The organism is Chryseobacterium sp. HNCC26DJ240, assembly GCF_057180485.1.
In genome coordinates this window covers 346030-403700 of record NZ_JBXUGK010000003.1, presented here as the reverse complement: position 1 = coordinate 403700, position 57671 = coordinate 346030, and the positions used below count along the sequence as shown (strand labels likewise).

The 57671-nt window shown below is 35.9% G+C and carries 52 protein-coding genes (1 of these 52 running past the window's edge); 20 read left to right on the top strand and 32 right to left on the bottom strand.

Annotated elements, in window-relative coordinates; all coding sequences use genetic code 11:
* The 4 genes in view from AC2A1G_RS08030 to AC2A1G_RS08015 are tightly spaced (at most 32 nt apart) and all read right to left on the bottom strand, a layout consistent with a single transcriptional unit that may run on beyond the window.
* A protein-coding gene (locus tag AC2A1G_RS08030; RefSeq protein WP_484046396.1) for a glycosyltransferase family 9 protein crosses the window boundary here: on the bottom strand, positions 1-759 show its 5' portion. It extends 207 nt beyond the left edge of the window; only the first 759 of its 966 coding nucleotides appear in the window; the start codon lies at positions 757-759; its stop codon lies beyond the left edge, outside the window.
* Positions 760-761: 2 nt separating this feature from the next.
* Positions 762-1181, bottom strand: coding sequence for a SufE family protein (locus AC2A1G_RS08025; protein ID WP_484046516.1), 420 nt, complete (start codon positions 1179-1181; stop codon positions 762-764).
* 32 nt (positions 1182-1213) lie between these two features.
* On the bottom strand, positions 1214-2311 hold the full coding sequence (locus AC2A1G_RS08020; protein WP_484046395.1) for a glycosyltransferase: 1098 nt from the start codon (positions 2309-2311) through the stop codon (positions 1214-1216).
* A 1-nt stretch (position 2312) separates the two neighbouring features.
* Positions 2313-2537 carry a uroporphyrinogen decarboxylase gene (locus tag AC2A1G_RS08015; RefSeq protein WP_484046394.1) on the bottom strand — a complete coding sequence of 75 codons (225 nt, stop codon included), beginning with the start codon at positions 2535-2537 and terminating at the stop codon, positions 2313-2315.
* Between the two features lie 151 nt (positions 2538-2688).
* Between AC2A1G_RS08015 and AC2A1G_RS08010 the strand changes: the two genes are divergently transcribed.
* The 10 genes from AC2A1G_RS08010 (at position 2689) to AC2A1G_RS07965 (ending at position 13613) form a co-directional block, all read left to right on the top strand.
* The gene (locus AC2A1G_RS08010) at positions 2689-5223 is read left to right on the top strand and encodes an ATP-dependent Clp protease ATP-binding subunit (RefSeq protein ID WP_484046393.1); all 2535 of its coding nucleotides are present in this window, start codon (positions 2689-2691) and stop codon (positions 5221-5223) included.
* Positions 5224-5328: 105 nt separating this feature from the next.
* On the top strand, positions 5329-6036 hold the full coding sequence (locus AC2A1G_RS08005; protein WP_484046392.1) for a response regulator transcription factor: 708 nt from the start codon (positions 5329-5331) through the stop codon (positions 6034-6036).
* Positions 6037-6040: 4 nt separating this feature from the next.
* Entirely contained in the window at positions 6041-7453 is a 1413-nt protein-coding gene (locus AC2A1G_RS08000; RefSeq protein ID WP_484046391.1) for a sensor histidine kinase, read from the top strand.
* Positions 7454-7584: 131 nt separating this feature from the next.
* Positions 7585-8082, top strand: coding sequence for a hypothetical protein (locus AC2A1G_RS07995; protein WP_484046390.1), 498 nt, complete (start codon positions 7585-7587; stop codon positions 8080-8082).
* A gap of 31 nt (positions 8083-8113) precedes the next feature.
* Positions 8114-8968 (top strand): YoaK family protein, encoded by an 855-nt coding sequence (locus tag AC2A1G_RS07990; RefSeq protein WP_484046389.1) that lies wholly within the window; start codon positions 8114-8116, stop codon positions 8966-8968.
* A gap of 234 nt (positions 8969-9202) precedes the next feature.
* Complete coding sequence (mutL, locus tag AC2A1G_RS07985) at positions 9203-10978, top strand: DNA mismatch repair endonuclease MutL (RefSeq protein WP_484046388.1); 1776 nt, start codon at positions 9203-9205, stop codon at positions 10976-10978.
* Between the two features lie 4 nt (positions 10979-10982).
* On the top strand, positions 10983-11753 hold the full coding sequence (locus AC2A1G_RS07980) for a rhomboid family intramembrane serine protease (RefSeq protein ID WP_484046387.1): 771 nt from the start codon (positions 10983-10985) through the stop codon (positions 11751-11753).
* A gap of 89 nt (positions 11754-11842) precedes the next feature.
* Positions 11843-12835 carry an endonuclease/exonuclease/phosphatase family protein gene (locus tag AC2A1G_RS07975; protein ID WP_484046386.1) on the top strand — a complete coding sequence of 331 codons (993 nt, stop codon included), beginning with the start codon at positions 11843-11845 and terminating at the stop codon, positions 12833-12835.
* 44 nt (positions 12836-12879) lie between these two features.
* Positions 12880-13218, top strand: coding sequence for a hypothetical protein (locus AC2A1G_RS07970; protein WP_484046385.1), 339 nt, complete (start codon positions 12880-12882; stop codon positions 13216-13218).
* Between the two features lie 20 nt (positions 13219-13238).
* Positions 13239-13613 (top strand): hypothetical protein, encoded by a 375-nt coding sequence (locus tag AC2A1G_RS07965; protein WP_484046384.1) that lies wholly within the window; start codon positions 13239-13241, stop codon positions 13611-13613.
* A 55-nt stretch (positions 13614-13668) separates the two neighbouring features.
* Here the strand turns inward: AC2A1G_RS07965 and AC2A1G_RS07960 are convergent, their stop codons facing one another.
* The 20 genes from AC2A1G_RS07960 to mraZ all read right to left on the bottom strand — a co-directional run bounded on the left by AC2A1G_RS07960 (position 13669) and on the right by mraZ (position 36648).
* Positions 13669-15183 carry a GH3 auxin-responsive promoter family protein gene (locus tag AC2A1G_RS07960; RefSeq protein ID WP_484046383.1) on the bottom strand — a complete coding sequence of 505 codons (1515 nt, stop codon included), beginning with the start codon at positions 15181-15183 and terminating at the stop codon, positions 13669-13671.
* A gap of 127 nt (positions 15184-15310) precedes the next feature.
* Positions 15311-15832 carry a hypothetical protein gene (locus AC2A1G_RS07955; RefSeq protein ID WP_484046382.1) on the bottom strand — a complete coding sequence of 174 codons (522 nt, stop codon included), beginning with the start codon at positions 15830-15832 and terminating at the stop codon, positions 15311-15313.
* Positions 15833-15896: 64 nt separating this feature from the next.
* Positions 15897-16496: a DUF6705 family protein gene (locus tag AC2A1G_RS07950; protein WP_484046381.1), complete on the bottom strand. Its 600-nt coding sequence runs from the start codon at positions 16494-16496 to the stop codon at positions 15897-15899.
* Entirely contained in the window at positions 16493-18082 is a 1590-nt protein-coding gene (locus AC2A1G_RS07945; RefSeq protein ID WP_484046380.1) for a hypothetical protein, read from the bottom strand. Before AC2A1G_RS07945 ends, AC2A1G_RS07950 begins: the two co-directional genes overlap by 4 nt.
* Positions 18083-18254: 172 nt before the next feature.
* Positions 18255-18665 carry a BrxA/BrxB family bacilliredoxin gene (locus tag AC2A1G_RS07940; protein ID WP_484046379.1) on the bottom strand — a complete coding sequence of 137 codons (411 nt, stop codon included), beginning with the start codon at positions 18663-18665 and terminating at the stop codon, positions 18255-18257.
* Positions 18666-19071: 406 nt separating this feature from the next.
* The gene (locus tag AC2A1G_RS07935) at positions 19072-19518 is read right to left on the bottom strand and encodes a GatB/YqeY domain-containing protein (protein WP_484046378.1); all 447 of its coding nucleotides are present in this window, start codon (positions 19516-19518) and stop codon (positions 19072-19074) included.
* A 115-nt stretch (positions 19519-19633) separates the two neighbouring features.
* On the bottom strand, positions 19634-21532 hold the full coding sequence (gene ftsZ, locus AC2A1G_RS07930; protein ID WP_484046377.1) for a cell division protein FtsZ: 1899 nt from the start codon (positions 21530-21532) through the stop codon (positions 19634-19636).
* Between the two features lie 87 nt (positions 21533-21619).
* Positions 21620-23020, bottom strand: coding sequence for a cell division protein FtsA (gene ftsA, locus AC2A1G_RS07925; RefSeq protein ID WP_484046376.1), 1401 nt, complete (start codon positions 23018-23020; stop codon positions 21620-21622).
* 86 nt (positions 23021-23106) lie between these two features.
* Complete coding sequence (locus AC2A1G_RS07920; RefSeq protein ID WP_484046375.1) at positions 23107-24072, bottom strand: cell division protein FtsQ/DivIB; 966 nt, start codon at positions 24070-24072, stop codon at positions 23107-23109.
* Between the two features lie 159 nt (positions 24073-24231).
* Positions 24232-24609 (bottom strand): GxxExxY protein, encoded by a 378-nt coding sequence (locus AC2A1G_RS07915; protein WP_484046515.1) that lies wholly within the window; start codon positions 24607-24609, stop codon positions 24232-24234.
* A 119-nt stretch (positions 24610-24728) separates the two neighbouring features.
* On the bottom strand, positions 24729-26096 hold the full coding sequence (murC, locus tag AC2A1G_RS07910) for a UDP-N-acetylmuramate--L-alanine ligase (protein WP_484046374.1): 1368 nt from the start codon (positions 26094-26096) through the stop codon (positions 24729-24731).
* 71 nt (positions 26097-26167) lie between these two features.
* Positions 26168-27292 carry an undecaprenyldiphospho-muramoylpentapeptide beta-N-acetylglucosaminyltransferase gene (gene murG, locus AC2A1G_RS07905; RefSeq protein ID WP_484046373.1) on the bottom strand — a complete coding sequence of 375 codons (1125 nt, stop codon included), beginning with the start codon at positions 27290-27292 and terminating at the stop codon, positions 26168-26170.
* Positions 27293-27366: 74 nt separating this feature from the next.
* Entirely contained in the window at positions 27367-28605 is a 1239-nt protein-coding gene (locus tag AC2A1G_RS07900; protein ID WP_484046372.1) for an FtsW/RodA/SpoVE family cell cycle protein, read from the bottom strand.
* A 21-nt stretch (positions 28606-28626) separates the two neighbouring features.
* Entirely contained in the window at positions 28627-29964 is a 1338-nt protein-coding gene (murD, locus tag AC2A1G_RS07895) for a UDP-N-acetylmuramoyl-L-alanine--D-glutamate ligase (RefSeq protein WP_484046371.1), read from the bottom strand.
* 56 nt (positions 29965-30020) lie between these two features.
* Positions 30021-31262 carry a phospho-N-acetylmuramoyl-pentapeptide-transferase gene (gene mraY, locus AC2A1G_RS07890; protein WP_262150042.1) on the bottom strand — a complete coding sequence of 414 codons (1242 nt, stop codon included), beginning with the start codon at positions 31260-31262 and terminating at the stop codon, positions 30021-30023.
* Between the two features lie 18 nt (positions 31263-31280).
* On the bottom strand, positions 31281-32741 hold the full coding sequence (locus tag AC2A1G_RS07885) for a UDP-N-acetylmuramoyl-L-alanyl-D-glutamate--2,6-diaminopimelate ligase (RefSeq protein WP_484046370.1): 1461 nt from the start codon (positions 32739-32741) through the stop codon (positions 31281-31283).
* A gap of 94 nt (positions 32742-32835) precedes the next feature.
* A complete protein-coding gene (locus AC2A1G_RS07880; RefSeq protein ID WP_484046369.1) occupies positions 32836-34836 on the bottom strand; it encodes a penicillin-binding transpeptidase domain-containing protein in 2001 nt (666 codons plus the stop codon).
* Positions 34820-35185: an FtsL-like putative cell division protein gene (locus AC2A1G_RS07875; RefSeq protein WP_484046368.1), complete on the bottom strand. Its 366-nt coding sequence runs from the start codon at positions 35183-35185 to the stop codon at positions 34820-34822. The genes AC2A1G_RS07880 and AC2A1G_RS07875 overlap by 17 nt, the downstream gene beginning before the upstream one ends.
* A 65-nt stretch (positions 35186-35250) precedes the next feature.
* On the bottom strand, positions 35251-36144 hold the full coding sequence (rsmH, locus tag AC2A1G_RS07870) for a 16S rRNA (cytosine(1402)-N(4))-methyltransferase RsmH (RefSeq protein WP_484046367.1): 894 nt from the start codon (positions 36142-36144) through the stop codon (positions 35251-35253).
* 45 nt (positions 36145-36189) lie between these two features.
* Positions 36190-36648, bottom strand: coding sequence for a division/cell wall cluster transcriptional repressor MraZ (mraZ, locus tag AC2A1G_RS07865; RefSeq protein ID WP_484046366.1), 459 nt, complete (start codon positions 36646-36648; stop codon positions 36190-36192).
* 272 nt (positions 36649-36920) lie between these two features.
* Here mraZ and AC2A1G_RS07860 point away from each other — a divergent pair, with 272 nt between their 5' ends.
* From AC2A1G_RS07860 to AC2A1G_RS07850, 3 genes are read left to right on the top strand one after another with little or no spacing between them, the layout of a single operon-like run.
* Positions 36921-37685, top strand: a complete 765-nt coding sequence (locus AC2A1G_RS07860; protein ID WP_484046365.1) for an alpha/beta fold hydrolase — start codon at positions 36921-36923, stop codon at positions 37683-37685.
* A 57-nt stretch (positions 37686-37742) separates the two neighbouring features.
* Positions 37743-38366 carry a ribosome biogenesis GTP-binding protein YihA/YsxC gene (yihA, locus tag AC2A1G_RS07855; protein WP_484046364.1) on the top strand — a complete coding sequence of 208 codons (624 nt, stop codon included), beginning with the start codon at positions 37743-37745 and terminating at the stop codon, positions 38364-38366.
* Positions 38359-38808, top strand: coding sequence for a GNAT family N-acetyltransferase (locus tag AC2A1G_RS07850; protein ID WP_484046363.1), 450 nt, complete (start codon positions 38359-38361; stop codon positions 38806-38808). Before yihA ends, AC2A1G_RS07850 begins: the two co-directional genes overlap by 8 nt.
* 112 nt (positions 38809-38920) lie before the next feature.
* Here AC2A1G_RS07850 and AC2A1G_RS07845 read toward each other — a convergent pair whose 3' ends face one another.
* The 5 genes from AC2A1G_RS07845 to AC2A1G_RS07825 all read right to left on the bottom strand — a co-directional run bounded on the left by AC2A1G_RS07845 (position 38921) and on the right by AC2A1G_RS07825 (position 48536).
* Positions 38921-39415, bottom strand: a complete 495-nt coding sequence (locus AC2A1G_RS07845) for a hypothetical protein (protein WP_484046362.1) — start codon at positions 39413-39415, stop codon at positions 38921-38923.
* Positions 39416-39526: 111 nt separating this feature from the next.
* A complete protein-coding gene (locus tag AC2A1G_RS07840; RefSeq protein WP_484046361.1) occupies positions 39527-40681 on the bottom strand; it encodes a DUF7933 domain-containing protein in 1155 nt (384 codons plus the stop codon).
* Positions 40682-41141: 460 nt separating this feature from the next.
* Entirely contained in the window at positions 41142-45365 is a 4224-nt protein-coding gene (locus AC2A1G_RS07835; protein ID WP_484046360.1) for a hypothetical protein, read from the bottom strand.
* 359 nt (positions 45366-45724) lie between these two features.
* Complete coding sequence (locus AC2A1G_RS07830; protein ID WP_484046359.1) at positions 45725-46339, bottom strand: hypothetical protein; 615 nt, start codon at positions 46337-46339, stop codon at positions 45725-45727.
* A gap of 517 nt (positions 46340-46856) precedes the next feature.
* Positions 46857-48536, bottom strand: a complete 1680-nt coding sequence (locus AC2A1G_RS07825) for a helix-turn-helix domain-containing protein (RefSeq protein ID WP_484046358.1) — start codon at positions 48534-48536, stop codon at positions 46857-46859.
* 553 nt (positions 48537-49089) lie between these two features.
* Between AC2A1G_RS07825 and AC2A1G_RS07820 the strand changes: the two genes are divergently transcribed.
* The 5 genes from AC2A1G_RS07820 to AC2A1G_RS07800 all read left to right on the top strand — a co-directional run bounded on the left by AC2A1G_RS07820 (position 49090) and on the right by AC2A1G_RS07800 (position 53426).
* Complete coding sequence (locus tag AC2A1G_RS07820; protein WP_484046357.1) at positions 49090-49842, top strand: hypothetical protein; 753 nt, start codon at positions 49090-49092, stop codon at positions 49840-49842.
* Between the two features lie 275 nt (positions 49843-50117).
* On the top strand, positions 50118-50858 hold the full coding sequence (locus AC2A1G_RS07815) for a hypothetical protein (RefSeq protein WP_484046356.1): 741 nt from the start codon (positions 50118-50120) through the stop codon (positions 50856-50858).
* Positions 50859-50929: 71 nt separating this feature from the next.
* Positions 50930-51307, top strand: a complete 378-nt coding sequence (locus tag AC2A1G_RS07810; RefSeq protein WP_484046355.1) for a hypothetical protein — start codon at positions 50930-50932, stop codon at positions 51305-51307.
* 38 nt (positions 51308-51345) lie between these two features.
* Entirely contained in the window at positions 51346-52053 is a 708-nt protein-coding gene (locus AC2A1G_RS07805; RefSeq protein ID WP_484046354.1) for a recombinase family protein, read from the top strand.
* A gap of 818 nt (positions 52054-52871) precedes the next feature.
* Positions 52872-53426 (top strand): DUF4352 domain-containing protein, encoded by a 555-nt coding sequence (locus AC2A1G_RS07800; protein ID WP_484046353.1) that lies wholly within the window; start codon positions 52872-52874, stop codon positions 53424-53426.
* 624 nt (positions 53427-54050) lie between these two features.
* On the opposite strand, the gene AC2A1G_RS07795 is transcribed toward AC2A1G_RS07800, so the two are convergent.
* The 3 genes from AC2A1G_RS07795 to AC2A1G_RS07785 are packed head-to-tail and all read right to left on the bottom strand — an operon-like array spanning position 54051 to position 56179.
* Positions 54051-54380 carry a ubiquitination-like system serine protease family protein gene (locus AC2A1G_RS07795; RefSeq protein WP_484046352.1) on the bottom strand — a complete coding sequence of 110 codons (330 nt, stop codon included), beginning with the start codon at positions 54378-54380 and terminating at the stop codon, positions 54051-54053.
* Entirely contained in the window at positions 54370-55527 is a 1158-nt protein-coding gene (locus tag AC2A1G_RS07790; RefSeq protein ID WP_484046351.1) for a ThiF family adenylyltransferase, read from the bottom strand. Before AC2A1G_RS07790 ends, AC2A1G_RS07795 begins: the two co-directional genes overlap by 11 nt.
* Positions 55502-56179 (bottom strand): multiubiquitin domain-containing protein, encoded by a 678-nt coding sequence (locus AC2A1G_RS07785; protein WP_484046350.1) that lies wholly within the window; start codon positions 56177-56179, stop codon positions 55502-55504. The genes AC2A1G_RS07790 and AC2A1G_RS07785 overlap by 26 nt, the downstream gene beginning before the upstream one ends.
* Positions 56180-56781: 602 nt before the next feature.
* Here AC2A1G_RS07785 and AC2A1G_RS07780 point away from each other — a divergent pair.
* On the top strand, positions 56782-57111 hold the full coding sequence (locus tag AC2A1G_RS07780; RefSeq protein WP_484046349.1) for a helix-turn-helix domain-containing protein: 330 nt from the start codon (positions 56782-56784) through the stop codon (positions 57109-57111).
* Between the two features lies 1 nt (position 57112).
* Positions 57113-57634 carry an ImmA/IrrE family metallo-endopeptidase gene (locus tag AC2A1G_RS07775; protein ID WP_484046348.1) on the top strand — a complete coding sequence of 174 codons (522 nt, stop codon included), beginning with the start codon at positions 57113-57115 and terminating at the stop codon, positions 57632-57634.
* Positions 57635-57671: the final 37 nt, after the last annotated feature.

The following is a 57671-nucleotide window of genomic DNA, read 5'->3' as shown; positions in this document are numbered from 1 at the left end:
ACTCGCCAAATGCATGTTGGCAGAATCCATAGAAATCATCAATTCTAGCTCGGATATTTTTTTTAACTCTTCGGAAAGACTCAGTTTACCGGCAAGACTTTCTGTATTTGGAATTTGCTCTTCCCATGATTTTAAGGTTTCAGTTTCCTTAGAGCCACCTCCAAAAAAGTAAATTTTATGTTTTTTGGCAAGAATTTTTACCAGCTCGAAAGATTTTTCAAGAGGCATCATTTTTCCCTGATGCTGCGCGAATGGAGCAAATCCTATCCCCGATTTATCTTTGCTTAAAGGTCTTAACTGATGCGAAAGTTTCAAACTGAAACCCATTGCCCTGAAAACATCAGCGTATCTTTCAACCGTCAGTTTCAATTGCTTTTTATTGAGATTCCAAACATCGGTGAGATGTTCTTTTTCTTCTTTTCCTTTATTGATTTTAAAGACCTTCAAACCCCGTCTTTTGTAGATTTTATCCAGAATTTTTGTGCGGATAACATCATGCAGATTGGCAACAAAATCGGGTTTGAATTCTTTCTGAAGTTCATTCGCCAAACGTCTCAATCCAAAAAAACCCTTATAATCATCAAGGTCTACACCTTTGAATTTTACATTCTGAATATCAGAAAACAAACTCTCAAAATTACTTCTGGAAACCATCACAATTTCCACATCAGGATTTTGCTCAAGAAATTCCCTGAAAACAGGAACCGTCATGGCAACATCTCCAAAAGCGGAAAAACGGTATGCTAAAATTCTGGTCACAACTAAGATTTCAACTGATAAGCGACTGCGTAAAATTTAATTTGTTTGGTCATTGCCATCAAACCATTGGCTCTGGATGGCGACAGAAACTCCTGCAGACCAATCTCTGAAATAAATTCAAAATCTGAATCTAAAATTTCTTTTGTAGAATGACCGCTGTAGATACTCACCAGAAGAGACACAATTCCTTTCGGCAAAATCCCGTCTGAATCGGCATTGAAGAACAGTTTTCCATCTTTAAATTCCGCATCAATCCACACTTTGCTCTGGCAGCCTTTGATGATATTTTCATCGGTTTTTTTATCTTCAGGAAGACCTTTCAGTTCTTTTCCGAGATCAATGATGTATTCATATTTTTGCTCCCAATCTTCCAGAAAAGCAAATTCATCAATGATTTCCTGCTGTTTTTCTTTAATGGTCATTTCTATACTTTCTTTCTGCAAAGATAAGAAATTTAGAAACGAAGCGCATTTTCAACAACATTTAACAGTTTTACTTCTTCTTTTTCCCAGCAGAGAATCTCTGCGGCTTTATCAAGTTCAGGCTGATAATCATTTCTTCCTTTATTCAAAACTTTTGTGACAGCTGCTGCGATAGTCAAAGGCTGATGATCTTTAATGATTTCACCTACATCAAATTGATTTCTAATGTTTTTCATTTCTGGTAAACCAGCCATTATTAAAGGAACTCTTGCCTGAATACAGTCTAAAACTTTGTTGGGAAGTGAATAAAAATAACTTTCGCCGCCGTTTTCTTCAATACTCATACCGCAATCAGCAATCAGAGTGATTTTCCTGAGATCATCGGGATGAAGTTTTCCTAAAAACTGAACTTTATTCTGCAGATTTTCTCTGATTACAAGTTCTTCGTACTCTTTTTTCCGTGGTCCGTCGCCGGCAATTTTAAAAATAACATTCTCTAAATGATGCATTGCCAAAATAGCTTTATCGATTCCCCGAAATGGATTGATTGCCCCTTGATACAAAAGAATTTTTGGATTATTTTCCGGAATTTCAATATTAAAACTGATTTTTTTTGGTGCATTTTGCAAAACAACAGGATGTACACCATATTTCTTGGTAAACCAATTGGCATAACTTCCGCTTGCCGTAATCATCAGTTTTATCTTCGGAACTAGTTTCTTTTCTAAATACCGCCAAAGTTTTTTTGAAGCTTTACCCTGAATAGCAGGCATTTCAGAGAATATCTCATGGCTGTCGAAGATCAGAGGAATATTTAGTTTTTTTGAAATTAAATAGTTGGGAAGCAAGGCATCAAGGTCATTGGCATATAAAACCGTATTCTGATCAGCTTTTTTCTTTAAAAGATGATACAGTTTCCAGTTAAATTCAAAATAGGCAGTTTTAAGGCTCTTTGAAATTAAAGAAATTCTGACAAAAGGATAAGGTCTTGTCATATCCGGCGCACCATTCCAATCGTTGCCTATAAGTTCTAAATCATATTGATTTTCATACAGCGTTTGACAGATTTTCTCTATACGCTGGTCTGTATAAAGATTGCTGAAAGCTGAAATGATGATTTTCTTTTTCATCTTATTTCTTCTTCCCTATAATCAAATAATAAATCTGTACAAAACAAATAATTCCATTGGGAATGATCACAGGCCACAACATTCCGTTGAAGATTCCATAGACCACAAAACAGATGCATCCTATAAGATTTACGATTCTGATTTTGGTAAGATCTTTAAGAATAAAACTTAAAACGATGAAGAAAGATGCGGCATATCCGATATAAGATGCGAATTCCTGGCTCATGAGAATAATTAAAGAAACACAAACTTAGTCATTTTCAATAAGATAAAAAACTAATTTCTGCCATAAAGTCAGACATTGTTTTTTGGTAAAATATTTGTAACTTAGATATTGAATAAATGGCAATGGTGCATTTATTCTAACGAGTTATATTATGGATTACAAGTTTTCACAAGGTTTGAGCCAGGTGTTCAAACAAAGCAAGAGCGAAGCGAGAAGGCTGAAAAGTGAATTTCTAAATACAGAACATCTCCTTTTAGGGATATTAAAAACAGAAAACTCTGCCAAAGAAATCCTTCAGAACCTTAATGCGGATTTAACACAAATCAGAAGAAAAATTGAAACATTAAATGCAGCAGGCATCAATCCTATTTCAGAGGAAGTTCTCAATATTTCATTTACAAAAATGGCAGATCATGCGGTAAAGCGTGCCGAGCTGGAATGCAGACAGTATAAAAGCAACGAAATCAATACTGTGCATTTGCTTTTAGGCATTCTTTATAAATACGAAGATCCTACTTCCAATATTTTGGGAGCTTATGATATTGATTATGAAGGAGTGTCAAAAGAATATCAGACAATGCTTAAAAATTCAGGTCAGGCACCACAGATGAGCGCTTATGATGACGATGAAGAAAGAGAAGATTTTGAGCAAATGAGAAAACCTACGGGAAATCTCGGTTCTGCAAAAAGCAAAACTCCTACTTTAGATAACTTTGGTAGAGATCTTACTTCTTTGGCAAGAGACGGGAAATTAGATCCTGTAATTGGTCGTGAAAAAGAAATTGAGAGAGTTTCTCAGATTTTATCAAGAAGAAAAAAGAACAATCCACTATTAATTGGTGAACCCGGAGTTGGTAAATCTGCGATTGCGGAAGGTTTGGCTTTAAGAATTCAGCAGAAAAAAGTTTCAAGGGTTCTTTACGGAAAACGTGTGATTACACTTGACTTGGCGAGTTTGGTTGCCGGAACAAAATACCGTGGTCAGTTTGAAGAGAGAATGAAGGCAATCATGACCGAGCTTGAGAAAAACAGAGATGTGATTCTGTTCATCGATGAGCTTCACACAATCGTAGGCGCAGGTAGTTCTACAGGAAGTCTGGATGCATCAAATATGTTTAAACCAGCCTTGGCAAGAGGTGAAATTCAATGCATCGGGGCAACTACTCTTGATGAATACCGTCAGTACATCGAGAAAGATGGAGCCTTAGAAAGAAGATTCCAGAAAGTAATGGTGGAGCCTACTTCTATTGATGAGACTGTTCAGATTCTTAATCAGATTAAAGATAAATACGAAGAACATCACAACGTCGTATACACTGATGAAGCAATTTTAGCTTGTGTAAATCTTACTTCAAGATATATTACAGACCGTTTTTTACCGGATAAAGCTATTGATGCGATGGACGAGGCGGGATCCCGTGTTTATATCAAAAACATGAAAGTTCCAACCGAAATCATCGATTTTGAAAAGAAAATTGAAGACATCAAGGAATTAAAACAAAAAGCCGTAAAAGCACAGGACTACCTTGAAGCCAGAAAACTGAAGGATGAAGAAGAAAGACTTCAGATGGAGTTAAATTCTGCTCAGGATCAGTGGGATAAAGATGTTAAAGAGAAAAAAGAAACCGTTTCTGAAGAAAATGTAGCGGAAGTTGTTTCTATGATGAGTGGCGTTCCAGTAACGAAAGTAGGCAAAAATGAGCTTGATAAATTGGCTCAGATGGATGATCAGCTAAACGGAAAAGTGATTGGTCAGGAAGATGCTGTGAAGAAGGTTGTGAAAGCAATTCAAAGAAACAGAGCTGGATTGAAAGATCCGAATCGCCCGATTGGCACATTTATTTTCCTTGGAACAACCGGTGTTGGTAAAACAGAACTTGCAAAAGTAATGGCAAGAGAACTCTTCGAATCTGATGAATCTTTAATCAGAATTGACATGAGTGAATACATGGAGAAATTTGCAGTTTCAAGATTGGTTGGTGCCCCTCCGGGATACGTTGGCTACGAAGAAGGCGGACAATTAACTGAAGCGGTGAGAAGAAAACCTTATGCAGTGGTACTTTTGGATGAGATTGAAAAAGCTCACCCTGATGTATTCAATATTTTGCTTCAGATTTTAGATGAGGGTCACGTAACGGACAGTTTAGGAAGAAAAGTCGATTTCAGAAATACAATTATTATCCTTACTTCAAACATCGGTACGAGAGATCTTAAAGATTTTGGTGACGGTGTAGGTTTCGGAACTAACGCTAAGAAAACCAATACAGATTCAAGAGCAAGAAGTACTATTGAAAGCGCTCTGAAAAAAGCATTTTCTCCAGAATTCTTAAACAGAATTGATGATATTGTGATCTTCAACTCTCTTGAGAAAGAAGATATCAAGAGAATTATTGATCTTGAATTAGGCAAGCTTTACGGAAGATTAGAAAAACTAGGTTACAAAGTAGAATTGACTGCAGAAGCTAAAGATTTCATCTCCGAAAAAGGTTGGGACAAAGACTTCGGTGCAAGACCACTGAAAAGAGCTATACAGAAATATATTGAAGATTTATTGGCAGAAATGTTGGTAAACAAACAATTATCTGAGGGCGAAACTGTTGTTTTGGATGTAAATGAAGCAAAAGACGGCTTAGCCGGAAAAACTTCAAAATCTAAAAAATCGGCAGAGAAATCTTCTCAGTCTTAAGATTTTCTAAAATAATAAGCAAAGCATCGGAAAATTCCGGTGCTTTTTTGTTTCATCCCATCAACACTAAAATGAATTTCCTATTTTTGTGAAACAGGAACCTCTATGAAAAAAATAATTCTGATTGAAGATGAAACCAGCGTAGTTTCTTTCATTAAAAAAGGACTTCAGGAAAACGGATACGAAATCTCGGTAGCTTTTGACGGCCTCACCGGAGCTAGACTCGTGAAGGAAAACGATTTCGATTTGGTCATTTTAGACATCATGCTTCCCGAGATGAACGGCCTGGAAGTCTGCAAGGAAATCAGAAAAACCAATAATTATGTTCCGATTTTATTTTTAACGGCATTGGGAACATCCGAAAATATCGTTCTTGGTCTTGAAAGTGGTGGCGATGATTATTTGGTGAAACCTTTTAAATTTATAGAGCTTGTAGCAAGAATAAAATCGCTGTTGAGACGAAGTAACAATGGCTCTTCGTCAGATCTGGAGGAAGATGATGTGCAAAGCGGACATATTTACCAGTTTTCAGACCTCAGCCTGAATGATTATACCAAAAAAGTAGTGCGTGCCGGCGAAGAAGTTTCGCTTACTTCCACCGAATTTAAATTGCTTATGTATTTTCTGAATAATCCTGAAAAGGTAATTTCCCGTGCCGAAATTCTCGATGCCGTTTGGGGTGTCAATTATGAAATGGGAACTAATGTTGTGGATGTTTACGTAAATTATCTCCGTAAAAAAATAGACACTCAGGAAGACAACAAATTGATTCATACCGTGATTGGAATGGGTTATGTTTTAAAAAAAGCTTAGAAAAATGTTCAACAGAGTAATAAATAATCAAACCAAAACAATGATACTTCTGATGGTCGTTTTTACCACCATTATATTTCTGTTTGGAGGTTTGGTTTATTATTCTATCGTCAATTTTTCGCATCAGAGGTTTTACGAACTACTAAAAATCAGAACCACGACGATTGTTCAGATTGAAAAGAGCAAAAAAAAACTTGATATACCCGAAAATCACATACTCAACAGCCTGAACGACGAAGAACTTCCGATGGAAAGAGATTATGTATTTACGGTTCCGGAGGATTCAAATTTTAGAAAAATATCACAGGAAGTACATATTCCTGATAGCTTTTTTAAGAATATCATCAGAAAAGGTGAAGCCAATTATAACGATAACGAATTTTATTACATCGGGCAAAGCTTTAAATACAACAACAAAAGTTACATTGCCATTGCATCTGCAAAAAACCATTACGTTGTTTATTATTTAGGATTTTTAAAACGGACATTGATTACCTGCATGGTTCTATCGATGTTTTTCAGCATGATTTTTTCGTTTTATCTTTCTAAAACTTTATTTAAACCCATCTTAAAAATTACAGGAAAAGTAAAAGAAATCAGTTCCGAAAATCTGCATTTGAGACTGGAACCTCAGGCTGATAATAAAGAATTAAATGAATTGGTTGACACGTTCAACACGATGCTGACAAGGCTTGAAACTTCTTTTGAAACCCAAAATCATCTCATCGGAAACGTTTCTCACGAGCTCAGAACGCCGTTGACATCGATTATGGGCGAGGCTGATGTAGCTTTATCAATCAACAGAAGTGCTCAGGAATACAAAGAAACTTTAGAAATCATTCTTGACGAAGCCGAAAAATTAGACAAAAAGATAAAAGCACTTCTTCTCATTGCGCAAACCGGATTTGACGGTAAAATTCAGAAAATTGACAGGGTAAGAATCGACCAGCTGATTTGGGATGCCATCGAAACCATCAGAAAAATGGATTCGAGAAACAATATTTACCTGGACATCAGCATGTTGCCTGACAACCCTAAAAAACTTAAAATCTCAGGTAACGAGCAACTCCTGCATCTTGCCGTGACCAATATCATTAATAACGGTTGCAAATATTCTAATTTCCAGCAGGTAAAAGTTTCTCTTGGGGCAACAGATACAGACGTTTACATCATTATTAAAGACAGCGGAATCGGTATTCCTGAATCTGAAATGCCTAAAATCTACGATCCTTTTTTCCGTGCATCCAATACCAAAAATTATGAAGGCTACGGCATTGGCTTACCCTTAGCAAGAAACATTGTAAGAATGCACAACGGCGAATTAATCGTAAGTTCATTCGAAAACCAGGGAACGACAGTTCAGCTTAGATTCCCTACTTTGTATAATACATTAAAGGATGAAGAAACGCAGATATAAAGCGTTTTTCCTAAATTCTAATCTCATTTTAATCCCTTTAACGACATTTTAATTCCTTTCCAAAAGGCTTCTAATAATGTGAACATAATTTTGTAGAGTAATAAATAGTTTACTAACTAAATCTACAGATTATGAGCACGACCATTTTAATAGCCACCGATTTTTCACTTGAATCTTTAAACATCATGAAGAAAGTTTTGAGAGAAAAAAATTCTTTGCACAGTGGCGAACAGTATAAAATCTTACTGGTGTCTGGTTATGACGCAGGAGATTCTATTAGAGATTTACTATTTAATACTAAAAGCAAAATCTTCAGCAAAATAAGATCAGCAGAGTTCTGTGAAGCTTTAAGCATTATAAAAAATAAATATCCTGATCTGGTAAGCAAAATCACATGCGATATTTTCACAGGAAGTTTTCAGAGAACTTTTGATCAATATCTGAAAGCCACTAATGTGGATGAAGCCTACTATTCTGAATCTTTAAAGGAACTCAACCACAACGGAAAGTTTGACATCGTTCCTTACCTGAGAAAAACGAAAGTACTGGAAGCCAAAGAAATAAAAGTGGCCACCCCGACTTTCATGCCTGAAAAAGGAAAAATTGCAGAAGTCTTTGTAGAAGTTTAAAATGAAGGTTTAATTATTAAAAGAATTAAAAATGTTAAGGAATTATAGTAACAGCCGAACGCTCAAGGAGAATATACAGTTAGGAACGCTGACTGCCTTTGTAGCAGGAACTATAAACATTGCCTCACTGTTGATATTCCTTTCGTTCACCTCAAACGTGACGGGACATTACGCTGTTTTTGCAGCGGAAATAAGTAAAGGAAACTGGTCTCAGGTTTTGGTAGCCGGATTGTGGATTTTCATGTTCTTCTTTGGAAGTTTTGTTTCGAATCTTTCGGTGATTAATCTTCATAGAAAGAGCAAATACCTGGCTCATTCAATCCCTTTAATCCTGGAAATTATATGTTTGATGGCGGTAGGTATTTACGGACAGGTTTTTTACCAGAAGACCCTTGAGGAAGCGGAAGTTTTGGTTGGAGTAATGCTTTTTGCAACTGGTTTGCAGAATGGTTTAACGGCAAGTATTTCAAATTTCTCAGTGAAAACCACCCACCTTACGGGTACAACCACTGATTTGGGAATTTTAGTATCAATGTTTACCCAAAAAAGATTCAGAAAAAACCCTGAAATGGTAGCTAAAGCCAAATTGCTTTCGAGCATTATGCTAGCCTACGTTTTGGGAGCTGTATTTTCGGGATTAACCTATTATATTTTGGAATTCCGGGTGTTTTATGTAATCAGTGCATGTCTTTCAGTGGTGATTGGATATGATTTTTATAAAATTAATTTAAGACATTTTTACACCAATTACAGATATTCAAAAATCTACAAAAGTCCTAATCTGATGTCTGTACTGTATGATAAATTACACGGCAGCGCAGCCGTAGAAAAACCGATAAAAAGAAAAGAAAAGTCTAAACTTATTCTTGAAGAAAAATTGATGTAAATATTTTCAAAAACACATTAATTGTATATACTTAGTTTGGAACTCCTGCACCTTTTTTGGGCAGGAGTTTTTTTTTCAACTATACAAATTACTCGTCAAGCTCCTTTAGGAGCAGTCTTTTTTGCCTGAAAAAAGTTTTAAACATTTATTGTTGATATTTTAATCTTTAATTCATAGTCTGTTTTTTTCTGTTGTGATTTGCTTTGAGTATTTTTGTAAGTTCATTACGCATATATGTCAGATATTATTCAGCTTTTACCGGATCACGTAGCCAATCAGATTGCAGCAGGGGAAGTCGTACAGCGACCCGCTTCTATTGTAAAAGAATTGCTGGAAAACTCTATTGATGCCGGAGCATCCAAAATAGAGCTCATAATCCGTGAGGCAGGAAAGAACCTCATTCAGGTGGTAGATGACGGTAAAGGAATGTCTGAAACCGATGCCAGAATGGCTTTTGAAAGACACGCCACCTCAAAAATCCGGGGTACTGAAGATATCTTTAAAATTATAACCAAAGGATTTCGTGGTGAAGCCTTGGCATCCATCGCAGCAGTAGCACAGGTTGAACTGAAAACCAAGTTGAAAGACGCAGCTTTAGGTACGAATATTTATATCGAAGGCGGGACATTTCAGTTTCAGGAGCCTGCACAAACTGCTGAAGGATCTAATTTTTCGGTTAAAAATCTTTTTTACAACGTTCCGGCGAGAAGAAAGTTTCTTAAGAACAACAATATAGAATTCCGTCATGTAATTGATGAATTTCAAAGGGTTGCTTTGGCACATGAAAATCTTGAGTTCTCATTTTTTCAGGATGATGAGGCTATTTTCAGACTGAGAAAAGGAAGCCAGATGCAGAGAATCGTGGATATTTTCGGGAGAAAACTTCAGCCACAACTTATTCCTATTAAAGAAGATATTATCTGGTGCAAACTTCATGGTTTTGTGGCTAAACCTGAAGGGGCAAAAAAAACAAGAGGCGAACAGTTTCTCTTCGTCAACGGAAGATTTTTTAAAAGTGCATATTTCAACAAAGCCGTTCAGGAAGCTTTTGACGGACTTTTGTTGCCAGGATTTATTCCTACTTTTTTCTTATTTCTTGAGATTGACCCTGAGAAGATTGACGTCAATATCCATCCCCAAAAAACAGAGGTGAAATTTGAAGATGAGCATCTTATTTTTGCTCTTGTACGCTCAACGATAAAAAGATCTTTAGGAATTTACAACATTGCACCAAGTCTGGATTTTGAAAGAGATCCACACCTTGATCAGATGATGCAGAAAAGCTTTCCGAGTAAAGGAAATGTTTCTATAAAAATGCCTGAAATTGTTGTAGACCGAGACTACAACCCTTTCAAAGAAGAAAAACAGGTAACCAAAGCTGAAATGCAGAATCTCACGGAAATGTATCACCAGAATATTTCTGCAGAACCTTCAAAAATTAATCTTTTTGAAGATGAAGATTTTGATGAAGACCTGATGAGACTTCCCAACGGATACTGGCTTTTTAACAAAGGCGACAGAACCTTAATGCTGGATTTGGGAAGAATGCATAGGCTTGTGATTTCAGAAAACAGCAAAACTGAGCGAAAAGTAAGCTCTATAAGCCACACCCTGCTTTTCTCTCTGGAGTATCACATGAACGAAATTGAGAAAAACAAATACCGTTCAATAAAAAAATACCTGCCTCAGCTTGGCTTTGACATGAAAGTTGCTCATGAAAGCGTGTTGAGAATAGACAGTGTACCGGAAGGCTTGAAAGAAACTCAGGTGATGAAATTTCTGGAGAATCTTTTTGATATTTTAGAATACAAAACAGAGGAAGAATTTATGCAGTTTTACCAAAATCAATGGTCGAAAATGCAGTCTAAATCCCGCTTCGATTTTATTTATAAAAAAGATGCAGAACAGCTCATCAAAGATTTTACAGCATTAGGTTTCCCTGAGTATTTACCGAATGGAAAACGTTGTTTTTATGAAGTTCCGTTTAATGATTTTAAAAATAAATTTTAAGTAAATGTTTAATAATATCCCGCCCATTACCCGAAACATTATTATTTTAAATATTGTGGTTTATGTGATAACCAATTTTTTGATGTACAGTTTACATAGACCAGAACTGTATTCAGTTCTATCTGCATTTTATCCCGGCTCACCTAATTTCGAATCGTGGCAAGTGGTTACACATATGTTTATGCACGCTCCGTTTGAAAATGGGTCAGGTATTTTACATATCCTTTTCAATATGTTTACTTTATTTAGTTTTGGACCAATTCTGGAGCAATCTTTAGGGGATAAAAAATATTTGATCCTGTATTTCCTGAGCGGATTAGGCGCCTTTGTTCTTTTCAACCTATGGAATTTTGTTGAAATTCAACAACTTACACAAAGCTTACAAGCTTTAGGAGTAGACCCATCAGACATATATCAGCAAGCAGATTTTAATTATACTGGAAATGTTTTCTTCAGTAACAAAACTCCTGAAACTTTTACTCTCTCTGAAAAGCTTTTCAAAAGCCTCAGAACACCGATGCTTGGAGCTTCAGGGGCAATCTTTGGAGTTATCGCAGCTTTTGCAACACTTTATCCAGAGGCAAGAATAGGAATTATGTTTATTCCAATTCCCGTTAAAGTAAAATACGTTTTACCTGTTGTTATTGTGGGCTCAATTTATCTTGGAGTTACCGGAAATGCAGGTGGAATCGCTCACTTAGCTCACGTTGGTGGTGCCATCGTAGGTTTTATTTTAGCTAAAATCTGGAAGAAACACCTTTACCGTTTCAATTAAAAAGTTATGAAATCGCTACGAATAAATATCATAACACCAATAAATACCAAGCGATTCCATATGGCAATTAAAAACAATAAAAACTGCATATGAAAATTGTAAGGATTGCTCTTCTCATAACTCATCTTGGGATTCTTTGTCTGCTGTTTGGCGTTTTGCTGAATGCTTATGTTCCACCGAGGATTTTCCCTTGGTTTAATATCCTTTCTCTTGTTTTTCCGGTTCTTATTTCAGTGTACTGTTTACTGACTGTGGTGTGGATTTTTATGTGGAAAAAAAGAGCATTTGTCTTTATGTTCTTTGGATTGTTTTTCTTTTCTGCAACACAGCGATGGGTAAATTTTAGTTCTCAAAAAGAAACTGGCGATCTAAAAATTATCACATTTAATACAAAAGGAGGAAAATTTGGTCAAAAAGAGATTGAAAATTATATTAACGGTAAAGGAGCAGATATCGTTCTGCTGCAGGAAGATGGCAATCTTGATTATCAGTTGACCGGTTTAAAAAAAGCAAAGGAAAGACCTTTGAGTTCATTGTACTCAAAATGCGAAATTGTGGGTTACAAAGAGATTTTTGAAGGCCTATACAGCGAAGACTTTAATGCATTTGCAGATTACACAGATCTTAAAATTAATAACAAAACCGTGAGAATGGTGAATGTTTATCTTCAACCTTTTAAGTTTGAGAAAAGCATGGTTAAGCTTAACGGAAACAGTGCTGAGGACGAGACTAAAGTAAAAAATATCGTAAAAAAACTTGTTCCGACTTTCAAAATGCATCAGGATCAGATTGACATGATCAGAAAATATGTAGACAATTCTCCCTACCCCGTGATTATGACCGGAGATTTCAATGCAGTTCCCAATTCTTACGAATATTATCATTTAGGTAAAAACCTTCAGGATGCTTTTGTAAAGGCAGGAAAAGGAAGCGCTACAAGTTTTCATGACTACAAATACCCGTTGCGGTTAGATTATATTTTTACTTCAGAATCTATTGTTCCCATTTCTTATCATGTAGATCACGCAGTTAAAATTTCAGATCACTATCCTGTCTCGGCTGTCTTAAAATTTTCAAATTAAACTGAAATTGTGGCAAATAAATTGCTTCTCAAAAAAGAATCTCTATGAAAAATTTTATCTTCGGAATTGCGTGTCTTTCAATTTGGGTTTTGTCTTGCAGTGAAAAGCCAGACACATCCGCCATGGCTGCAGCTGATGAAAGCAAAGCGACTTATGATACGACCGCGATAGATTCTTTTTCTGCGGGAGCGACTTCGGTGGATGTTGTGCGACAGATCAGAATGTCATCACAACGATATCAGGATTCTTTGAAGGAAGCGATTAAGCTACAGGAACAGGAGAAAAAAATTACCGAAGAGCTGGAAAAGGAAAACAAAAAGAAAGCTGAGGAAGAAAAGAAGAAATCATCTGAAAGCAAAGACGAAAAACCCAAAACTGAGTAATAACTTCTAAATATTTTAATATGAAAAAGAATATCATCATTGCAGCAGCATTTTTAGGATTAATGACTGCCTGCGAAAAAACGACATCAAAAACAGAAACCATCGAAAATGCTGATGGCTCTAAAACCACCATTACAACCACCGAAACATCATCAGGAATTGTAGACAGTTCGGATGTAAATAAAGCTAAAAACGACATCAACAGCAAGCTTGATAAAGCAACCAGCGAAATCGACACTAAAGCTGACGCAGCTAAAGACAAAATTGATGCTACCGCACAAAAAACAAAAAAAGATTTGAACGAAGCCGGTAAAGACATTAAAGAAGCAGCGGCAAAAGGTGCCGGGAAAATCGAAGAAAGTGCAAAAAAACTGAAAGAAGATCTGAATAAATAATTATTAATCAGACAATAAAGATGGGAAACCGCAGAAATTAATTTCTACGGTTTTTTTATTTATTTAATTCTAAAAGCACATCTATATATTCACGGTCATTGCTCAGGCGCGGCACCTTGTTTTGTCCGCCGAGTTTTCCTTTAGACTCCAGCCACAAGTAGAATAAATTGGGCTTTGCGATATGAACCAAAGGTCTTTTTAAAGTAATATTATTGTATCTTTTAGCCTCGTAATCTGAGTTGACCGACTTCAGATGCTGATCAAAAGAATCTACAAATGCATCCAGATTTTCAGGTGGTTTGGTAAATTCAAAGATCCATTCGTGGGCACCGCTTTCGTTTTCTTTCATAAAAACCGGAGCGCCTGTAAATTCAGCAATGCTTGACTGTGTACATTCACAAGCTTTTGCCAAGGCGGCATCCACATTATTGATCATCAACTCTTCCCCGAACGCATTGATATAATGTTTCGTTCTTCCCGTAATTTTTATTCTGAAAGGATCTGTGGATGTGAAAACCACCGTATCACCAATCAGGTAACGCCACAAACCGCCATTGGTGGTAATGACCATCGCATAGTTTTTCCCTTTTTCGACCTCTTCCAGACACACCACTTTCGGATTGGAAAGATGAAACTGATCCATCGGAATAAACTCATAGAAAATCCCGTAATCGAGCATCAGAAGCATCTCGTCGCTGTCTGATCTGTCCTGAATCCCGAAAAAGCCTTCAGATGCATTGTAAATTTCGTAGTAATTTATTTTTTTACCGATGATTCCCTGATACTGTTCACGGTAAGGTTTAAAACTGATTCCACCATGGAAAAACACTTCCAGATTAGGCCAAAGCTGAGAAATACTTTCCGCATCAGTTTCCTTTAAAACCCTTTGCAAAAGCACCATCATCCAGCTTGGAACGCCAAGAATGCTTCCGACATCTTCATTTTTAACCTGAGAAACAATTGCCTGAAGTTTAGATTCCCATTCAGACATCAATGAAACTTTTTTATTGGGAATGGTGGTAATTTCTACCCAAAAAGGTAGGTTATCGATGATGATGGCAGAAAGGTCGCCAAATTTGGTATTGAAATCTGCGTACAGTTCAGAACTTCCGCCCAGCCTAAGATTTTTATTGGTAAAAAGCTGGTTTTCCGGATGATTGTTGGCATAGATGGAAACCATGTCTTTTCCGGCTTTCATGTGGCAGTATTCAAGACTTTCTGCAGAGATGGGGATGAATTTACTTTTTGCATTAGTCGTTCCGGAAGATTTTGCGAAATGCTTAATGTAACCGGGCCAGCTGACGTCCTTCTGTCCCTGCCTTGCCTTTTCAATGTAAGGTTCAAAATCTTCATAACAAACCACAGGAACTTTATTTTTAAAATCCTGATAACTGGAAATGGAGTTGAAGCCATACTTTTTCCCGTACTCGGTGTCTTCCGCATGAAAAAGCTGCGAAAAGAGAATCCCTTTCTGAGTATCTATCGGATGATCGATGAAATGCTGTATCTGGTCTATCCTCTGCTTGATAAACCAATTGACCACCGTATTGAAAAGTGCTTTCGTTGCCATTACAACAAATATAACAATAATTGAATAGGCGGGAAATTTTTGGGTATAAAAAAACCGCTGCGGGAATTATTGGGCAGCGGTTTTAAAGTTAATCCAGATAAGACTACAATTATTATTTTAAGATGTATTATCTTACATATACTTGTATATCTTTTATTAATTTAGAATTAAAAATATCTTCTTCATCTTTAGTAAAATAATTTTTATTTTTTATTTCTAAAGAATTATATCCTAAATCTCTGTAATGTAAAGGTTCATCCCAAATAATATACAGACAACCTGCATTATCCGGATCAAAGGGGCATTTTTCATTAAAACATAAAATTGTGGCATCTACTAATCTCCTGATACCATGTGTAGGTCTGTTCCAAATCCTGATGGGCTTGGCAAATTTCATATCATCTAATAATTTAGAAAATGGCTGACAAATGTAATCTGCTTTTTTAAATTCTATATTTCTAAGGTAATTTAAAGTCTCTAATTGCTCCTTGCTTGGTAGAGGATATTTTTTGTTTATTTCTATAATCTTCTTTTCATTACAATTCGGTGCTGTTACCATAAATTCTCTTACAGCAGGTAACTGGCTTGAAGCCTTATGAGAAAATCCTACAAAGCAAATAATAATTAGAAGTTTAAAAGATGGTTTCATCGATATACTTTAAAATAACTTTTATTGTATTAATACCATAAACTTTATTTAACAATAGAGACAATTATTGTTTCACCATAGTGAATTCGCCTTTCGGAAGCGAAAAATCTGGCGAATTTGGACTCTCAAAATCTGGTCTAACTTGACTGATTTTCACTTGCAAAACTTCTTGCCCTCCAATTATTGTTTTTCTCAAAAAGATTGATGCAATCCGGTCAGTCGATTTATCAACAATTTTGCCTCTTAATCTCTTTTCATTAACAATACATTGTGTGCATTTCCATTCTCTGTTATTATTTTCAATTGGGCTATTTGCGGCAATAGAATGTTTTATATACTGATTATTATACACTATGCTAAGATTAGATAATGTATTGAATTGTTCAACTCCACCAACGATATATTGATATTCCCCAATTATTAAATCTTCATAATAGCTCCCATTATATTGTTTTATTTTTTTCTCAAATATAATTTTAAAACTTTTATTTCCACTTGTATACAAAAAAGTACCTTCAAATTGGTTTAGTACGCTATTTATATCTTTTCTATAATAGTTATTTGGATGGTTAAGACCTGACTTACTGATGTCAATAGTAACACTTTGAGATTGGACATTAGAAAAACCTAATGCTAGTATTATTAAAAAAATTGTTCTTTTCATTTTGTTTTTTTAATTACAATAATTGGATTTACTGTTGCAGAATGTGAATTTTCGTTAATGGTTAATTTGCTCCAATTGGTTAAATCAGCGTTTGCTTTATATAGACCTATATTGGTTCCGAACGTAAACTGTAAAAAAACACGTTCATAATTTGGTGACGCCTTTTTGGACTCTTCGTCAAATGCTAACTTAAGTTCTTCATTAACTTTATCGACAATTTCTTTTCTTGAACATCCTATATTTTCAGGTTTATTCCACAATGCTTCAACCATAGCTCCTAACTCTTCAAACAATATTGCATAGGTTTGTTTTACTCCGGAATCATCTTCACAAACTAAAAGAAAACTTGTCATTTTTTTATTATGTGGTGCTGCATAAACTTCCAATAAATATAAGATATAAATATCACTATAAGAAAACATTGGATATGTTGTAGTAGGATGCGTGTGAATCGTAGAATAATAATTATCATCAAATTTTGGTGGTAATTCATTAGTCCCTGATGGAGGAGCTATTTCGCTCGTAACATTACCTGTTGATGACCTTTTGAAATAAATTCCTGTTTCACTTTCAGTATTACCAATATTGTCAATGAAAGAATACATACCATTGGTAATTAAGGGTTTTATATTTGCTTTTGTAGGGTCTAACAGATTCTTAAGATTAGTACAAGGATCTTCAACTATTAAATCCCCGCCATCACCCGTTCCTGTACTGCCACATGCCGGCAACATTCTGTAGAAAACAGTATTTAATCCACAAGGGTCTTTTGGTTTGGGATTGCTAAAAGTACCGCCACCGCCACCACCGCAACCTTCACCACAACTTGGAAATGAGGTATTAGGACCGTCCGGAACATATACAAGAATATTTTTACAAAATTCACCATAGCAAGCTTGGCAGTGATCACAATCATCCCAAAGTTCATGATTTTTACAACTCCAATAGTAGGAGCACATCTCCTCATACATCATCCGATCACTAATATGCGTGTTAGATGAAAGCTGAAAATTTTTGATTTTTATTCTTCCATTTTTATTATCATACTTTTGTCCGACAAAAAGGTCTTCAGGCACATTGGTGAAATTTTCATTTCCAAAAGTTTTATTGTCTACATACATAAAAGTGTAAAACATGTCTTCACGAAACTTTCTATCTATTGACTTGTCGTAGACGATACTTTTAAGAAGATTGTTGTCATAGTTTTTTACTCCTGTAACTCTGTTTTCATCATCAACTGTAGCAAAAAGTATTGAACTTAAAGTTTCGTTGTCGTACGATAGAGGAATCATCAATCCGCTTGAAGTTTCAGTGTATAAAACCTGTATCTTTTCCCAAATAGGCATTCCCTCCTGATCGGGCATTGTTGCCAAAAAGTTGTTTTCTTCGTTGTAAGCTTCCAGAATGCTCACATAATCTACTCCACCACGGTTGGCAAGTCCTCCGGGAGAAGAGTGTTTAAAAAATTCGGAATTGTTTCGTTTGGGATTGTTTTCAGCGAGACTGAGGTCTTCGTTCCTGCACTGCAATAAAGTAAACAGCACAGTCATCATCAGGCAGAGCCTGAGAAATAAATTTTTGTTCATAAATGTGTTGTTGTTTTTAAAGCGTTAAATATATAAAATATTTCCGTTTTCAAAAATAAGAGAAAAACTTTTACAAAAAATGTGGATTTCCGTAAAATGCTAAAATTTTTACTAATAAAAAAAACCGCTGCACTAAAAGTACAGCGGTTTTGAGATTATTAAAAAAATATTACTAACAATACTCGTCGTAAGCAGCCTGAAGATTGGCAGCGATGGCTCCCGCAGGATTTCCTTCGATGTGGTGTCTTTCAAGCATGTGTACCAATTCTCCATCTTTGAAAAGTGCTACACAAGGTGAGCTTGGAGGGAATGGTGCCAAATGTTTTCTTGCCTCAGCTACAGCATCAACGTCGTAACCAGCGAAAACAGTCGTTAAATGATCCGGTTTTTTATCTCCTGTAACAGAATAAACAACTCCCGGTCTTGCAGCACCAGCTGCACAACCACAAACAGAATTGATTACCAAAAGTGTAGTTCCCGGCTGTTTCAATGCTGTTTCTACTGCTGAAGGAGTATCTAAATTTTCGAAACCTTTATCTGTAAGCTCTGCCTTCATCGGCATTACTAAATCTGTTGGATACATATTTTAATTCATTTTTAAATTCGACACAAATTTACAACAATTATATTTTTTAATTGATTTATAAAAACTATTTGAAACTTTAAGAAAAGCAATATTGATAAATATTCATGATAATTTGTTTATTCATAAATTTTTGTTAAATTTGAATAGATTCTAAAACCGATTTTACATGAAAGAAAATTGATTCTTGAGGATTATTTATTCACGTAAACTATATTTCAAATAATAAACTTCCCTCTGACTATTAAATTTGAAGTTTTAGTTTCATAAAAAATGAAGCCCGAAAACAAAATTTCCGGGCTTCTTTAATCAAATCGATATGCAAAGGTTGAATATCCAAAAATATAAATGATGATCTATAATTGATGAATGATATCAAACATCAATTATCATTAATCAATCATGGTTACGAAAGCAGCTTCTTTGCCATTTCGGAAATACTTTTCCCGTCAGATTTTCCGGCTAAGTTTTTTGAAGCTAATCCCATTACTTTTCCTAAATCTTTGATAGATTCAGCTCCGGTCTCGGCAATGATTGCTTTTATTTCAGTTTCCAGTTCTTCGGCAGATAGCTGTTTTGGCAAATACTGCTCGATTACTTTCATCTGTGCATCTTCCACTTCGGCAAGGTCATTTCTGCCCTGAGCCATAAACTGGTCGTAAGAATCCTTACGCTGTTTTACCATTCTCTGAAGAATAGCAATTTCCTGCTCGGGTGAAACTTCAGCCCCTAAAGCTTCGGTTTTTAATAATAATATTTGCGATTTTACAGCTCTTAAAGAATCTAAAGCTACTCTGTCTTTAGCTCTCATTGCGTCTTTTATCGCTTCGCTTATGATAAGTTCTAAACTCATTTTTATTCAATTTAACAATGTATCAATGTAACAGTTTACCAATGAAATGCTTCGAAAGGCTCAGCATGACAAACATGATTGTTACATTGGTACATTTCTACACTGTTATATTATTTTAGTCAACGTCTTTATTTAAAAATCTGTTTTCTCTGATCTGAATAGAGCCTTCGTTGTTTTCAGACATAAAACTGTGGATGTTTTGATCTGAAGCGTTGGCTCCGTCGATTGCAATGTTTTTTCTCTTGAAAGCCGGAACAGTTTCAAAATCATCCTGTTTGTCAAAACTCTGATAACGGGAATTGAATTCTTTCAGTTTGTTTCTTCTTTCCATTACCTTTTCCTGATCGGCAGGTTTGTTTACAAAAGAAAACTCAGATTCTGTATGTTTTGGAGCTTCTGTCTCGGTTCTTGTCTGAAAGGCTTGTGGCTGTTCCTGAACCGGAGTAAAAGTTTCAAATTTCTGAACAGGCTCTTCAATTTTTCTCTCGATTACTGCTGAAGTTTCCACTTCATTTTTAGGTTGTCCGAAATCATATTTAGGCTCAGAAACTGGTTCATTTACGGTAAAATTAAATTCTACAGGTTTTTCCTGAGTAAAACTGTTGCTAAAATTATCCTGCTTCGGCTCTTCTTTTTTGTTTTCAAAATCAAATGAGAAAGACTGAGTTTCCAGATCATTAGAATCATCTTCAAAAGTAAACAGATTTACGCTTTCATCCTGAGAAGATTCATCGTTTCTCCAGCTGTGCGTGAAGCTTTCTGACGTATCTTCCTCTCTGTCAGAGAATTTAATCACTGTTTCTACTGATTCTTCTTCAATAATCATTTTTTTTTCAGAAGACTGCAACTTAAATTGTGGCAAATCCTGCTCTTCATCATCTAATCTGAAAAGATTTTTACCTCCAAAATCGTAACCCTGCTCAGGCGTTGTCTCTCTCTCTTCCTTTGTTTTGAAAGGAGAAGCTTTCGGAGTTTCTAAGGTATCATTTAAACCAATTCGGATTTTCTCAGTTGGCCCTGAAAATTTTTGGTTATCATTAGAAAAACCTGTAGCAATAACCAATACGCTTACTGCATCGCCCAATTCTTCGTCTGCTCCCACCCCAAAAATAATATCTGCCGTGTGACCCGCTTCTTTCTGGATGTAATCCATGATGATACCGATTTCGTCCATCGTAGCTTCTTCCACCCCACTTCTGATCAGCAACAACACGTTTCTTGCACCGGTAATTTTGTTGTCATTCAATAACGGAGAGTCTAATGCCTTTCTTACCGCTTCTTCAGCTTTGTTTTCGCCTGAAGCCATACCTGTAGACATCAATGCTGTACCGGAATTCTGAAGTACAGATTTAGCATCTCTAAAGTCAATGTTTACATCAAAGTAACCTGTAATAACCTCTGCCATACCTTTTGCAGCGTTGGTCAACACTTCATCGGCCTTTGAGAAACCCTGTTTGAAACCTAAATTTCCGAACTGTTGTCTTAATTTATCATTATTGATTACAATAAGCGAATCAACGTTATTTCTTAATTTTTCAAGACCTAATTCAGCCTGATCCAATCTTCTTTTACCTTCAAAGCTGAAAGGAACAGTAACGATTCCTACGGTAAGAATTCCCATGTCTTTTGCCACTTTTGCAATTACGGGAGCAGCACCAGTTCCGGTACCACCGCCCATTCCGGCAGTGATGAAGACCATTTTGGTATTCTGTCCCATTGCAGCTTTGATATCTTCGATGCTTTCGATTGCAGATTTTTCTCCTACTTCAGGATCTGCACCTGCACCAAGACCTTCTGTGATGGTAGTTCCCAACTGTACTTTATTGGCAACAGGATTATTATCTAAAGTCTGGGCATCTGTATTGCAAATCACGAAATCTACCCCGTGAATTCCTTTTTCGTACATGTGCTTCAGGGCATTGTTACCACCGCCGCCGACACCGATTACTTTTATGATTGAAGAATTTCCTTTTGGCAGATCAAACGAAAACCCCTGTGTTCCTATATTTTCCATATCTATTTTTTTACTAATTAATAATTGATAACCGACTCCGATATTCGATGAGAAAATCTTCATCGCTTATCATTCATCATTTATATTTTACTCTACTTCTTCAAAGAATTTTTTAACTTTTTCCATCAGCGACTGTCCGAAAGTGGGCTTAGCCTGTCTTTTTTCAGATCTCGTTTCAATTTCAGACTGCGGAATATAAGCAGGTTGCTCTACCTGCGCTGGAGCAGCATTTGCTTCGTTATCAACTGCTGCAACTGTATCATTCTGCACTTTCGCTTTAGGCTCTTCCACAATCTCTTCCTCTTCAGGAAGATTTGCTTTTTTATCTCTGATTTTTAAACTTTCCATTAAAAGACCAATAGAAGTTGCAAATTCCGGTCCTTTAAGATACTGATTTTTATCGTTGGCAACATATTCATTTGCAAAACCAATTCTGCTGTCGAAACCTGTAGTGTAATTGGCTAACTGACGAAGATGTTTTAAGTTTGAACCACCACCTGTCAGTACAATTCCTGCGATTAATTTTTTCTTCTGATCAAATGCGCCGTAAGCCTTTAATTCTGTATTAACCAAGTCTAAAATTTCTTCCACTCTTGCGTTGATGATCTGTGCTAAAGTTTTAAGAGAAATTTCCTTATCAGGTCTTCCGTGAAGTCCCGGAATCGTAACGTAAGTGCTGTCTTTTTCCAATTCAGGAACTGCAGAACCGAACTTAACCTTTAATTGCTCGGCATGCTTTTCTATAATGGAACATCCTTCTTTGATGTCTTCAGTGATAATTCCACCACCGTAAGGAATCACACAGGTATGACGGATAATGCTGTCTTTGAAGATCGCAATATCTGTAGTACCACCACCGATGTCTACAATAGCGACACCCGCTTCTTTTTCTTCCTTGGTTAAAACTGCCTCCGAAGATGCTAAGGGTTCCAAAGTAAGCGCTTCCATTTCAAGACCTGCCTCACGAACGCATCTTGCGATGTTTCTGATGCTTCCCATTTGCCCAACGACAACGTGGAATTTAGCTTCCAAACGGCTTCCGTGCATCCCGATTGGCTCCTGAATTTCTCCTTCAGAATCTACTTTGTACTCCTGAGGAAGTACGTGAATAATTTCTTCTCCTGGAAGCATGACCAGCTTTTTCACCTGATCTTTTAATGCTTCAATATCATCATCTGTGATGAATTTGTCCGGATGTTCACGCATAATATAATCTGAATGCTGAAGCGAACGGATGTGTTTACCCGCAATCCCCACTGTAACTTTACGGATGGGCACTCCCGCGCTTGACTGTGCCTCTGCCACAGCTGCTTTGATTGAATTAATTGTCTGTGAAATGTTATTCACAATACCTTTGTGTACACCAAGACTTTTGGCCTTCCCCACACCGAGAATTTCTATTTTCCCGTGGGCATTCCTGCGTCCTACAATGGCGACAATCTTGGTTGTCCCAATGTCAAGACCTACTGAATACTCTTGATTTTCCATTGTGTTATATCGATTTGATTTTATTCCTTAATTTATTTAATAGGATTTCATCCTATCCTTTGTTATACCGTCCCTTTGGGACTTTTTTATTCTATTTTTACCTTAGCTTTTGTTTTCGGCTTTGCCGCCGTTTTCTTTTCCGGAGTTTTCTTTTTCTCCTTTGGTTTTGCAGTTGTTTTGGGCTTCACCGATTCTTTAGGTTTTGCTGAAGCTGCTTTTTTCTCTGCCGGTTTTCCTCTTACTTCCTCCTTTTTTGCTGGAGCTGCTGCAACCGGAGTTTTAGCTAAATCTTTATGTCCTGCTTTCAGAATACTGTCGTTTTCTTTAAAATAGGGATTCAGCGTTGTCACAATCTGATTATCATATTTCACAGAAACCATACTGTACTTTTGTGAATCCTGAAATATCAGAAACTTTTCCACAAATGTTTTGAAACCTTTTACTTTAAAATCTATATGATCCAGATCTCCGATTTCCACTTTATAATTTCCTTCACTGGTCAGCAGGTAATAACTGTCTTTATGTTTTGAAATTCCAATAAAATACTTTTTACTGAAATCGTCTTTATCAATTTTGCTTACCAGCTCTGCCACTTTTTCATATTCGTCTTTCTTCACATTTCCCGTCACCAACATGCATGAATGCGAATAGGTTTTCGAAATTGGAAATTCAGTTCCTTTTTCATCAACATAGAAATCTCTCCGGTTGTAATTTAACCGGAACACCGGAACTCTCTGTTTGATATCCAAATGCAGCTTTCCATTTAAATTCAAATAAACATTGGCACTGTCAACCGCCGGAAGTGCATTGATCTTCTTTTCAAGCTCCGGAATATTTAAATCTCCCACTTTGCCGGAAGGATTTTCTTTGATGACGATTTGCTTGATATCTTTTTCATCAATAAAGTAAACTGGCGTCTTCTCATTCATTTTTACAGAAATTTTCTCATCCGTAATCTTCTGACCACTGAATTTCTTTAACGAGAAACTCAGCAGGAAACCAAGAATGATCACTGTGATGGCAATTTTTAAAATTCTGTATTTGTTTTTCATAAATGAGTTACGGGTTTAGCGTTCCGAGTTTTTGGATTTTCTTAACGCTAGGGTCGCAAGGATTTTTTTTATTATTGTTTCTATTTTTTCGGTCGCTAAGGCGTTTCACTCAGCTAATGTTAGCTGAAAATATCTTATTCAGTTGTTTTTTGTAATATTTTATAATTTATTTACTACTCTTTTTACGCCGTCTTTAAACAGGGTGGAATGAAAATTTAAAATCATTCCTAATTTCAGTTCTGTGATTCTTAAATAATTTAAGATTTGATAGAAATGGTAGCTGTTCAGTTCTGGCACTGCTTTTATTTCAATAATTACTTTATTTTCAATTAATAAATCAACTCTGAAAGCTTTTTCAATAATCAAACTTTCATAATTAACACTTATATCTTTTTGACTTTCAACATTGAGGCCTTTATTTTTCAGCTCATGAACTAAACATTGTTCGTAAACGCTTTCATAAAGACCAACTCCAAGTTTACGATGCACTTTCATTCCTGCATCAAATACTAAATTTGAAATTTCATTTTCCGTCATTGTGTTTATATTTTTTTGAATGTTTTTTTCAGCTGTCATTTGCTGAGTGAAACGCCCTTGCGAACGTATAACAAACGAATCACTTAATTTTCTTCGCGACCATAGCGTTAAATGTATTTTCAGCTAAGCCACTCGCAAATCGGATCATACAGTGTGTCTATATTTCCTGCTCCAACCGTTAATAGGATGTCAAATTCCTTTTCTTTTATCTTATTAAACGCTTCAGATAAATTTGAAATTTCTTTTTTATCTAAAGTCACTTTTTCTAATAACCAGTCTGAAGTAATGCCTTCAAAATTCTCCTGCAGCTCTCTTGCGGGATAAATATCCAGTAAAATCAGTTCTTCTGATTTGTTTAAGCTTTCAGCAAATCCATCTGCAAAATCTCTCGTTCTGCTGAATAAATGGGGCTGGAAAACCACCAATAATTTTTTGTCAGGGTAAAATGTTTTAATTGAACCCACAACCGCATTAATTTCTGTCGGATGATGCGCGTAATCGTCAATGTAAATTTTACCGCTTGGATAAATGTGTTTTGTATATCTTCTTTTGATGCCTTTAAAATTGGCTATAGCTTTCTTTAAAGTTTCAAAATCAACTCCTAAATTGTGCAGGATGGCAATCGCAACCGTTGCATTTTCTACATTGTGAATTCCCGGAATTTCCCAGACAAACTCTTCGACAAGCTCAGAGTTACTTTCCTGATTTTGCGCATGAAAATCGAAGTAGATTTTATCATGCTCCATTCTCAGATTATCTGAGTAATAATCAGCTGTTTCATTGACAGCATACGTTTTATGTGCTCGTCCGATTTCAATGCCTTTTCTTACAAAAAGCTGTTTATCATCAGGAATCAGAGCTGCAAACTGTCTGAAACCTTCTTCAATGGTATTTTTATCTCCATAAATATCCAGATGATCGGCATCTGTGGAAGTGATCACCGCCCAATCCGGAGAAAGGTTGAGGAAACTTCTGTCGTATTCATCGGCTTCCACAACAGAAAATTCTGTTCCGTTAAACAGAAAATTCGATTTAAAATTCTCTGCAATTCCACCCAAAAAACATGAAAAAGACAGATTTGCCTCTTTACACAAATGCGAAACCAAAGACGAAGTTGTTGTCTTTCCATGAGTTCCTGCAACTGCAATACAGTCTGTGTTTTCAGTAATTAGACCTAAAACTTTTGCACGTTTTAAAACTTCAAAACCATTTTCATTAAAATAATCTAAAATCCCCAGTTTTTTGATTGCCGGAGTGTAGATGACCAAAGTATTTTCTTTCTGAAGTGACGAGATTTTATCATCAATAACATCTTCAAAAACAATCTCGATTCCTTCGCTCATCAAAGTTGAAGTCAGTTTTGTATTGGTTTTATCATAGCCCAAAACATTCTTGCCCGAAGCATGGAAGTAGCGTGCCAAAGCACTCATCCCGATACCTCCGATTCCGACGAAGTAAAAATTCTGATATGTATTTAAGTTGTTCATTTTTTTTAATTTGAGATTTGAAGTTTGAGATTTGAAATTGAAAATTCTCTTCTCATGGCATCCTTATCTCTTTACTTAATTATTTTAAATATCTCATCCACAATCTCTTTCGCCGCATTGGGTTTGGCGAAATATTTCATGTTTTCAGACATTTCTTTTCTCAAAGATTCATTCTCACAGACTTCTGATAATGTCGACCAGAATCTTTCTTTCATTTCTGAATCTTTCACCATTCTTGCGGCATTTTTATCTACCAGAGTCATCGCATTCTTAGTTTGATGATCTTCTGCTGCAAAAGGAAACGGCACCAAAATCACCGGTTTCTGTGCAACCGCTAACTCTGAAATCGCAATCGCTCCTGCTCTTGAAACAATGACATCAGCTGCGGAATAAGCGGTTTCCATATCTCTGATGAATTCTTTCAGCTGGATGGAAGTTGGAAGCTGGAGGCTGGAAGACAATTCTTTGTAATCCAATTTTCCGGTTTGCCAGATGAGTTGAAATCCTTTTTCCTGAAATTGTGCTAAATTTTCTTTCCATCCGTTGTTTAAAGTTCTTGAACCCAAAGAACCGCCAACTGAAAGAATTGTTAATTTATTTTTATCTAAACCTAATTTCTCTTTAGCTTCAGCAGTTTCCTGCATTCCCGAAATGATGTTTGAACGAATCGGGTTTCCCAGAAAAAACACTTTCGAATTTGGGAAAAACTTTTCCATATCCGGATACGCTGTGAAAATAGCTTTTGCTTTTTTCCCGTTGGCTGTATTGGTTTTTCCGGGAAGAGAATTCTGCTCCTGAATAAAAGTCGGAATTCCCGCTTTTGCTGCCATAAATAAAGCAGGTCCGCTTGCAAAACCACCCGTTCCTACAGCAAAATCAGGCTTAAATTCTTTTATTATCTTTTTTGCTTTAATCAAACTTGAAATAAGCTTGAAAGGCAATCCTATATTTTTAAGCAAATTCCCTCTGTCGAAACCTGCGATGTTTAATCCTTCTATTTTGTAGCCGGCTTGCGGAACTTTTTCCATTTCCATCTTACCATTGGCACCGATGAACAAAAATTCTGCGTCAGGAAATCTTGTTTTGATTTCGTCTGCAATAGCGATAGCCGGGAAGATATGTCCTCCTGTACCGCCACCGCTCATGAGAACACGGATGACTTTTGGCTTTTGGCTTTTGGCTGATTGATTGTTCATTTTTTTATATTATTGATGAATGATGATTGATAAGCGATGTGAAATCATTTATAAATTATCATCCATCATTTATTTTAAGCTATGTCATTAATTTCTGCTACACTTTGTTTTTTGCCGATTCCCTCTTCATCATACACCTGAATTCTTGAGCTTACACTTAAAACAAGACCAAGCTGAATGTAAGTTACCAACATTGATGTTCCACCATAACTTATGAGTGGCAATGGCTGACCTGTAACCGGTATTAGATTGACAGCAACGGCAATATTAACCGCCAACTGTACAAAAATCATTACTCCAATGCTCAGTACCAGCAACGATCCGAAAAAAGCAGGCATTTTGCTGGCAATCATCACGATTCTTACAATCATAATGAGATAAAGGGCAATTAAAAATCCGGCACCCAAGAGTCCATATTCTTCAACAATAATGGCAAAAATAAAATCGGAAGCAGACTGAGGAAGCATTTGCTTTAAAGCACTCTTTCCAGGCCCCATTCCGGTAATTCCACCGTGAACTATGGCTGCTTTTGCCTGCATGACCTGATAGTTTTTTGCTTTAATGCTTTCATCATCTACATCAGCAGTCTTTGCCTTGCTTGAAGTAAATGTTTCAATACGGCTCATCCATGTGTGAACACGGTTTCCGCCGATTAAATTTGTATTTAAAGCTACCAGAAGAAACAGGATAATTGCCACAACCGAAGTTGAGATAAAACCTGCTATATATTTCCAGTTGAGTTGCCCTATGACTAAAATAATCACAGAAACCATTAAAATCATCAATGCTGTAGAACCATTGTCTTTGGCAACCAGCAAAAAGACAAGCAAAATAGGTCCGAAGATAAATCCTACATTTTCGCCAACTGTTCTCTCTCTTGCGATTTTTTTGGTTAAATATCTACAGAGGTAAATAATCAGCATTAAAAATGCAAATGACGACGGCTGGAATGAAAACGGCGTTCCCGGAATTTTAAGCCATCTCGAAGCACTTGCTCCATCAATAGTTTGCCCTGTAAACATCGTTAAAACGAGCAATCCGCACATCACGATGAGCAATCCCATGCTTATTTTACCGATGTGCTCATATTTTACCATTCCCACCATTCTCATCAGTCCTAAACCTAATAAAAGGAAGAACATGTGCTTTACAATGTGACTTGTGGTAGTACCGTTATTAACGATATATTCCAAATTTGAACTCGCAGAATAAACAGGGAAAATAGAAAAAATGGAGATCAAAATAATGACCATCCAAAGCACTTTATCGCCCTTTAGAAATTCAAATTTCGGATCTGTAATCTGTTCGTTCATACTTTATGTGTTGGCTTCTGGCTAATTGCCATTGGCTTTTAAAACTTGCTCCTTAAACTGATGACCTCTGTCTTCATAATTATTGAAGAGATCAAAACTTGCACAACATGGCGAAAGTAAAACCGTATCTCCGGATTTCCCTAAAGATTTTGAAACTTTCACGGCTTCCTCCATGCTTGATGTGCTGTAAATCAGCTCCTTTTTACCTTTGAAGAAGTCGATAATTTTTTGATTATCAATTCCTAAACAAACAATTGCCTTTACTTTTCTTTTAACTAAATCTTCAACTTCTGTGTAATCATTTCCTTTATCTACACCCCCTACAATCCAGATTGTTGGATTTTTCATGCTTTCTAAAGCATAGTAAGCCGCATTGACATTGGTTGCCTTACTGTCGTTGATGAATTTTATACCATTAATCTCTGTAACCAATTCCAGTCTGTGCTCAACTGCCTGAAAGGTCATCAGTGAATTTCTGATACTTTCATTGTTGATTTCCAATATTTTACCTGCAATTGAAGCAGCTAAACTGTTGGCAACATTATGATTTCCCAATAAAGACAATTCATCAATTTTCATGGTGAACTGGTCTTTCAGATTAATCTCAATATTTTCTCCGTTAATAAAACCACCTTCAGCCAGTTTTTCTTTGGTAGAAAACGGAATCATTTTAGCCTTAATCTCAAATTTTTCCAGAATATTTTTGCTCATTTCATCATCTTTATTGTAGATGAAAAAATTGTCATTCTCTTGGTTTTCAGCTATTCTGAATTTTGCCAAAGCATATTCTTCATAGTTGTAATTGTACTGATCAAGGTGATCTTTAGACAAATTCAACAGCAGAGAGATATAAGGTCTGAAATTCTGAATATCATCAAGCTGGAAAGAGCTCACTTCCAAAACATAATATTCATGGTTTTCGTCGGCCACCTGTTTTGCAAAACTGTAGCCTATGTTTCCGCCTAATCCTACATTTAATCCGTCATTCTTAAGGATATGATAAATGAGAGACGTCGTTGTCGTTTTACCGTTGCTTCCGGTGATGGCAATGATCTTCGCATCTGTAAATTCCGCAGCAAATTCTATTTCCGAAGAAAGTCTGATGCCTTTGTCTTGAATTTTGGTGATCATCTCAGCCTTCTTGGGAATTCCAGGGCTTTTTACAATCCAGTCAGCATTTAAAATTCTTTCCTCATCATGATTTTCCTCTTCAAATTCAATCTCATTTTCAGTCAGAAACTGTTTGTACTTATCCTTAATGGCACCTTTGTCTGAAAGAAACACTTCCAGACCTTTCTTTTTAGCCAAATAAGCAGCACCACAACCGCTTTCCCCTCCTCCTAAAACAACTATTTTCATAAACTTGCTTTTTGCTTTTTGCTGTTGGCTATTTGCCTACAGCTTACTGCTGATTTTTATCTCATTTTCAATGTAATAAGACAAACTATCGCCATCATAACCCCTATGATAATCATCCTGTTAACGATTTTACTTTCGTGGAAACCGTCTTTCTGATAATGATGATGCAGAGGAGACATTTTAAACAATCTGTTATTCTGGGCATATTCCAACCCGAATTTTCTTTTTCTGTATTTGAAAACAACTACCTGAAGCATTACAGATATGTTTTCAATTAAAAAGATCCCACATAAAACAGGAATCATCAGTTCTTTTCTTAAAATAATCGCTAAAACAGCGATCACTCCGCCGAGCATTAAACTTCCGGTGTCCCCCATAAAAACCTGAGCCGGATAGGTATTGTACCAGAAAAACCCAATCACCGCACCTACCATGGCGACGGCAAAAATGGTGGTTTCACCCATATTCGGGAGGAACATAATGTTGAGATAATCTGCAAAAATGATATTCCCTGAAACATAAGCGAAAAATGCCAGTGCAAGTAAGATAATCGTACTCGTTCCGGCTGCGAGACCATCAATCCCATCGGTGATATTGGCACCGTTTGAGACTGCTGTTACAATGAAAATTACAATCGGGATGAAAACAATCCATGCCCATTCGTGCGCTTCGGCATCATCCATCCAAAACAAAATTCCACTGTAGTCAAACTCGTTGTTTTTGGTAAACGGAACTGTGGAAACCGTGATTTTTTCAGTGGGAGAAAAATTCTGTTCAACATTATTTCTGTTGACTACTTTAGCATCAGCGTACTTTCTTTTTACCGTAATATCGGGATGAAAATACATGGTAACACCCACAATCAGCCCCAAACCAACCTGCCCTACGATTTTAAACTTTCCGCTGAGACCGTCTTTATTTTTCTTTACTTTCTTTAAATAATCATCAATAAAACCAATTGCGCCCATCCAGACTACCGAAACAATCAGTAAAACGATGTACACATTGGTAATTCTGGTAAACAGTAAAACAGGAATCAAGGTTGCAATGATGATAATCAAACCGCCCATGGTAGGAGTTCCTTCTTTCTGTTTCTGCCCGTCTAATCCCAAATCACGCACCAGCTCGCCCATCTGTTTTCCTCTCAGGTAATTGATGATGTTTTTACCGTAAATAAGAGCAATCAACAAAGACAGCAACACCGCCATTCCTGCACGGAAAGAGATATACTTCATCATTCCCATTCCCGGAATGTGGATGCCTTGGCTCGTTAGATATTCGTATAGATAATACAGCATATTGCTTTTATTTAAATTTTATTTGCTCATTAATTGCCATAGCTCTGTAATGACTTCCTTATCATCAAAATGATGCTTCACACCATTGATTTCCTGATAATTTTCGTGGCCTTTTCCGGCTACGACGATAATGTCTTTTGGCTCGGCAAATTTTATTGCCATTTTTATCGCTTCTCTTCTGTCGGGAATTGAAGTGTATTTGCTGAAATTCTGAGGTTCAACCCCCGCTTCAATTTCCTTTATAATTGCATTTGGATCTTCTGTTCTTGGATTGTCTGAAGTGATGATTGCCAAAGTGGATTTCTTTGATGCAATATTCCCCATTTCTGGTCTTTTTGAATGATCTCTGTCGCCTCCGCAACCGAAAACCGTTATCAGTCTTTCGTTTTTGGTTCTGATTTCGTTGATGCTGTCCAAAACATTTTCTAAGGCGTCCGGGGTGTGAGCATAATCCACAACGAAGAAAATTCCGCCGTCAGATTTAAAGGTTTCAAATCTTCCGTTGACTCTTTTCAAAATGCTGATGGCCTGAAGAATTTCGTCCTGCTGAAAACCTAATTCAGAAGCAATTCCGAAAACCAAAAGCAAATTGTAGACATTAAACTTACCTGTTAAGGTCGTCCAGAATTCTTTTCCATTGAAATTGAGAAGCATTCCGTTGAAATCCACTTCCAGAGTTCTTCCGTGGTAATCTGCCATCGTTTTCAAAGCATAGGATTTCTTCTTTGCTTTGGTGTTTTGAAGCATCACATTTCCGTTTTTATCATCCACATTGGTGATGACAATCGCTTCATCATTTAATTCATCAAAAAATCTTTTTTTCGTTTTTAAATATTCATCAAACGTTTTATGATAATCTAAATGATCGTGGGTAAGATTGGTAAATCCTGCTATTGTAAAGGTTAAACCTTCAATTCTGTTTTGAGAAATACCGTGAGAACTTACTTCCATAAAAGCAAATTCACAACCTTCCTCAACAGCCTGAGCCAAAATTTTATTAATGGTAATTACATCTGGAGTTGTATGTGTAGCCGGAATGACTTTTTCACCGATTCTTATTTCTACCGTTGACAATAAGGCGGAATCATAGCCTAAATTTTTAAATACATCAAACAGCAAAGTAGAAACAGAAGTTTTTCCATTGGTTCCCGTAACTCCGATTAGCTTTAATTTTTGTGAAGGATTTCCATAAAAACTGGAAGCTAAATGCCCAAGAGTTTTTGATGAATCTTTTACTTTGATGTAGGTAATATTTTCATCTAAATTTTCCGGAAACTCCTCGCAAACAATTACTGTTGCACCTTTTTCTATTGAAGACTCAATGTAGGAATGGCCATCCGCAACCGTTCCTCTCACTGCAATGTACAATGAGTTTTCGGTTACCTTTCTGCTGTCAAATACCAAAGCTGAAACCTCTTTTTCAAGAGTTCCTGTTGTTTCCAGAATTTGGATTCTTTCCAATAATTTGCTTAATTCCATATACCTACATGTCGGTGATTCGCACCTCTAATTCATTTACTTTATTTTATTCTACCACCATTTCGCAACTTCGTTGCTTTCCTTCTATCATTTTTTAATTCTGAAGGGTCAGATAAATCCTTTGATTTTTACTAATAACCGTGCCTTCGAGTGGAAACTGTTCCTTAATCCTTCCAACTCCTTTAAATTCAACCCGATAACCTAGATTTTCCAATTGAGGAATTACATTTTTGCCGATTAAACCGACAACAGTGGGCATTTGTTTATTATTAACTGCTATTTTTACATTAGGTTCAACCAGTTTATTCAGGTTTACCTTTTTATCTACCAGCATCTCCTTTTCAACATTCATTGGCGTTTTTAAGAATGTTTTTCCAGCAATTTCTTTAAAAACCGGTGCTGAAACCGTTCCTCCATAAAATCCTTTAGCCGTATTTGGCTCACTAATCATGACGTAGCAGGTGTATTTGGGATTGTCTGCCGGATAAAATCCTGCAAAAGATGATCTGTATTTCATCGGACCCGGAAGCCAATACTCAAATCTTGCTGTTCCGGTTTTTCCTGCCATTTTTAGATTGGGTGTGAAAATACTTCTTCCTGTTCCTTTTTCAACCGCTTTGGTTAAAGCATCAGTCATCATTTTTAACGCTTTATCAGAAGCCATCTTTTTAACCATGACCTGTGGTTCTGCTTCGAAGGTCACTTTTCCGTCCTGCATAATTTTATCGATGAACAGAGGTTTTACCATTTTACCTTTGTTGGCAACACCATTATAGAAAGTCGCTAACTGCAACAGATTGATGTTGGTTGAATAGCCGTAACCAATTGATGCTAAAGTTGCTGCATTCCAAACCTTTTTGTCTTTTGGAGTAAGAATTCTAGGCTTTGTAATTCCCGGAAGTTCTATATCCATTTTATCAAATAACTTCCATCTTCTTAAATGATCTAAAAATATTTCGGGATTATCTGCATAATACTGTGTGATTAACTTTGCAGTTCCCACGTTACTTGATTTCGCCAGAACATCACTTATTTCATAAACACCACCACCGTGACCATCGTTGATCCTTTGTTTTGCGTAAACCCACGAGCCGTTACCAACATTTACCGTTGTTTTTTCGTCGATGAAACCATCGTCCATTGCCGCCAAAAGTGAAATTACTTTGAAAGTCGAACCCGGTTCGATATTATCTTTTATTGCATAATTATAAGCATCAACATATTCGCCTTCCTTATTTTGCTGAAGGTTTACCATAGCACGAACTTTTCCGGTTTCCACTTCCATGACGATTACAGTGCCGTGTTTTGCTTCGAAATTAATCATCTGTTTTTCTAAAGCTGAATGCGCAATATCCTGAATTCTAAGATCTAAAGTTGTGTAAACATCCTGCCCGTCGACAGGCTCTTCAACCTTCCAATAATCAATTGGTTTCCACTGCGATGAGTTGATTCTCTGCTCGAGACGTTTGCCGTCTTTTCCCCGAAGATATTTTGAGAAAGCACCTTCAAGACCAGAGGTGTACTGCCCGTTGTCCATTCCAATCGTTCCTGAACCTATTTCGGTAGTAGCCAACTCTCGCTTATAATTTCTTTCTACTATAAAACCTCCTTTATTTTTTCCTCTTTTAAAAATCGGGAATTTTCGGATTCTGTCATACTGATCGAAATCAAGACCTTTTACCAAAGAATAATATTGATTTTCTTTGCCTTTTTTACGTTGCTCATCAAACCTTTTGCGGTATTCTGCTCTGGGCTTTCCGAACATTTTGCTTAAAGAATCGCTGAGCGCACCGATATTGTTGGTATAAACGGTATCCCGCATTGTTTTAAAATCAAGATAAACATCGTACCTCATCACGGTTGTCGCCAAAATAGATCCGTCTGAGGCAAAAAGATTACCTCTTGCGGCTTTCAGTTTAGCTTCACGGTAATTTTTGTTGATATAATCTTCTTTGATTTCGGTAACATTGGTATTCTGCAGCAATACAATTCTTCCCATGAAGAGTGCAAATACGCATAAAGCCACCACTGCAAAGAGGTAGCCCCAACGTAATGTTTTCTTACGTTTGTTGTCGTATTCATTTTGATTCTGCATCCGTACTGTCCAGTTTTATTAGTAGTTTATGCGGGTGGCTTTCGAGCGTCATCAGAGAATCCTGTGCGACTTCTTTTCCAAGCTCCGATTCCATTTTTACTTTGATGAGTTTGCTCTGAGCGTAAGCATTTCTTGATTTAAATTCTTCTGTTTCTTCTTTTAAAGCATTTACAATTTTTATTTTCTGATTTACTAAGTGGTTGGTGTAAATCATCGCCATCATCAGCACAAAAAGCAACAGAAAATACTTGTAATGGGCTTTCACCTCATCCCGGTTCAGAAAATTCCCTTTTACAATATCTATAAAAGTGAGTTTTTTCTGAGGTTTGTATGTATTTCTTTTTGCCACGTTTTTTATGGGTAATGAGTAATTGGTAATAAGTAATTTATTGCTTATTACTTATTATTTATTGCTTATATTTTTATTCCTGTTCTCATTTTTGCACTTCGCGCGCGTGAGTTTTCTTCAATTTCCTGATCATCAGGGATAATTGCCTTGCTCTTTACCAACTCAAATGCTTTTTCGTAATTTCCGTAGATATCGCGCTGTGGTTCCCCTTCAAACATTCCGTTTTTCAAAAATCTTTTTACTAAACGATCTTCTAATGAATGATAAGAAATCACAACCAATCTTCCGTCCTTTTTTAAAATGTTGTAAGACTGCACTAGCATTTCTTTCAAAACATCCAGTTCCTGATTCACTTCAATTCTGATGGCCTGAAAAAGCTGCGCATAAAATTTATTCACTTTATGAGGTGGCAGATAACTGAAAAGTTTTTTCAAATCTTCAGTAGTTTCAATTACCTTATTTTTTCTGTGATGAACGATGTCGCGGGCTAATTTTCGTGCCTCCCTCAGTTCACCATAGTAGTAAAATATATCTGCTAAAGACTCTTCGTCGTAATCGTTAATTACTTTTTTTGCATCCAGACTCTGCATGATATTCATTCTCATATCCAGCGGAGCGTTGCTTCTGGTTGAAAAACCACGAACTGCTTCGTCAAACTGATGAGAAGACACACCTAAATCTGCCAAAACTCCGTCAACCTTTGAAATTCCGTACATCAGTAAAGAATTTTCAAGAAATCTGAAATTCTGATTGATCAGCGTAAATCTTGGGTCATCGATTGTATTTTTAAGCGCATCTAAATCCTGATCAAAACTGAACAGCTTCCCTTTTTCTGAAAGTCTGCTCAAAATCTCTCTGGAATGACCGCCGCCACCAAACGTACAGTCTACATACACGCCGTCCGGATTCGTCACCAAATCATCTACACTCTGCTTTAATAAAACGGGATTATGATACATGTTAAGTTTGTGTTTTTCTATTGTTTACAATCAGATTTCAGCAATTTATTCTTCGTTAAAAGAACCCATCACCTGCTCGGCAAGATTTGCAAAATCCTCTTCATTGGTTGAGATTACACTTTCGTAGGCATCCTTGTCCCAAATTTCAAAAAGTTCACCTGCGCTGGTAATCACGATGTCTTTCTGAAGACTCGAGTACTGCGTAAGATCTTTTGAAATCTGAAGCCTTCCGGCATTATCCAGCTCTACGGTTTTCACACCTGCCGTAAACATTCTAATAAAATCAGCATTCTGCTTGTTGAATCTGTTGAGTTTATTAATTTTGTCCATCATTTTATCCCACGCATTCATAGGGTAAACTTCAAGGCACTTTTGGAACACAGAACGCTTTACCACAAAGGTTTTGTCATCAAAATCCTCCATCTGCTTTATTAAAGAAGAGGGTACTTTGAGACGGCCTTTGTCGTCTATTTTGCACTCATATGTTCCAATGAAATTTCTCATTTGGGACAAAATTAGAAATATTTTTCCAAAACCTCCCACTTTTTCCCACTTTTTGACTTAATGTTAATAAGTTTTACTTTTGAGCTCAAAAAATGCTCTTATTAACTGATAATTTGGAAGTTGTAAAAATTAGTAACCAAAGTGCATACGAGACTTTTAGAAAAAACTCCCTAAAATGTGCAGTTGTATGTTATTTTTATTTTAAATTAGGCTTGGCAAAATATTTGTGACGTTTAATTTGTATTTTTGCATGGCTTTCTTAAAGCATATTTATGATATTCAAAACAAAAAAAGAGAAAAAATTCGCCTTTGTGGAAGCGGGAGAAGGACATCCATTGGTACTGTTGCACGGTCTGATGGGTGGTCTCAGCAATTTTGAGAAGATGGTAGACTTTTTTTCTGAAAAAGGTTTTAAAGTTTACGTACCTCAGCTTCCCATATATGACCTTCCGGTGCTCAACACCAATCTTACTACAATCGCCAAATACGTTATTAATTTCATTGAAACTAATATAGGAAAACCAGTAACCATCGTTGGCAACTCCATGGGTGGACATGTCGGTTTGATATTAACACTGGCTCGCCCTGATCTTGTGCAGAATCTTGTGCTGACAGGAAGTTCAGGTTTATATGAAAGAGCTTTCGGGGACAGTTTTCCAAGAAAAAACGACCGTTCATATATAAGAAAGAAGGCAGAAGAGGTTTTTTATGATCCTACTGTAGCTTCTGAAGAATTGGTAGATGAAGTTTTCAGTGTTGTAAATGACAGAATGAAAGGTATAAAAACTGTGATGCTGGCGAGAAGTGCCATCAAACACAATATGCTGAATGATCTTCCCAAAATTTCAAGACCAACCTGTCTGATCTGGGGAAAACAGGATAATGTCACTCCACCGGATGTTGCTATAGATATGAACAAATTTATTCCTGATTCAGATTTATTTTGGATTGATAAATGCGGACATGCAGCGATGATGGAAAAACCTGATGAGTTCTGTGAAATTCTCTACGCTTGGTTAAAAAATAAAGTTAAATAAAAATAAGACAGCCATTAAGAAATTTCTTAATGGTTTGTTTTTCTAAAAATATATATTATGGTCATTAAAACAGCCACTTTTGTAAAAAGCAGCGGAAAATGGCAGGAATGCCCTGAACCCAACATGCCGGAATATGCTTTCATCGGCAGATCAAACGTTGGCAAATCTTCTCTCATTAATGCGATGATGAATCATAAAGATTTGGCAAAAACTTCAGGAACGCCTGGTAAAACGCAGCTTATCAATCATTTTTTGGTGAACGAAACGTGGTATCTTACAGATTTACCAGGTTACGGCTATGCAAAAGTTTCGAAAACCCTCAGAAAAGATTTTGAGAAATTGATTACCAATTATATTCTGAACAGAAAAAACCTTGTGAATCTTTTTGTTTTAGTAGATTCCAGACACAAGCCACAGGCGATTGATCTTGAATTTATTCAATGGTGCGGTGAAAGCGGAGTTCCGTTTTCTATTGTATTTACAAAGGCTGACAAACTGAAACCTAATGCAGCAATAAAAAATGTTGAAGACTATAAAACCGAACTTCTTAAAACCTGGGCAGACCTTCCCGAAATCTACGTTACATCGGCAGAAAAAAAAGAAGGTTGCGCAGAGATTTTAAGCTTCATCCAGACAACGAATGAATTTTTAATTAATAACAGCGTTACCTTCGATGAGTAATATTATCTGGAAAATCAAAACTTTTGATGAGTTTACTGTGCCCGAACTTTACGCTGTACTGAAAGCAAGAATCAATGTTTTTGTAATAGAACAGAACTGCCCTTATCCTGATCTTGATGATTATGATCAGAAGGCGATTCACATTTGGGCGGAAGAAGATGGTGAAGTTTTAGCGAACTGCAGGATTTTTGACCAAGGAATAAAATATCCCGAAACTTCCATCGGCAGAGTTTTAACGACGGAAAAAGCGAGAGGCAAAAATTTGGGAAGGCAACTTATTGCATACGCCGTTGAAACTATTGAAAACCGTTTCAAAACTTCGCAGGTAAGAATTTCAGCTCAGGATTATCTGTTGAAATTTTACGGTGAATTTGGATTTGAAGATACCGGAAAAAAATATCTTGAAGACGGTATTCCTCATACAGAAATGCTGCGGAAATAGTCACCGCATTATTTTGCTGATGTAAATATTGATCAGCATTACATATAAAAATATTAAACCCGAAGTTCTCTTCGGGTTTTTTTCAGCAATATGTTTTTTCTTTAAAGATAGATTATGGTTTCCAAAAACTCCATACAGTACCATTATACACGGCAAGTTGTTTTTTGGTAGTGTCATATACCATCATTCCCGGAGCAGGACTGATGATATTGAGATGTGGGCTTGCAACCTTTGGAAGAATCATTGCCTTATCGCTGTCAGATAACACCAGTATCCCAGATGTATTACCTGGGCTGGCAACATCACCAATGACTGTTTTTGCAGTTGAAATCTCTGTTTTCGCTTGTTGTATCGATACATCTGCAACACCTGAGGTATCTACAGACAAATCAAACCAGCTATTATCTTTCAGATATTTTACCTTATAGTCGGTGGTGTCATAAATCACTGTCCCATTTTCTGTGATAGATGCTTTGTTTTCTATGTAAGGTAATATTAAACCTTTGTTTTCTGCCTCATTGAATTCAAGAGAAACAGCGTTATTGGTAACCGTTGGTTTTCCAATTGCTATTTGCGATTTTACTTCTACTCCCGCAATAAGTGCCAATATAATAAGAATGTTGTTTTTCATAATATGTTTTTATTTTAGTTACTGATTCATTTAGAAAGATCATTGATGAAGTGTCTGTGAATTATTACTCAATGACAGCATCATTGTTTAACCTCCATTCATGTTTACAACTGGTGCAGTAGTACCAGCACCACAGCTAGAGCTTGCTACCACAAGACAAACATTACCCACATTATTACTGAGGTTGGTACTTAGTCCTGAAATATTCGCCGCTCCATTGGTGAAGGCTGCCGGATTACTTCCACAGCTGGCATTCAATTGCCCTGCAGCATTTGTTACATTTACAGTGATGGTAGCTGTGGTATTTGCATTAACTGAATATCCCGATGCCGAAATAGAGTTTGCTCCCGGTGTCGCAGTAGTTGTTCCTCCTGTAAGACCTGTTACTGTAACATTAGGGATTGTTGCGATTCGAAGACCCGATGGAAGAGTGTCTGTAAAGTTTAATCCGGTTTGGTTAGCGTTTCCTACAGCAGTATTACTGATTGTAAAAGTATATGTTGCATTTCCTCCTGCGGTTATGATTGCAGGAGATACACTTTTAGAGAGCGAAGCAGGAACGGTTAATGTAAAATCCTCATAGAGATAATAAACTCCTTGCCCGGCTGTAAGATTTGTTGTTCCGGGTCTGAATTGCCCAAAAGTAACAAACTGCTCAGTTCCTGTTGCAACATACGGAAGCGTAACTTTTACCCAGTTAAGGCGGGATGCGGCTCCGTAAACAGCTGTATTAGAACTTGGTATTAAGACTCTTCCAACTCCGAAATCATTTTTAATTGAAGTATATCTTGGGGAAGTATTACCTACTGTATTGGCCAGCGTAGGTGCAGCAGTTGAAAATACTGCTCCTAAGAACCCCTGTTCTGCACTTGGCAGGTCTTGAAAAGTAATTCCTGAGGGTTGATTAAAATTAACAGGTTGGCTTCCGTATAAATGAGCTACGTAAAATGATAGAGTGTATGTAGCTCCAGCTACCAAAGTGCTGGGAAGCTGTGTCGTCATATATTCTTTATAATCTGTTGCATTGATGGAAGTTCCTCTAAGTTCGAGATAAGTTCCTGCATAGCCAGTTCCAGTGCGTGGCAATATCTGATCAGAAAGTTTAAAATTTCCCAAAGTATTAAAATAATCAGGGGTTCCGGCTAATGCTCCCATGGGATTCGTCCATCCTGTAGCTCTTACGATTTGAGAATAGTTGTCAGGTATTTGAGAGTAAGTTTCAAACCCTGTATTATTAATCATATTTTGAGCAGAAAAGATGGAGCTTATTATTAGAGCAGTAGCTATTGTTAATTTTTTTGTTTTAAATAAAATCGAATGATTCATAGTATTAAAATTTAATTTTTAATATTCCTTGTTTAGAAATTCATATTCCAAAATGATGTTGCTGGCTCGGGCAATGATATATTGTTGAGTGAATGCATTGTTATCTGCCTGGGCAACATCTTGCTGTCTATACTACATTGAGTATTTTATCAAATCTGACTGTTCTTGGTTCTTTCAGTAAGCTTCCTACAGTAAATTGAGCTATTACTTCCAATCTTTATGTGTATCTACGGTGAGATTTGGAATAATGACAATTAATTCTGACGGATTACTGATACAATTTTACCGTTCTCATAAATTCTTCAACTCCGTTGCGTTATACTTAAGACTTGTTATCCTAAGCAAACGCAGTGGCATCGAAGTATTTAACAGATGTTTAGTCTGGGCAGGTTTGTGTAGTTACACAATACCAAGCCATCGCAGTGTTTCCTTCTTTTAAGGTATATATTTTAAGGCAATTATTAGTTGTATCATACACCATCATTCCTTCTCTGAAGTCGGCTGCGACTATTCCTACAGGTGTATCTGGTGTTGCTGTGTTATTATCTGCATCAGTGAAGCTTACGCGGTTAGGAACAAATCCTTTTGTTTTAGATTCAAGAACAATGTGACCCCCTTTTCTTGCCATTGGCCAGTTATCAGTATCTGTTGCACCGGCTCTTCCAAGGGCCGTGATTCCAACCTTGGTATCAAGAATTGCTCCTCCTGTAGTGGCTCCTGGTTTGTAGCATGGTACTGTTCCGCAGTCATTGATCAATGCATTTTGAGATGAGCCAACGCCTTGTCCCTGATTATTGCCAGTATCTGCCGCACCACTAGCATTTACTATTGTTGGAACACCTTGAGCGTCCACACATCCGTTTCCTGCACAAAGGTTTTGGTTAGATGCTGAGGACCCAGCACCCACGGTTAATGCTCCTCCTGCATTAACCAGTTGGGATAGAATAACATTTTCACTTCCTTCGATAGCATCCAGACATCCGTCGTTGTCAGAATCAAGATCCAGATAATCTGGAATCAAGTCACCATCTGTATCACAGCCTGCCATCAAAACAATGTCGTCTAAGTAGAAACCGTCTCCTCCAGCATTGAAAACATATTGAAGTTCATCATTAGTAGCCAAAGACTGATTATGAGGTATATTTATAGCAATATTTGTGTTGACCTGAGTATTTGTTGATGAATATGGAACAAAATCTGATGTAGCTCCGTTGCCTAAGACAAGTGTTACATTATTATTATTTCCAATACCATTAGTGAAAGTAGCATATGTAATCCCTCCTAATCTTACTTCCAGAGTTGCTGTTGTATTAGTATTGCTATTGCTTTCATCAGTTGAACCTAATTTAAATGACAGTTTGTAAGTTTGAGTTGCCATTGATGTAATGCCCAATGATTGTGATAAAATCTGGTTAGATCCACCCAGAGTTGTATTTTGGATCTGATTAGCAGAATAGGTCCAGCCTCCACCAGTAATATTCCATCCGCTGACATTTCCTGTGAAAGTTCCGTTGGTTATTTTATTTCCATAGCATTCGTTGGTGTCTAAAATACCATCATTATCATTATCTAAATCTACAGAATCAGAAATTCCATCATCGTCAGAATCTTTACAGGTATCTATTGAAACCAGAACCGCAGACCCTGCAGGTGTATAAGTATTGTTTACTCCATCATAATAAAACGGGAAATAAGTGCCCATTCCGGCAGCTGTAGGATTTGAATATGCTGATCCAATATGGTTTACAGTACTGTACCATCTCAGTTGTGTACCTGCAGGTGCAGCAGGGACATGTGAAAGATTCGTTAAATCTACTGAACCATAGTTACAACAAGCATTGCTTACTGCTATAATTCTTGTTCCAGGGCTGTAGCAATTATTTGCGCTGTCATAATAAAATGCCCAGTATTCTGTAGGGGTAGAAGTTACATATACGATAGCACTGCTTATTAATGACGAAGCAGACGGGGTTGCAGAGTTGTGCCATTGTCTTACTGATCCTGAAGGAGGAGTAGACATAGAGAACCATGTATTTAGATTGGTACTCACGGGTGCAGCAGCTTCACAAGGCGCACAGCCATTTACAGTGACTGTAACCGCAGAAGATGCCGGTGAATAGCAATTCCCTATACTGTTATAATAAAATGCATAGTAAGTTCCTGCGATAGCTGCGTTAGGCGTAGCATATGCAGAACCCGAGTGGGTATTATTGGTAAACCATTGCAAAGTGGTATTGGCTGGAGTTGATCCGGTGTGTGCTTGTGTATTTAGATTTACAGTAGAAGCAGGGCAGTTATTTGAAACTGCTTGACTTACTGTAGGTGTAGTTGCTACACACGGATTTACAATTACCTGTGCAGGTGCTGAACGAACATTACAACTTGCATTAGTTGCAATGATGTAGTAATAGGTTGTTCCGGCAACACTGGTAGGTGGGCTGTAATTAGTGGAAGTAGCTCCCGAGATCGCTGTACCTGTAGTATTGTTATTGGCGGTATTGCTGTACCATTGGTAAGAGACAGCTCCTGTAGCAGCACTCGTAAGAGTAGTAGAGGGAGCATTGTATGCCACAGTTTGAGTAGCAGGTGTTGCAGTTACCGAGCTTGGTAATGCAGTTACGTTAATGTTTACCTGATCCGCATTGGTACATGTTCCTGTTGTGATGGTCCAGGTAAAGATATACGTTCCTGAATTCACAAGATTAGTAACACCACTGTTGTATTGTGAAGGTGTGGTAATTACCGGATCTGGTGCCCCAGCTGGCTTGGAAGCAATTGTCCACAGACCTGTGCTCCCTCCTGTTCCGGGATTATTTCCGTTAAGGGTTGCAGAGGTTACACATGCAATGTTCTGGTCTGATCCTGCATTGGAATTAATCTGCGGAGAAACAAAAACAGAGAATGTATCTTCCATTGAAGTTCCGGAACAGGCATATTCTTTGTCTAAAAATGCTCCTACAGTAGTATTATATGTACCGGGTTTTATTTTAAATATATATTCTCCCGGGGTGGTAAGATTACTGATAATTGTAGAGGTAAGTGTGAAAAGTCTTTGGTTTCTTGCCTGATAAACAGGTGTTGCTGCTCCTGAAGGGCTTGAGACCAGCGTGAAATCATAAGCACCATCAAAATCCTGTAAATAGCTGCTGTTTACAACCCCTTTATATACAGAAGGTAATGGTATATTAGCAGTAACACTACCAGATCCTGGATAACAAACAGTAATGTTATTGACATTTACATTAGAGCGAGCCCCATCAGAAATATGAATGTAATATTGCTGAGTTGTTGGCGAGCACACTCCGTTGCTTGTGCTTACTGTAAATCTGTAAGTTCCTGCACTCCACCCACCTGAAGGAGGTGTTACTGTTGTGCTTCTGGTAGCCGAAGTACCACTTCCTGTTGTCGTAATATTACTTGGGTTACCTCCCGGAGGAACCACTCCTGATGAAACTACTGAGCTCGTTAAAGTGATAGGGTCAGCCGGGTCTAAAGTATAGCTAAATGTAAGCGGCGATGTACTTCCTACCATTCCGCAATACACTCTTCCACCACTGTCTCCGGAATCATAAATCATCATTTGCTCAGGCTCTGAAGGTGCTAAAAAGGATACATAGCGTGGCCGTATTCCTTGGTTAGTATATGTAATTTCCTGACTAGTATATGTTCCTGCAGAATTTGTTACAGTCACGGTAAATTTATAAACACCGGGTGTAGAGGCTCCTGTAAACCTAAAACTGGTGTCAATTATTTGCGAATAAGCAATATTTCCTCCGGAAGGCTGTGAAACTACATTCATTGTTATGATTGTTCCATAGCTTGGATTTCCCGCAGAACCAGGTGTAGTGGTTCCGAATACAGGAGAGCCACTGCTAAGATCAAGGTACGTGCTTCCGTTATTTAGAAGGCATTCGCTTTTTGATGTCGGTAATATTAGATCAGGATTCGGTATAAATCGAACGATAGCTGTGTCTTCATAATAGCAACTGGGGTTGTTGGTTGATGTAATTCTTAAAGTAACAACGTAAGAAGGATCTATATCGTGATTGGATTTATTAATCAAGCTAAATGTGGTAGTAGCTGAAGTTGGTGATCCAAAAGTAGAGTTCTGAGAGGTAATGGTTCCTCCTGATCTTTCGAATCTCCATAAATTATAGGCGGACCATTGTGCGGTATATCCTGCCGGTACAAAACCATTTAAAGTTACAGTACCAACAGTTGCATTCACATTGGTAATATCAGGTCCTGCGGTAAAGCCTGTGTTTTCTCCCGGTGCAGTAATTGTCACCTGAGAGGTAACCGCTGGCCCTGAAGCACATGGATGCGAAATCTGGAACACATAGTTTCCGGGAGAAGTCATCCCTGTAACGTTTGGCGTATAAGAATTCAGATTACTAAATACAGGATCTGGTGCGCCAGAAGGTTTTGAAATAATCGACCATGTGGGGGTACCGGCAGTACTCCCAGAGGGTGTTCCCTGCAAGGTAGTGCTTGTGCCACATATAGTAGCGTTGCCTCCGGCATTGACCGAGCAGGCTTGTGAGAAAATCATGAGATTTCCCGTGAAAAATAGTAATAATACTAAGAGGTTTTTCATCATATCATTGGTTTTAAATTGGTTTTCACTTATTTGATATCATTAATTTCATATTATTTGTATAGGCAGGGAAGAGCCTTGGTGAAAACTTTTCACTACATTTCTTGCAGACATCAAAAGCAGTTCTAAGTACTTCTGTTTTTATCTACTTTAATTTTTGTGAGGGCAATTTTGTTTTTAAACTTGTTTTCAAAATTTATATTAGTGGGTGGCTTCCCCGCTTCTCAGCGGGGGATAACACCAAACCATATATACCGTAACCGTTTCTCAACAGCACTGATATACTACTTATTAAATTCTAAAAAAGTGAATGTTCCAGAAAGTCTTTTAATAAAAGAGAATCTATTTTATATTTACTTCGTTTATATAAAAGGTGGCGGACGCGTGAAACCATGAGAATACATAGTCTTTGGCGTAAAAGAAAATGTGTATTTGTGTGTAGCAAGTATGCTGCTTATAGATGCAAAGCAAACAGTAGTATTATATTGTGATATAATTGCTTTAAAAGAATAATTAAATGTAAGAACTCCCGCAATAAATTGATTTTTCGAAATATCGAAAGAACTTTCAGACTCGTGGGAATAGATGTGATTAATAGCTTCAGGCCTATCTTTTTGTTGTGTTTTTATTTTCTGAGCAATCTTCCTGACAACCGCAATACTTCTTGTTTTTTTTGAAGTAGATTTCAGAATTGTTTTCTTTGTTGCAGAATATTTAATTTCCGTATTTTGGGAAAATTCTTCCAATCCGTACAAAACTGTACCTTCTGATACATAAACGGCTGCTTTTTCAGGCAAACCTGTTTCAACAGATTCTACTACAGGTGTGGCATGAACAAAAGTTTCTGAGGATGGATTTTCTGAAGCAAAAAGAGACGCTGAAGTAAAGATAAACAGTAACGAGATAAAAGAACCCAATCTCCACATGATATCTGGAAGCGTCATGTTCCGGGAAATTAAATTCCGTTCCTTTTTCATCAGTTATTATAGTTTTGTTTTTCGTAACTTCATAAGAATGAGGAGGGAATATTTTCTTACAAAGCCGAAGCAATATTACTCTGATATTGCTGTCGAAAAAAAAATATGGTATCATGATTTCGGAAATACTGTTAGTTGACTTTATGTTTTACAAAATAGAAAAACTGATTTTCAATAAGTTATATTAATTTTTATATTTATGTTGCATTTTCGACTGTGGTATCAAATGTTAATTATTGTTGACAAGTTTTCCTGAAATAAGTAGTATTTTTCAGTTTATAGAAAACAAAAACCAATGACTTTCTATCTTTAGAATTCCTATATTAGTCAGCAACAAAGACTGATTCTTTTAATGAATATACTCAATCAGATAAATGTTGCGGGCCAAAAAAAAGATTTAGACAGCAGGAATAAAGACGAACCATCAGACAATTAAGCTCTATAAAATTTTATGACTTTAAAACAATACAAACCCCGGAATTTATTAACTCCGGGGTTTTAAATCTATGATGAAAGGTTAAATATTATCTTCTTTTAAATTTTGCAGAAAATAAGATGGTGTAACACCATTTACTTTTTTAAAAGCCGTAACGAAAACCTGTGGAGATGAGTAACCACTTGCATCAGCCAAATAACTTATTTTGTATTCTCTATATTTAGGCTCATCATAAATTTTCTGAACAATATAATTGATTCTTAAATGATTGACATAACTGCTAAAACTTAGAGATTTATTGTTTTTGATAACCTGTGAAAGATATTTTGTATTGGTATTCAGCTGGGAAGAAAGTGTAGTGATGGTAAGGTCCTTTTTTAGAAACTTTTCAGATTTTTCAAATGCTTCCAGCCGTTTAAGTATTCTTGATTCCGTTTCTTTAGACATCATATTTTTGTTTGAAAGCAGATCAGATAGTATTTCCTCATCAGTCTGCTGCTCATCTTCATCTATGTAAATATTATCTGTATTGTCATAAACAATTTCAGATGTATTGACAACAGGATTTTTTAGTTTTTCAATTATTTGCTCGTAGTTTCTATGAAGTCTTTTATTTCTTCTTCTCCATAAAATTGCTATACTGATTCCTGCAATTAAAGTAAGAACTCCTGTAATAATCCATTGCTTTTTTGAATTTTCTTCATGCTCAACTTCAATGTCTGTAGTTATTTTATTGATTGTTTTATTGGCATTTGTTCTCCCCACATCAGCAATACTGTCTTTCAGAATAGAATATTCTGTCATATAAAATTTAGACTTTTCTTTTTCTCCCAGCTCAAGATAAGAAGTTGCTAAAAACTCATAAGATTCTACTCTATTCTCTGGCTCTCTAAATTGTTTTTCTAACTCCAATGCACGATTTGCAAAATCTATTGATTTCTGATACTCCTTTTTTTCCATGTAGAGCCAGCTCACCTGATTCAGCATTGTGGTCTTATTGTTAACAGGTAAAGTATATTTCTTGTCATCATAAATAGCTAACCCTTGTAAAAGATACTTCTCTGCCAATTCTAAATTCCCTTTATTAGTATCACTCTCCACTAAATAAAATATTCCCAAACGCAAATAGTTAAAGCCAATCTGGTCATATTTCACATTTTTATTTATTGACCTACTGTTATCGCTTATTTGCTTTGCCATCTCAATACTTTTATTATAAGTATATACTAATGAATCTCCTAACTTCTTGTTTTCATTTCGTTTGAGACGATATAGCAATCCCATCTCATGGTAAAATTGTGATAAGACATAAAATCTTTTATCTTTATCTTTAATATCTGGTGCATGCTTCAACACTGTTTTTAGATCTTTCAAACTGGCATCTGCTAATCCTAAATACCCTAAAGCAAGAGCATTTCTACTGTATATGCTGGAGATATATCCGTCAGTATCTAATTCAGTTTTCGCTACTGTTTTCAGTTCATCTCCAAGCTTAACAACGTCATTATTTTTACCTTGATTTAAATATAATTTCATTAAGTAATCACCACTAATCAAAATACCTAATTTATAGTCCACCTTTTCAGACTGCCCCTTTAGCTCAAGGAGAAGAGTCTCCTTTTTTTTAGGATCATTATTAAGATCAGGGTTTGATGCAATTTTTTTTAATTTATCACTGATTTCATGCTCAGTAGGAGTACTTTGCGCAATAACAATTTGAAAACAAAAAAGAATAGAAAATAGGTAGAAGATTTTTCTCATTAGAATATAGTTTTTAGTTTTGGATGCATCAAAAATACGTTAATTCTAAATAATAAATTGTCTTAACATTAGCATCCAAGATCAGATTTGCAATGATCATATTTATACTTAAACCTACAACGTTTTTTTAATGCTCAAGAAAAGAAAATCCCAACACTAAAACATATAATATGTTAAGTAACTTTTTTAACGATAAAATTAATGTGATAAAGATCAATAAGTATGAAACAAATGGCCAAATGCAGTTTGTTTTTTCGAAATCACTAATGGTAAGGCCAAATAGAGTATTCTTAATTTCGAATATAAAATCTTCAAAGCCGAATTGCAGAATATAGAACAAATGAAAAAAAACTAATTACCCTGCTTTTATTCTCCTCTAAAACAAAAAAGCCTGACAATCAAACGATTATCAGGCTTTTTAAGTACACATACCGGAACTATTTACGAACCGAATTTATATAGGTTTTAAAAAACTCTATGAATTAAAACCTTTATTGGAAGAAGCTGGCCTTTATCCAGTACAAATAAATACGCAGTCTTACACCGCAGTATAATGTTAGGCTATACCAACATCCCAGCCGCATTATGCAAATATGCACTTGTTAATCGTAAGATTAATGAGGTAAAACTCTATATATACCTTAAAATCAACAGTGACGGAAAGGTTGTATATGATAAGGGAAGTTATAGCAATTGGGCAAAGAAGTTGGATGTCAGCTCTAAAACTGTTAAATGTTCTTTGTCATGGCTGATAAAAAATAAATGGATTACAGTTAATGGTGTCAAAAGCACTCTAAGAATTATCAGCTATGAAAAGCTTTCAAAAAAATTAAATTTAAAGTTTAAAAGTGGGTATTTATTTGAGCCCACAAATTATAAATATTTTAAAGCCATGTGTTGTGGTGTAGTGATTACATTTTACATGGGTAAAAAACGTTATTTCAATAGACAGTCGGGAAATATAAAGGGATTTGCCACATCAAAGAACTGTATGAGAAATAATGGCTTTTATCCGATGCCGAATAGCTATCTGGGAAAATGCTTGGAAGTGTCACTAGCAACAGCTTATAGGTATAAGCAAGAGGCTGAAAAAGGTGGGTTTATAGAAACAAAGCCAAACTATAGCTATCTGGAAACTAAAAACGGAAAAAGAATATCTTCGGACAACTATGATATTTTTGTTACAGTAAACAAGTTTGACGAATATCCTAATACAATTAGGAAGACTAAAAAATATATTAAAAAGGTAGAGGCTGATTTAATACATAGCTACATAGTTATGAAGAAAAAAAATGTTGGTTTTTAGTTTTTCATACAATGGAAAAAAGTGAAAAGGATATTAGGGGATTTAAAAGGGGATGATAAACTGATGTTGTAGGATTAAATAAGACAGCAGAGAGTAGGGAGTAGAAATTCTTAGGGTAGAAAGCACTTCATAGAACCACTACTAAACTGTAATCATTTGAAAATGGTGATGATAGAAACACAAATAAAAAATAATAGCAAATACAAAAACATGTAACTAACAGCAAATCAATGCTTTAAATTTTATTATTAGCGAAAATTTTCGTAAATTTAGGTATGAAAGAAATTGATTTACAAATTTGTACTGCAAGTTTTGATAAAATAGAAGAATTAAGAGAACAAAATTTTATTCTGGTAAGCATTTCAGGTAAAGTATTGGGAGAGATAGAACATAAAGAGGAAGTAGAATCCTTTAGAGGTTTTAGCACTTATCGAATGAGATGCCATAAACAGGCTCAAGACTATCTATCCTGTTACATTCTTTACAGGCAGATATTCAATAAAAAAGGTATTGAGAAAATATTAGATCAGTTGGAGGAATTAAAGATTCGGCACAAGAAATCTAAAGTAGTTTTATTAGGTTATGGAAATGCTGGTGAATTTGATTACAGGCATATATTTGCCGCTTTCCTGCGAGAAAACAGCATCTATGTGGCAGAGTACAATGAAAAAATAGATATGGAGATACAATGCCAGCTCTGGCAGTATGATCCTTACAAAGAAGCTGGACACGATAATGTGTCAGATGAGTATGTAGGCGAGACTTTGGAACAGGCTGAGTTTATTTTTGCTAAAACTTTACCAGACAATCCTCATCACTATACCTTGAGAAAAGATTTTGCCAATGATGAGAAATTTCTTTCCATAGTTAGGCATATTAGATACTTTGGAGTTCTTGAGGAGTTTAGCGGAATGATTTTTAGATGCTTTTACTGGAAAAACTATAAATATCACACTCATCCTTTTGATATTTTGGATGTAAATGTAGATTTAATAAATCGCCATAGAATTGAATGACTTTATATTGGATTGAATTTCAAATATTTAAATTAATAACTAGACCAAATTAGACACATAAAAAAAGGCAGATGACAAAACCAGATAGAGCTTCTACCAGACTTAAAAAGAAAATGCTTTTAAAAGCTTTGGAAAAATGTTTGGCTGTAATTAGTCCAGCGTGTCAAATAGTTGGTATAAACCGACAAACTTTCTACAATTGGTTGAAATCTGATTCTCAGCTTAAACAGCACTATGAAGACATAAAGGAGAAATCTTTGGATTTTGCAGAAATATCTTTACTACAGCAGATAGCTGAACATAATACTACAGCAACTATTTTCTATCTTAAAACAAAAGGTAAACTTAGAGGTTACGGTCAGGATAACTATTATATATCGAATAACAATTTGAATGAAGTAGAAAATTTAACCAATGAGCAGCTCTGGGCAATTATTAACAAAAAGTAGCAGTAAATAAAAACGCTAAATCTCATAAACGTGCGTTTATGGAACTTTGCAAAAATAAAAATATGAACAAATACATCGGATATATTAGAGTAAGCACTAAACACCAAAACAATTCCGGTCTTGGTCAGTTAGCTCAAAAAGCGATGATTAAAAACTTTCTTAAAGAAGATGATGTTCTCATCGCAGAATATGAAGAAGTTGAATCCGGGAAGAAAGATAATCGCCCGGAACTTCTAAAAGCTTTGGAACATTGCAAAAGACAAAATGCGATATTACTTATTGGAAAATTGGATAGACTCAGCAGAAATGTTGGGTTTATCTATTTATTAAAAGATAGTAAGGTAAAATTTGTTTGCTGTGATATGCCGGAAGCTACCGATGTTACAATTGGAATTATGGCTGTTCTTGCACAAGATGAGAGGGAACGCACCTCACAACGGACAAAGGCAGCCTTGGCAGAATTAAAAGCTAAAGGGGTACGATTAGGTAGTCCTTCCAATCTAAACAGTGAAGCGAGACAGTCGGGAACGAAAGCATTAATACAAAAGGCTCGGAATAACCCTAACAACAAATTGGCAACAGCCCTTATTGTTCCGCTCCGGGAAAGTGGCTTTAGTTACCAGAAGATAGCAGATAAATTAAATGAAAGTGGTTTTAAAACTTCAACAGGAAAAGAATTTTCAAACGCTCAGGTAGTATTGTTGTACGGTAGGTATATTAACATCAAATTAGAATCAGAGAAGTAGCAAAAATTAATCTATACCACAATTGTAAGATATTTTATACATTTGTGTAATAACAAAAAACAGAAAAATTATAAGATCAAATTAAGGTTGTAAATAACATATAGATATTGCGTTTTGCAATTCGTTTTTCTACTCAAATACTGGTAATATTTCATAGAACAAAAGCGAATGACTGTAAGAGCCTCCCGGTAGGGTGCTTCTGCTTCATTGCTTTTGTGGGTTATACCAGTGACCTGAGTAGAGAATGAAGTTAGTAAGCACCTTTTCATTTAAATCAGATCAATATGAAACACCTAAATCTCTACTATTTTCATCACAATACGGAAACCCGTAACAACATCAGAACAAATAATTCTTATTTCGCATTCTGATGAAGTTTAACAATTTTTTTATTAGCAGTATTGCAAGTCTAACTTTTGGAACACTTATATATGTCCTGTTCAGAACATCGAGCCTTAAAGTCTTTTCGTGGAGCAACATCCTCAATATAAAGTTACTTGATTTAGATTTGAGAAAACTAGCGATGTTAGTTTCCCCAAAACTCCCTGAATGGTTTTTGTTTTCATTTCCCGATAGCCTATGGGTATTTTCTTATGTGTGCCTGATGCTAGGTATTTGGAAAGGCATTATATCATCTCTTAATATAGTCTGGATGATTATTGTTCCATTCCTTGCCATCTGCTCTGAATTAGGGCAGATTACGGGCTTTATTCAAGGAACCTTTGATTACTCTGATATTATCTTTTATATACTAGGTAGTGTAATGCCTTTATTTCTTTTTAAACAATCTATAACATATAATTTAAAATTTTTACAACATGAAAAAAAACATTAAACATCTTGCGTCAGCAGGAGCCTTCGCATTTTTCTTAGCTATTGCTATGGGAAGCATGGATGACAAAAAAGAAAAATCGGGAAGTTCTGAAACCTCAACAGTTACAGCAAATGGCGAAGCCAAAACGAATTACAAAAAATTAGGTGAAACCTTGTCAACAGATTACTTTGATGTGACCATCAATAAAGTCAGGGTTGAAAACAGTGTAAACACCGGAAACGAGTTTGCTGACTTAAAACCAGAAGCGGGAACACGCTACCTCATCATTAATACTTCATTTAAGAACAATAGCAATGAAAGCCGAATGTTGATTGACGGAGAGGTCTTGGTAAACTATAATGGTAAAGATTATACATTCGACAAATCGGAAACTGTTATGTTAGAAGGATGGGGATTGATGATGGATCAGATTAACCCGCTTACTACAAAGACTACCAATTTAGTTTATAAAATTCCAGCAGAATTGAAAGGTACTGCTTACTACAGACCCGGCAGATCAGGAAATGCTGATTTGATTGATTTAGGTACAATTGAATAATTCATGGTTTAGATTTTTCCATGCTGTATGATATATTGAGTACAGTGTGGAATTTTATCGTGTGACAGAAATAATACAACGAATTCTGACAGCTTTTTTTTTATAAATCCACATTACCAATTATATAAATCCAAGAATAATTGACAGTCCTGCCCCAATCCATGCTGCTGTACCTTCGTTAAACCCTATTTCCATGCTTAAAATTTTAACGTAAAGATAACTTAACTTCTGATATCGATGTAGGTAAACAGTTTTAGGATTGTAATTTTCCAGTTTCGCAGATAGAAATATATGATTATCGACAATACTGAATATGTCAAATAAATTTTGAAGAAAGCTGAATTAATAAGTAGCAGGTATTCATCATAAGTATGATAATATGATACGAATGCTTTTTAGACATTTCCCTTAGACTTTTGCTATATCTAATATGGCTATAAATCATTAAAAAACAGCTGGAAATTCCAGCTGTTTTTACTTAATAAAGTTAATCACTCTGTATGTACATGAGGCTATGGCGTGGGATAGTTTAGTTTTTTTTATCCTTTGACATAAACCTCTCTGGAATATCACCTTCCTTATTAAGTCGGGCTAGATTTAATCAATTTTATTGTAATCATTATCTTAAAAAATTTTAAAAAATGAGAAAATGCCTTTTTTCTTTTTCTTTTTCTCCTTTTTATGTGGCTCTTCATTAATAAGAACAATGTTATTATTCTTAATCCAATAATGAGATTGGCAATTAAAGTTCCAGTTACCAATCGAAGGATATAAACTGCTTGCGACCCCATTAAAGGACAGAGTCCAATCTTTTGGAGAAAGTCTAGTAACTACTTTGTTTTTACAACCACACGCACAGAGATGAACAGCAACTTTATACTTAATTGATATATATAAAATTCCATCTTCAAGATTACTAGGAACCTCCTCTACGTAATTATGTTCAATCTTCATCGTGAAATATTTTTGATTTTTCAATAATAAAATGTGAAGATTTTTGCGCCAATTTACCATGATAAAATCCAATATGCTGTTTCCACTTTACAACTGCTTGAGCGGCGTTTAAAGCATTTAATTCTGCAATTTGAATATTAGATGCATACGGATTATCCTGTTCATCATTTTCGTGACTTCCCACTTGCTCATTATAAGTAATTCTCGTCGCTCCGACTAGCATTTCATTACGAAAGCTAACACCAATTCCTACGTCAATAAAATCAATCTTTTTTGATACAAGGAACTTTGTTATATAATTTCTGGCGTCATTTCTATCTATGCATATAAATACAAAGTCCATTTCTTCAAGCTCAGCTATATTTAAATTAGTTACTCTAACATTGTGAGAAACTAATCCTTTGTGCATTTTAGAATAAGTCTCTTTTAAATACTCAACCTTTGAAATTCTTTCTTTAAAAACTTCAGTCGCAGCTGCACCGGGACATCTAAATGAGTTGTGAGACTCAAAAGCGTCATCATCAAACAGATGGATGTTTTTAACAGGTGTTTTAGCAACAAAGTCTAAAATATAACTCCCTGTTCCCCCTAGCCCCACAATAGCCACCTTCATACCTTCTAATTTTTCGTTAAGGAAATCAATACGAGCTCTAGAAGAATTCGAATCAAAATATACAAAAGGACTGTTACCTTCAGTAACGATTATAGGCTTATGTGTTTTCGCTGTCACCATTCCAGTTTCATCAAGTGATATTGCTTCATTAGATATAATTTTAATATAGCTGGTAAACTTATCGTAGAAATTAACGAATGGAGTTTTAGGTCGGTTAGAAAATGAGTAATCAGCAATAAAATCTTTTGACAAAACCACTCTATCTTGATGTTCAATGGTCACAATAGGTGCTCCATTTGTATAACATGGTTTTTCACCTTTAAAATAGACTACATGAGTATTTGGTTTAGCAATTAGACCTGATGCTGGAAGAAATTGAAATGGTGAAAATAGTATCCCATACTTTATTTCTTTATTTGAATTTACGTAGGGAATATGGTGGATACTAATGTATCCACCGTTTATTTCCACTTCGTACCCTTCGTCAATCAGAGTACGAATATCTGGGTTAAGACTTATCTGTTGCGCTAACATAAAATATCATTTTGTGTTTAACTTTAACAGATTTTCCGGATGTAAGAACTCCCTCTGGCTTCTCCATAACTCCGTTTTCATAAGCGACCGTAAAAGCAGTATTCGGATTATTCATGACATGTCCTGACAACTTTATTACGTCGTTAAATGAAATGGTCACTTCATCCCAATAATGGTTTGTTCCATCAATTGTAATATAGGTCTTTTCTTTAGGTTTGGATATAAATTTCTCCTTTCCTTCTCTCGCTAGATCGACAAACTCATTATCTTCAATAATGTCGTCATTCCATCCGTCCGGAATATCCAAATACAAAATGTGATTTTGTGGAATATTTCCTTTAGTACGAATTTCGATACCTGTAATATATTGCTTATAAGAGATGAAATCTTTACCATTAATCGAATAATCAAGTTTCTTTTTGACGAAAAACTGTTCAATATCCGGTCTCGCAAGATTTACTTTTGTCTCATTTTCAATTAGCTCATCTTGATAAGGTTTGCTAATAGCTAGATACAGTTCTGTTGTATGTGGGATGTTTTTTACATCTTTTAATTCTCTTCCTGTTAAATATTGTTGGGTTGTAGAGAATTCTTCGCCATCTATTGAAAATTTTAGTGGCGGAACATTTTGAGTGTGATTATTTAAATCCATTGTTTACTTTTTTTAATTAAATTTATTAACTGTTACATAAGTAACTTAACCATTTTGATCTTCCGGTAAACCGTTTTGATCAAGCGCAAATCATTGTTTCTGCGATGTAATATTTTAAAAATTAATACAGTCAGGTTATGTTAAAAAATCAACATATTGGTTAAAAAAGTAAAAAAGTTTGGAAGATATCTCTAAAGATGTATATATTTGAAGTGCGAAGACAAATATTTTGAATCAGCATTTGCCTTGCAAGGGCTTGCTGGATAAAGATATTTTTCAAACCGGGCTTTTTTAACCGCCTGGTTTTTTTATGTCAACATGATTTTAATCATATTGACAATACAAATATATAATTTCTAAATTCAATTCACAAAATATTCCAAACATTTTTTTTTAAAAAAGTTACCAAATTACACCTTAAACACCACATTTGCTTAATTATCAAATACTTATAGTTGGTAAATTATTTTTAAATGCGACGAGTTTTGTCGTACTAGTTTTGCAATCCTGACATATTTGTATTTGAAAATAAAAATAAGTTGGCTGAAATGAGTGAAAATTAGTTTTATTTTCGTACCTTTGCTAAACAAACAAACCTAATTATGAATGAGAACCAATTTTTTATAAATTTGGGTGCTAACATTTCCTCTATTAGGATGAAGAAAGATATAAATCAAGATGACTTAGCTAAATTTCTTGATTTATCTCGGCCATCGATCGTTAATATTGAAAAAGGAAAGCAGAAACCCAGTGTGTATACATTGTTACTAATTGCTAATTATTTAATGGTAGATATTAAGGAACTATTACCAGAAGTGATACCAGCAATTGAGAGAGGAAATGTGATCGGCTTAGGATTCGATAAATCAATTTTCTCAGAGGATAGAGATCTAGCCAATTTTATGAAAATAGTTTCAAAAACCAACAGATAGAATGTCAATTTCAAAAAGTATTATAGATATAACAAAAGAGTATATCGAAACCAATACTTTTCTTTTTCAGGAACTACCAATTAATTTGGACACATTAGTAGAAAAAGAAGGGATTAATGTAATTAATTATCCGTTCAAAGATGATATTTCTGGTTTATTAATTGTAGAGGAAAATCAAGCTACAATTGGTATTAACAAAAATTCTGGGAAAGTAAGAAGAAGATTTACTTTAGCACATGAGTTGGGGCATTATAAGCTTCATAGCCAGAAATCAAATATGTTTATGGATAACGTCTTTTTTAGAAGAAAATCAGAAGGATATACCTCTAAAGAAGAAAAGATTGAGAAAGAGGCAAATTACTTTGCTGCAAACATACTAATGCCAGAGCATTTAGTTAAAAGAGAAATTTTAGGACTAGATTGCGATTTGCATGATGATTTCACTATTGCCACTTTAGCAAATAAGTTCGAAGTTAGCTCCTCTGCCATGACTTTTAGATTAATTAATCTGGGGTTATATTAAAATAATTTAATTAAAAGATAAAATCCGTCCTTGGACG

Excerpts from the sequence above, each read along its gene's own strand:
- AC2A1G_RS08025 (WP_484046516.1), bottom strand. The coding sequence starts at position 1,181 with ATGACCATTAAAGAAAAACAGCAGGAAATCATTGATGAATTTGCTTTT.
- AC2A1G_RS08020 (WP_484046395.1), bottom strand. The coding sequence starts at position 2,311 with ATGAAAAAGAAAATCATCATTTCAGCTTTCAGCAATCTTTATACAGAC.
- AC2A1G_RS08015 (WP_484046394.1), bottom strand. The coding sequence starts at position 2,537 with ATGAGCCAGGAATTCGCATCTTATATCGGATATGCCGCATCTTTCTTC.
- AC2A1G_RS08010 (WP_484046393.1), top strand. The coding sequence starts at position 2,689 with ATGGATTACAAGTTTTCACAAGGTTTGAGCCAGGTGTTCAAACAAAGC.
- AC2A1G_RS08005 (WP_484046392.1), top strand. The coding sequence starts at position 5,329 with ATGAAAAAAATAATTCTGATTGAAGATGAAACCAGCGTAGTTTCTTTC.
- AC2A1G_RS08000 (WP_484046391.1), top strand. The coding sequence starts at position 6,041 with ATGTTCAACAGAGTAATAAATAATCAAACCAAAACAATGATACTTCTG.
- AC2A1G_RS07995 (WP_484046390.1), top strand. The coding sequence starts at position 7,585 with ATGAGCACGACCATTTTAATAGCCACCGATTTTTCACTTGAATCTTTA.
- AC2A1G_RS07990 (WP_484046389.1), top strand. The coding sequence starts at position 8,114 with ATGTTAAGGAATTATAGTAACAGCCGAACGCTCAAGGAGAATATACAG.
- mutL (WP_484046388.1), top strand. The coding sequence starts at position 9,203 with ATGTCAGATATTATTCAGCTTTTACCGGATCACGTAGCCAATCAGATT.
- AC2A1G_RS07980 (WP_484046387.1), top strand. The coding sequence starts at position 10,983 with ATGTTTAATAATATCCCGCCCATTACCCGAAACATTATTATTTTAAAT.
- AC2A1G_RS07975 (WP_484046386.1), top strand. The coding sequence starts at position 11,843 with ATGAAAATTGTAAGGATTGCTCTTCTCATAACTCATCTTGGGATTCTT.
- AC2A1G_RS07970 (WP_484046385.1), top strand. The coding sequence starts at position 12,880 with ATGAAAAATTTTATCTTCGGAATTGCGTGTCTTTCAATTTGGGTTTTG.
- AC2A1G_RS07965 (WP_484046384.1), top strand. The coding sequence starts at position 13,239 with ATGAAAAAGAATATCATCATTGCAGCAGCATTTTTAGGATTAATGACT.
- AC2A1G_RS07960 (WP_484046383.1), bottom strand. The coding sequence starts at position 15,183 with ATGGCAACGAAAGCACTTTTCAATACGGTGGTCAATTGGTTTATCAAG.
- AC2A1G_RS07955 (WP_484046382.1), bottom strand. The coding sequence starts at position 15,832 with ATGAAACCATCTTTTAAACTTCTAATTATTATTTGCTTTGTAGGATTT.
- AC2A1G_RS07950 (WP_484046381.1), bottom strand. The coding sequence starts at position 16,496 with ATGAAAAGAACAATTTTTTTAATAATACTAGCATTAGGTTTTTCTAAT.
- AC2A1G_RS07945 (WP_484046380.1), bottom strand. The coding sequence starts at position 18,082 with ATGAACAAAAATTTATTTCTCAGGCTCTGCCTGATGATGACTGTGCTG.
- AC2A1G_RS07940 (WP_484046379.1), bottom strand. The coding sequence starts at position 18,665 with ATGTATCCAACAGATTTAGTAATGCCGATGAAGGCAGAGCTTACAGAT.
- AC2A1G_RS07935 (WP_484046378.1), bottom strand. The coding sequence starts at position 19,518 with ATGAGTTTAGAACTTATCATAAGCGAAGCGATAAAAGACGCAATGAGA.
- ftsZ (WP_484046377.1), bottom strand. The coding sequence starts at position 21,532 with ATGGAAAATATAGGAACACAGGGGTTTTCGTTTGATCTGCCAAAAGGA.
- ftsA (WP_484046376.1), bottom strand. The coding sequence starts at position 23,020 with ATGGAAAATCAAGAGTATTCAGTAGGTCTTGACATTGGGACAACCAAG.
- AC2A1G_RS07920 (WP_484046375.1), bottom strand. The coding sequence starts at position 24,072 with ATGAAAAACAAATACAGAATTTTAAAAATTGCCATCACAGTGATCATT.
- AC2A1G_RS07915 (WP_484046515.1), bottom strand. The coding sequence starts at position 24,609 with ATGACGGAAAATGAAATTTCAAATTTAGTATTTGATGCAGGAATGAAA.
- murC (WP_484046374.1), bottom strand. The coding sequence starts at position 26,096 with ATGAACAACTTAAATACATATCAGAATTTTTACTTCGTCGGAATCGGA.
- murG (WP_484046373.1), bottom strand. The coding sequence starts at position 27,292 with ATGAACAATCAATCAGCCAAAAGCCAAAAGCCAAAAGTCATCCGTGTT.
- AC2A1G_RS07900 (WP_484046372.1), bottom strand. The coding sequence starts at position 28,605 with ATGAACGAACAGATTACAGATCCGAAATTTGAATTTCTAAAGGGCGAT.
- murD (WP_484046371.1), bottom strand. The coding sequence starts at position 29,964 with ATGAAAATAGTTGTTTTAGGAGGAGGGGAAAGCGGTTGTGGTGCTGCT.
- mraY (WP_262150042.1), bottom strand. The coding sequence starts at position 31,262 with ATGCTGTATTATCTATACGAATATCTAACGAGCCAAGGCATCCACATT.
- AC2A1G_RS07885 (WP_484046370.1), bottom strand. The coding sequence starts at position 32,741 with ATGGAATTAAGCAAATTATTGGAAAGAATCCAAATTCTGGAAACAACA.
- AC2A1G_RS07880 (WP_484046369.1), bottom strand. The coding sequence starts at position 34,836 with ATGCAGAATCAAAATGAATACGACAACAAACGTAAGAAAACATTACGT.
- rsmH (WP_484046367.1), bottom strand. The coding sequence starts at position 36,144 with ATGTATCATAATCCCGTTTTATTAAAGCAGAGTGTAGATGATTTGGTG.
- mraZ (WP_484046366.1), bottom strand. The coding sequence starts at position 36,648 with ATGAGAAATTTCATTGGAACATATGAGTGCAAAATAGACGACAAAGGC.
- AC2A1G_RS07860 (WP_484046365.1), top strand. The coding sequence starts at position 36,921 with ATGATATTCAAAACAAAAAAAGAGAAAAAATTCGCCTTTGTGGAAGCG.
- yihA (WP_484046364.1), top strand. The coding sequence starts at position 37,743 with ATGGTCATTAAAACAGCCACTTTTGTAAAAAGCAGCGGAAAATGGCAG.
- AC2A1G_RS07850 (WP_484046363.1), top strand. The coding sequence starts at position 38,359 with ATGAGTAATATTATCTGGAAAATCAAAACTTTTGATGAGTTTACTGTG.
- AC2A1G_RS07840 (WP_484046361.1), bottom strand. The coding sequence starts at position 40,681 with ATGATTAATAATACAGGGTTTGAAACTTACTCTCAAATACCTGACAAC.
- AC2A1G_RS07835 (WP_484046360.1), bottom strand. The coding sequence starts at position 45,365 with ATGATGAAAAACCTCTTAGTATTATTACTATTTTTCACGGGAAATCTC.
- AC2A1G_RS07830 (WP_484046359.1), bottom strand. The coding sequence starts at position 46,339 with ATGAAAAAGGAACGGAATTTAATTTCCCGGAACATGACGCTTCCAGAT.
- AC2A1G_RS07825 (WP_484046358.1), bottom strand. The coding sequence starts at position 48,536 with ATGAGAAAAATCTTCTACCTATTTTCTATTCTTTTTTGTTTTCAAATT.
- AC2A1G_RS07820 (WP_484046357.1), top strand. The coding sequence starts at position 49,090 with ATGTTAGGCTATACCAACATCCCAGCCGCATTATGCAAATATGCACTT.
- AC2A1G_RS07815 (WP_484046356.1), top strand. The coding sequence starts at position 50,118 with ATGAAAGAAATTGATTTACAAATTTGTACTGCAAGTTTTGATAAAATA.
- AC2A1G_RS07810 (WP_484046355.1), top strand. The coding sequence starts at position 50,930 with ATGACAAAACCAGATAGAGCTTCTACCAGACTTAAAAAGAAAATGCTT.
- AC2A1G_RS07805 (WP_484046354.1), top strand. The coding sequence starts at position 51,346 with ATGGAACTTTGCAAAAATAAAAATATGAACAAATACATCGGATATATT.
- AC2A1G_RS07800 (WP_484046353.1), top strand. The coding sequence starts at position 52,872 with ATGAAAAAAAACATTAAACATCTTGCGTCAGCAGGAGCCTTCGCATTT.
- AC2A1G_RS07795 (WP_484046352.1), bottom strand. The coding sequence starts at position 54,380 with ATGAAGATTGAACATAATTACGTAGAGGAGGTTCCTAGTAATCTTGAA.
- AC2A1G_RS07790 (WP_484046351.1), bottom strand. The coding sequence starts at position 55,527 with ATGTTAGCGCAACAGATAAGTCTTAACCCAGATATTCGTACTCTGATT.
- AC2A1G_RS07785 (WP_484046350.1), bottom strand. The coding sequence starts at position 56,179 with ATGGATTTAAATAATCACACTCAAAATGTTCCGCCACTAAAATTTTCA.
- AC2A1G_RS07780 (WP_484046349.1), top strand. The coding sequence starts at position 56,782 with ATGAATGAGAACCAATTTTTTATAAATTTGGGTGCTAACATTTCCTCT.
- AC2A1G_RS07775 (WP_484046348.1), top strand. The coding sequence starts at position 57,113 with ATGTCAATTTCAAAAAGTATTATAGATATAACAAAAGAGTATATCGAA.